The sequence below is a fragment of the Pseudomonas lijiangensis genome (assembly GCF_018968705.1).
Taxonomy (GTDB): domain Bacteria; phylum Pseudomonadota; class Gammaproteobacteria; order Pseudomonadales; family Pseudomonadaceae; genus Aquipseudomonas; species Aquipseudomonas lijiangensis.
Genome location: NZ_CP076668.1, coordinates 1,717,824 through 1,775,494 on the forward strand (window position 1 = coordinate 1,717,824; position 57,671 = coordinate 1,775,494).

Below are 57,671 nucleotides of genomic sequence, written 5' to 3' on the forward strand. Positions count from 1 at the left end.
CATCAACGTCGCTCTGCAGCGCTGCTGCGAAGAAGTGGGCGAGTTGCAGGCCATGTTCGATGATGCGCTGGATATTCGCGCCTTTTTCGATGCCCGTCTGCCTTACATTGGAGCCAAGGGGCGCTGGCTGGCGCAACCGACGAATTTCATGGCCAGCTGGCCTCCATCCTACCGGATTGGCATGCGGACACCGCCGACAACTTATGCCGGTGTATGGATGGAGCAGTTGAGGCTGGCCGACGCGGTGCTGAGCGAGCTCAAGGATCAGCGCCCCTCACTTGAAAGACTGGCCTGTCAGGCCATCAGTCCTTATCTGGCGGCGCTTGGTTATCCAAGGCCTCATGAGGGGTCGAAAATCCTGCTCAGTTGGTCCCGTCAGGGTGTTTCTGCCGGTGTCGGCACCGATGTGCAACCACAGGTACCAGGCATTCAGATCCAGAGTCTGGTCGATCTGTTGCTGGAGCGGGTGAGCGGCCAATCGACCACTGCGATTCCGCCTGATAGTCAGTTGAATCTGCCACGGGAAGTACATGGCGTCGAAGGCGCATCGCTGACCATTCCGTTGCTCGACTATGTCGTGAAGCGTTGCGGTGCCGATCTGGAGGCCATCTGCGCAGGCAGTGTCGACGCATTTTACAACCGTCCCAACCGCACCCCTAAGCGCCAATGGCCGTTAGATCGGGTCATGCATGGCATGCGTGACAACCTGCTGCGTCTGGAGCTGTCTTTCGCACGTCGCCTGAACGTCATCGCGGCACCGTTGCTCGATCAATTGCAGCGGGTGCTGGACTTTCCCCTGAGCAGGGGGCGCTGCAATGGGGCCCAGGCGTATGCCCTGTGGATCGAGATCGGAGGCAGGCGTTTGCCGCTTGGACTCAATACGGCCTGGGTTATTCAGCAGCCGGAGCACCCGGAAAGTGCCCTGTTGTTCTGGTCGGTGTTCAGCGGACTGCAGGAACTCCGCTCCAGAGCGAGTCTTCAGGATATGTTGTCGCAACGGTTGCAGGATCCGGCCTGGCGCGGCAGATGGCTGCTGCTGTTCGCCAGCGAAGACCAGCAATGGCTGGATCAGGCGCTGGCGGCCTCTCAGACGCTGACTCTGTCGCTGGTGTGTGTAGACGGAAACTTTATTCGTCGAATGCAACAGGATGAACAGCATTATCAGGAGCAGGAGCTCTCCAGCGCCTTGCGTCATGGCAAAGAAAGTCGTCTGGCGGCGATACCGTTCAGTCGTTATGTGGATCTGGCCATAAGAGACGAGAGGCTTTATTTCTGGATCGATGTGCTGGCGATTCGCATCCAGAACCAGTTGTTTTCGAGCTCGCTGCCGGACTGGCTTGGCAACGCCTCGCTGGCGGACCTGGAGCGTTATGCCGATGTGCTGGCCGAGTACTTTCATTACAGCGATCCCGCCCAGGACTTCCTGAGCGATATTCCAACGCTACAGTCATATGCCAATCAGCAACTGCTGGAGGCGCTGCAGCGGGATTTTCCCGGTCATGAGCTGGACCCAAAGCAGATTATCGTGACCATGCGCCAGAACATCATTGCCCCGGTACATCCTGGTGAGGTGCCATTGTCCATACCGGCAGCCGTGTTGGAGCGCAGCGAAAACCTGGTGGCCTATTCGCTCAATCATTTTTCCACGACTCAGGGCGGCAGCCTGCTACTGAACGCATCACCCGATACCCCGATGCCAGCAGGTCTGACAGCCGGGTACCTGGCTGAACTGGTGCGTACCCTGGATGTGGGGCTGCGCTACCAGAACCTGTTGATCGAACGCTTCGACTCTCGACGCACCGATTACATAAAGCGGCGTGAGCGTTTCATGCTTCAGGCCCCGGCACGTTTGTTGGCACCGGCACTGGAAATGAAGTTACAAGGTGAAATCAGCCAGGAGGCCTACGATTTCATCGAATGTGTGGTGACCATGCCCGATGGCAAGGCCCGGGCTTCCACGCACGGCCAGAACATCGTGCTGCGCCCTCTGGCCCTGGTGCCGCGCAGGGATATGGCCGCTGACCCTGTTGAAGGCCTGTTCCTGATCGGCCCGCAGGATCCGGCTCAAGGGCCGGTGGTGCTGCATAGCCTGTTCAGCGAGTCGTTCAGCTTCAAGGAATTTCGCAACCTGCGCGATGTGCTGGAGAACATGCGTCTTGAAGGTCCCTTGCAGCAACTGGTGCTTGACCGGGTCGATCCGCTGTTGCGTCAGCGTTATGCCAACGATGGGCTGATCGAGGCGCACATCCCCTGGAGCACCGAAGACATCGTGGACGTGCCGTTCGGCCAGCCAGGCGAGGTCAGTCTGGGTACCCGGATCATCGAGGGCAACGCCTTGCGTCATCTGTTCGAGAGCAGTCTGCAACTGATGCAGATGCTCAGCCGCCAGCAGTCAGTGACGACTGCCCAGGCCGACTGGGCGTCGTTCCTGCATCTGATGACATTGAGTGCCGAGCAGATTCTGGTATTTGCGCCCGGCAAGCTGGGTTTTCTGATTGCGCTGTGGCAGAGCCAGTCGCTGTTGCGCGCCTCGGTCGGCTCGGTGTCCGAGCAGCGTTGGGGACGGGCCTTGTCGGAGTTTTCGGCGGCTCTGGCCATGCTGGTTATCTCTCGGACCCAGGAGGAGCATGAGGTGTCGCGTGACCGGCCGATCAGCCGCGTGTTGGTGTTTTCCTGGGCCGGTTCGTCCCTGACCCCAGAGCTGGCGGAGCGACTGAGAGAGTTCGAAAGGTATGACGTCGAACTGGCGAGTCTGCAATACGATAGCCTGTACAACCTTTATCGGGACCCGGTCACTCAGGCCAGATACGCTCCCGTGGACGGTAAGGTCTATCAGGTCAGCGAGCAGGGAGGAGACTGGCGTATCCAGGGCAATGGCAAGAACGGACCGAAGTTGAAACTGAGCCAGAGCCAGCGTTGGGAACTGAAACTGGATCTTGGGCTGTTTGGCGGCGCTCCCCCGGTGTTCGCCCGTCGGGAGCGTAACCTGCAACTGGAGATCCAGAGTTATATGGATGTCTTTGCGCAGGGTATGACGGAAATCCGTGCTTATTCCCGCGAGCAGGCCCGGGGGATCAGTATCGCGGTCCATCAGGGGCAGAGGTATCTGCAGACGGTATTGTTCAACCTCCGGGTGCCGTTCGCCCAAGGGTTGGCCGAACCGGTGAAAGTCATACTGAGGGATTTTTTCGGTGTTCAGACAATCGAGCCGGAATTGATCGACGCTGTCAGGCAGCGTGTCATCGAGCTGTTCAATGGCCTGTCGGACCCTTCATTATCAGTCCTGGACTCCAATCGTTTCGTGGTCGGTGCAGCCAAGCCTGGCCATGCTGAACTGGCAGCCTTCGTGTTTCAGAATGATCCGCAGCAACGTGTATTCCTTTGTGACATGTTTTTCTCGCCACCGATCTACAATCTCAAAAGTCCGTTGCCCGACAGTCGGGCTTTCAATGCCAACGATCATTTCCGGGTCATGGCGCTGCTGCATGAGCTGTCGCACTTGTACAACGGTACCGATGACATCGCCTATCTCGATGCCTGTGCCCCCCCTGCGCATCTGCTCGATGACAGCAAGCCGGAGAGTGCCTGGTACAAGCAGGCCCTGCAGAGCAGGCGCACACTCACGTTGTCGCACAGAACCCCGTCTACCGACTTGTTCGCTACCGGAGGCAATGGTAACTGGCGGGATTTCACTCCCAGTGACGGCGACGTTTTCACGAAGATTCTCACCTTGACCGGCCAGTCGAGTCTGGCCAGCGCCCGCTGGTCCTTTCTGATCGACCCTGTTGCCCGACGCCGGGTGATCCTGAGCAATGCCGATTCCATAGCGATGCTGATTTCCTTGCTGGGGCGCGAGCGGTTCCTCTGACAGGGTGAGGTGACGTCAATGTGGCCGCGCCGGAAAGTTACCGGTTGATATATGTACGGTAATTATCGGGCGGCCACTGGTTACGCTTCTTTGCACTTTATCCACCACAGAAGCCTTTGTGGCCTGTGGCATTTTGTGCAAAAGGAAAGTTTGCCATGTCTGTCACCCCTTATTTTCATAGCGAGGCGCTGCGCCAGCGTTTCCAGAGCAACCTGAGAGTCGCTCAGACCGAAAGACGGATCACTGACGAAGAATTCACATACCTGAAGCACCTCTGCGACACGGAACAGGCGACCGTCGAACAGCAAGGATCCGTCGGGCTGTATCGCCCACTCCTGGGTGATGGCTCGCCCGAGCCTCTCGCAATGGTTTCCACGCTGGTGATCGAGCGCTGGGTTGCGAATGTCCGGTTCCTGTACGTCGATACCCTGGCCGAAGGGCTGAGACGCTTTGCCGATCGCGAGCAACTCAGCGATTACGCCAAAGAGGCATTTTCCATTACTGTCGATCAAACCCCCGCCTTCGAACTCCAACGGTTGGAAGGGGAGGTGTTCGAGCAACGCATGTGGCAGGTCATCGGCCATCAGGCGCAGAGCCTGAGATGGTTGGCGGCTAATCTGCAGGAACTGCCGTTACTGAGCCAGGTTCTGGGCAGGCTGTTGCCTTCTAAGCTCGGCAATGTCTGGTCCGATGCAGATCTTGATCTTCATGCTCCGCTGGTTCAGGTCGTGGAGCAAACCGGTGGCAGGCATGCCGCAAACCGCGAAACCTGCATCGGTGTCCAGAGCTACGAGCAACTGGTGCTGAGCATACTGGTCGGCAAGGCTTTACCCTACGGGAAAATTTACCGCTTCATGGGCTCCAAAGGGCAACTGCTGGAGAGTATCGGCATGTCCGACCTCGACCTGCACATGGCAGATCTGGAAGACGACTATGAAGACCTGATCGGGCATTACTGGAACCATGCAGACGCACACGGTCTGACGCGCCGCCACCGGTTCGCGCAGGCACTGGCCGACGCTTTCAGTCACCGGGTCTGGATACTGCAACAGAACGCGACATCCACCAACGCTCTGACACGTATTGTCGCGTCACCGCTGTATAAGGTGTCCCCCGTGCCTGTCAGCCGACTGTCGCTGACCGTCGATGGTCGCGGGCCTTATAAGCTGGCAAGTCTTTATCTGATTCATCTGGAGCAGGGAGCCTATGCGCTTTATTCCCCTCTCAAGGGAGTGCGACTCCTGAAGAGTCGCAAGGCGCTGACCGATCTGGCCAACAGCCCGGCAGGTCGCAAGGAACTGCTCTGTTACCTGTCGCTGAACGACCGGGACGAACTGCCGGTCCCGGGAGCTGGCGCGAGCCTGACAGTGGATGCCTATCCGCTGGACAAGCCTCTGTTCTATGACTGCATCGATGCCATCATCGGCTTGCAGGAGCGCAGTCTGGTCGCAGCACTCAAGCGCCATTGCCGGGATGAAAGCGAACTGAGCGCGATGCTTGACGATGCCCTCGATATACGGGCGCTGGTCGACGGGCGTCTGCCGTATATTGGTGCCGGTGGCCGCTGGCTGAACGAGCCGACGGACTTCATGACTACCTGGCAGTCTGCGTCAGCTCCCCAATCTTCGCCCGGTACGGTCGTCACCCCGGCACAGTCATGGGGGGCGCAATTGATCCGGGCCGAGAATACCCTGCGCGATATCAGTGGTCAGCGCATGCCTGTTGAGGTTTTTGCCAGGCAGGCCTTGAGTCCCTATCTGGCAGCGCTCGGCTATCCCGGTCCTCATGAAGGGCAGAATATCCGGTTGACATGGGGCGATCAGAGTATCTGCCTGACGGACCGGGTGCTCGAAAGCATCAGTGGCTCGCGTCGCACGCCCATCCCTCCAGACTGCAAGGTGCAATTGCCGACCGAGTATCAGGGGGCCGATGGTTTGGGGGCCATGACTACCGAGTTGCTCGAACCTGTCGTGAGCAGGATTGCCACGGCATTGCAGGCTTCTTGCCCGGCCCGTTTCGAGGCGTTCTACAGCTTGCCGTTGCGCATCGACAGGACACAGAAGCAGGTCAGCCAGACATTACGCAGCATCCGCGAGCATCTGCTGCGTCTGGAGCTGAGTGTGGCGCGTCGCAAGAGAGATATCCCATCATCACTGCTTGACCTGCTACAGAATGCCGTGGATCGTCCCCTGAGCTACATGCGTTCAGGATCGGTCGATGTCTATGCCATCAGCATCACATTGAACGGCAAACAGTTTCTTCTGGGAGTGGACGTTGCCTGGGCCCTTCAGCCACCTGACTGGCCGCTGAAGAGCCTGTTGTTCTGGTCGCCGTTCATCGGGCTCAAGTCGATGGATTCCAGAGAACAATTGCAGACCTGGCTGCAGGGACGCCTGTCTGACGCGGAATGGCGCTCCAAGTGGTTGACGATATTTCCCGGCGAAGATCGTCAGTGGGTGGACAAGAGCCTGGCGGCGAGCGCGATTGTGACGGTGCAACTGGAAAGGGTCGACGGGGATTTCCTGCACCGTATGCAGCAGGATGACCAACATGCGCAGGGCAGAGAGTTCGCCGCTGCGTTGCGAGATGCCGGGCAGTATCGTCTGGCTCCCGAGCCTTTCAAGAATAGCGTGAACCTGGCAGATAACAACGGCTGGCTCCTGACCTGGCTGGACTTCATGTCCATCCGTGTCCATAACATGCTGTTTACCAGCTCGATGCCGGGCTGGCTGACCATGGCCCCGCTGTACGATCTGGAGCGCTATACCGAGCTGTTGAAGGAATACTTTCGCAATAACGATCCGGCCACTGATTTCCTGGCCGGTGTGCCGACCTTGCAGCACTTTGCCCGGGAACGTGTTCTGGAAGTGCTGACACGCGATTTTCCTGGCCTGAGCCTGGACCCGGACACCATCACGGTGACCATGACCCACTATGCCGTAGCCCCGGTGGCTCCCGGCGAAATCCCGATCTCCGTTCCGGGTGCCACGATAGTCCAGAGCGAAAATCTGGTGGACTTTTCCCTCAATCACTTTTCTCAGGTTCAGGATGGTGTGCTCAGTATCAGCATGCCGTCTGGAACACCAGTACCGGTTGGGTTGAGCGCCCGATATGTTTCACAGTTGATCCATGACCTGGATGTCGGTCGGCATTACCAGACATTGCTGGCTGAACGTTTTGATCCCGAAAAGCCTGAGTACGTCAGCCGCCGAGAGCGCTTCATGCGCCAGATTCCTCCGCGGTTGCTGGTCACTGCCATGGAGCTGAAATTGCAGGGGAGCATCAGCCAGACAGCTTTCGATTACCTCGAAAGTGTGCTCGACATGCCGGACAACACAGTCCGCGAGCCCGTTCATGGGCGATACATCGTGCTGCGGCCACTGGCCCTGGTGCCGCGTCGTGGCATGACTGCCGACAAGGTAGAGGGTTTTTTCCTGATCGGTCCGAAGGATCAGAGGCAGGGGCCGGTGCTGCTGCATATCCATTTCAGCGAGCAATTCAGTTTCAGAGAGTTTCGCGACCATGACCATCTGCTGGCTGAGTTGCGTGTCAATGGGCCTTTGCAGGAACTGCTGCTGAGCCGGCTTGAACCACGGCTGCGTGACCGCTATGGCAATGGTGGTCTGAACGAGGCGCACATTCCCTTCATGGCCCAAGGTAGCCAATGGATTTTCGAAACGACGCTGGACAGGCCCGAAAAGGTCAGTCTTGGCACTGCGATCGTCGAAGGTAATGCGTTGCGTCACCTGTTCGAGGCCATTGTGCAACTGTTTGGCAGCCTCAGTCGCAAGCAGTCCGTGACCAGTGCCGAGGCCAGCTGGGCGCAGTTCGTGCGCGGGATGGCTCTGCTTTCCGATGTGGCGCTGCTTTTCGTGCCGGGCAGGCTGGGGGCGCTGATCGCGATGTGGCAAAGCGGCAACCTGATGCGTGAGTCGATTGACGCCGCGAGCGAAATGCAATGGGCGCAGGCGCTGTCCGATTTCACCATGGCGCTGGGTATGATGGTCTCGACCCGGCGAGCCGAGGTCGAGTCGATGCACACCCGGTTCCAGCTTCGGCCGGAAACATTTTCCTGGCGCAATTCAGCCTTGTCTGCTGCGTTGAGGTTGCGCCTGAGCGAGTTCGAAGTACTGGATATCGAACTGTCGTCCCTGCAATACGATGGCTTGTACAACCTCTACAAGGACTCGAAGACTCAGAACTTCTACGCCGCAATTGAAGGCAAGGTTTACAGGGTTCATCAGGTCGAGGGTTCCTGGCGTATCACTACCGATACCGCTCAAGGCCCCAGGATCCGGCTTGACCGTGAACTGAAATGGCAGCTGGATCTGGAGCTGGGGTTGCGCGGTGGCACCCCCATGCCAATCCCGAGCGAGCAGGCGATGCAACAGCGGATCGACATGCTCATCACCGTGCGTGCCGAGGGCATGAAGAACATTCGCCTCTATTCCCGTGAAGAGGCCCACAAGATCAACATGGCCCGCTTCCAGGCACTGAGCTACCTGAAAAACGCCTTGTTCAATGTCAATACACCGACAGTGCACGGCATGGCGAGGCCGGTACAGGACTTGCTGAAAGAGTTCTTCGGCGTGGAGGAGACTACACCGCAGATGGTCGACTACCTCAGGACACGACTCACCAAATTGTACGTCGGCTTGTCGGAGCCCTCATTGGCACCGCTGAGTTCCAGCCGTTTCGTCATTGGTGAGACCAAGAGCGGGCACGAGTCAGTAGCCGCTTTTGTGCTTGTCGGCGATCCGCGCAAGCGTCTCTTTCTCAACGACATGTTTTTCTTTCCACCTGCCTATCCACTCAGGGACGTGCTACCCGATAACCGTGCTTTCAGCCCCAATGATCATTTCCGGGCTTCGACCATGATCCATGAGATATCCCATCAGGTCTGCGATACCGTGGACTTCGCTTATCTGGATTCCGGCGCTCCGCCGGTGAATATGCTCGATGAGCGCTTGCCGGAATGGCATTCGTACAAGACGCAATTGCAGCTCTTGCGCGATAATGCGCTATCGCATCGAACGCCCAAGCCCATGTTGTTCCGCGTCGCCACTCGCCAGGGCTGGCGAGGCTTGCAGCCCGGCGATGGCCGAATGTTTGACAAGATGGTCCGGCTGACCGGCAAACAGACTCTGGAAGAGGCGCGTGAGGCCTTTATCGTCGATCCGGAGGTACGCAGCCGGGTGATCCTCGACAATGCCGACTCGGTCGCCATGCTGGCAAGTCAGTTGGGGCGTGAGCGTTTTTCCTGAGCGGTATCCGGACTCATGCACTGCATCTGGAGCGTTGCCATATGTAGTGCAGTGTCAAGGCATGTGCTGGTTAGGATCCCTTGTACGTTATTTGCCATGGGCGTTTCGATGCCTGTGGCACTTTGTGCAAAAGGAAGCTTGCCATGCCTGCTACACCCTATTTTCAGACCGAGGCGCTGCGTCAGCGTTTTCAACGTAATCTCAGACTCGCCAGGGCCCGGAAGCGGATCACGGACGAAGAGTTTGGCTATCTGCAGTATCTGGCCGACACCGAGCAACCGGGGCATCTGGAGGTTTATCGTCCTATCCTGGAAGACGGCTCGCCCGAACCTCTTGCCATGGTCACTACGTGGGTGATTCAGCGCTGGAACTCAGGCACCTCCGTGGTTTATGTCGATACGCTGGCCGATGGCCTGATGCGTTTTTCCGACCGTCAGCAGCTCACTGCTTACGCGACGCAGGCGTTTTCCGTGACAGCCGACAAGCACCCCGGTTTTCAGCTCCAGTTGGTAGAGGGGGCATTGTTCGAGCAGCGCATGTGGCAGGTCATCGACCATCAGGCGCAGACCTTGCGTTGGCTGGCGGATGACTTGCAGACGCTGCCGTCCCTCGATCATGTTCTGGGTCGGCTGCTGGCATCGAGGCATGCTGACCTCTGGTCCACCGGCGATCTTGATCTTCATGCGCCACGGGTGCAGATCGTGCAGCAGATGGCCGCTGAGCATGGCACCTCTCGGGAAATCCTCGTTCGGACTCAGAGCCTTGAACAGCTGGCCCTGGACGCATTGACTGGCAAGGTTTTACCCGCAGGTCAGCGCTGCCGTTTCATTGGTCGCAGAGGTCAACCGCTGGAGTCGGCAGGGGTGTCGGATTTCAACCTGCGTCTGGCGGATATCAAGGACGAATATGAACGGCAGGTCGCAGATTACTGGAGCAGTCCCGACAGGTACGGCCTGACGCGCCGCCATCGATTCGCGCAGGCGCTGGCCGATGCGTTCAGCCACAGGGTCTGGATGCTGCAACAGTCTGAGCCTTCTTCCACAACCATCCTGGCACGGATTGCTGCGCTACCTCTTTACAAGCATTCGGCCCTACCCATAAGCCGGCTGTCGCTGACCGTCGCAGGGCAGGGGCCGTACAAGCTGGTCAGCCTCTACCTGATTCCACTGGAACAGGGTGCGTATGCGCTCTATTCCCCTCTCAAGGGTGTGCGCCAGCTCAAGAGCCGCCAGGCGTTGGTCGATCTGTTCAACAGCCCGGTAGGCCGTAGCGAATTGCGCCATTACCTGTCGCTGAATGATCAGGCCGAACTGTCGACCCTGGAAACCGCAGTGGGTCTGCAAGTGAATGATTACCGGGTGGACAAACCCCTGTTCTACGACTGCATCGAAGGCATCATCGGTCTGCAGGAACGCAGTCTGGCCGAAGCGCTCAAGCGCCATTGCCGGGATGAGGGCGAGCTGCGTGCAATGCTCGACGATGCTCTGGATGTACGGGCGCTGCTCGATGAGCGTCTGCCGTACATCGGCATCGGTGGCCGCTGGCTGAACGAGCCGACGCACTTTCTGGTGTCCTGGCCGCCCATGTCAGGTGCCAGGTCGGCACCTTCCAGCCCGACTGTCGTCCCGGCTCTGTCGTGGGGAGAGCAACTGAGCCGGATCGAAGATACGCTGCGTGAGATCGGTGACCTGCGGCCGTCCATGGAGATGTTTGTCCGGCAGGCCTTGAGTCCTTACCTGGCAGCGCTCGACTATCCCGTACCTCACGAGGGACAGAACATCCGCCTGATCTGGAGCGAGCAGGGCGTTTGTGAGGGAAGCGATGTGCGAGTGCATTGTGAAAGCCCTCAGACTCATGGCCTGGCGGACCTTGTGATCGAACGCTTCAGTGGTGCGCGCAGCAGGCCTATACCGCCGAACAGCAGGATTCAGCTACCGGCAGAGCATAGGGGAGACGATGGATCGGCAGCGCTTCCTGTCCCCTTGCTCGAAACGATCGTGGATCGGGTGGCCAATGCCCAGCAGGCGTCATGTCTTGCCGGTTTCAAAGCCTTCTACGACCGGCCATTGCGAATTGCCAATACACAGAGGCAGGTCAGCCAGACGTTACGTAACTCTCGCGAGCAGATGTTACGCCTGGAACTGGCGTTGGCACGACGCCATAAGGTTATTGCTGCGTCGCTGCTTGACCTGCTGCAGGCTGTTCTGGACCGCCCTTTGAGCGAGACTCGTCGTGGATCGGCTGATGTCCAGAGGATTACCCTCAGGCTGAGCGGTCGGCGATTTCCCTTGGGGCTCAACGTCGTCGGGGCCTTGCAGATGCCCGGTCAGGCTCGGCAGCGGCTGTTGTTCTGGTCGCCTTTCATGGGGCTTCTGGAGATGGATTCCAGGGCGGAGCTGGAGGCGTGGCTACAGATGCGTCTGGCTGATCCCGAGTGGCGTTCCAAATGGCTGGCGGTATTCCCCGATCAGGATCGCCAATGGGTGGATGAAACCCTCGCAGCCAGGGCGATCATGACGCTGAGCCTGGAGCGGGTCGATGGAGATTTTCTGCATCTGATGCAACAGGATGCCCAGCAAGGGCAGAGCAGCGAATTTGCCACTGCGTTGCACGATGCCCGGCAACACCGGTTGGCCGCCATGTCGTTCAAGGGGGGCGTGGATCTGTCAGGCAACAACGACTGGCTCCTGACCTGGCTCGATTGTCTGTCCATCCGTGTCCAGGGGCTGCTGTTCATGAACTCGATGCCGAACTGGCTCAGGAATGCCTCGCTGGAGGATCTGGAGCGCTACCTTGAATTGGCAAAGAACTATTTTCGTACTCTCGACCCGGCCACGGACTTTCTGGCCGGTGTGCCGCCCATGCAGCTTTTTGCCCGGCCACGGTTGCTGGAGGCACTGCAACGCGATTTTCCCGGATATGCCCTGGACCCGGACAAGATAACGGTGACCATGACCATCTATGACCCCTGGAGCGTCATGGTCGGTACCGGTAATCTGCCGCCGTCCTTTCCAGCGGGGACCCGGGTCTACAGTGAGAGTCTGGTGGACTATTCCCTGAATCACTTTTCCGGGATCCAGGAGGGTGTAAGCAGCGTCGGTCTACCGGCCGGAATGCCGCTCCCGGCAGGGCTGGACGCCCATTACGTAGCCCGACTGGTTCACGAGCTGGATGTCGGTCGGCACTACCGGACATTGCTGTCCGAACGCTTTGATCCCTCAACGCCTGAGTACGCCAGTCGCCGCGAAAGCTTCATGCAGCAGATTCCCTCGCTGCTGATGGTGGCGGCAATCGAACTGAAAATGCAGGGAATCATCAGCCAGAAAGCCTTCGATTACCTAGAGAGCGTGCTCGACATGCCGGATGGCATGGCGCGCGAGCCGCTTGATGGCCAGCAGATCGTGATGCGTCCTCTGACCCTCGTGCCGCGCCAGGGCATGGCCGCCGATGCAGTCGATGGCTTTTACCTGTTCGGCCCGAAGGACCCGGAGCAGGGGCCGTTGCTGCTGCATGTTCAATTCAGCGAGCAGTTCACCTTGAAGGAGTTTCGCGATCGTGACCATCTGCTGGCCGAGTTGCGCACCAAGGGGGCCTTGCAGGACCTGCTGTTGAGCCGTCTCAAGCCCCGGCTGCGCAATCGCTACGACAATGGCGGCCTGAATCAGGCGCATATTGCCCTGCCTCTCCAGGGACCTGACTCGATCTTCGATACGACGCTGGAGAGGCCCGAAAAGGTCAGTCTCGGCACGATGGTCGTCGAGGGGAACGCGATGCGTCATCAGTTCGAAGCCGTTGTGAAAGTGATGCATGGCCTCAGTCGTACCCAGGCTGTGACCAGCGTCGAAGCCGATTGGGCGCATTTCGTACACCTGACCGAACTGTTTTCCAATGCCGTCATGTTCTTCGTGCCTGCGAGGCTGGGAGCGTTGATTGCGATATGGCAGGGCGAGGAACTGCTGACCCGTTCGGTCAGCGCTGTGATGGAGCAGAAATGGTGGGTGGCACTGAGCGATTTCACCATGATGCTGGGGACGCTCGTATCGAACCGACGTGTAGAAGTCCAGCCGATGCGCATGTGGTTTCTGGCCCGTAAATCCAGGTTTCTCTGGCGTAGTTCGGCCTCTCCTGCCGTGCTGCAGCGGCATCTGGGCACGTTCGAAGAGCTTGATGTCGATCTGGCGACCCTCCGGCACGATGCCTTGCGCAACGTTTATGAGGACACCAGAACCCAGCGTCTCTACGCCGCGCTGGAGGGCAAGGTTTATCAGGTGGAGCATGTCGATGGCGTCTGGCGTATCAAGGGCAAGGCCGGTCCAGGACCTGATCTGCGGCTTGACGCCCAACAGAAATGGCAACTGGATCTGGACCCTGGCCTGGGCGGTAGCTTGCGCTCTTCAAATCCGATAGACCGGGAAATCGACGGGGTGATCGAAGAGTTCGTGAGCGTGCGTGCCGACGGCATGAAGAACATCCGGCTGTATTCCCGTGAAGAGGCACGCAAGATCACGATGGCGCGTGTTCATGCGTTGGGCTACCTGAAAAATGCCTTGTTCAACCTCAATGCCCCGACAGTCGAAGGCCTGTCCGAACCGGTGCAGCTCGCGCTGAAATCGTTCTTCGGTGTAGACAAGGCCACGCCGTCGATGATCGACAACGTCAGGCAACGGTTCACCGAGTTATACGATGGCTTGCTGCAGCCTTCACTGGCACCGCTGAGTTCCGGACGTTTCGTCCTGGGCAGGACCCGGAGCGGGCATGAATCCGTGAGCGCTTTTGTGGTGGTTGGCGATCCGCGCAAGCGCATCATTCTCACCGAAGATTTCTTTTCGCCGCCGAGCTATTCCCTCAAGGCGGTTTTGCCCGGTAACCGGGCGTTCAATGCCGACGATCATTACCGGGCATCGATTCTGATTCATGAGATGTCCCACCAGGCTTGCGATGCCGTGGATTTCGCTTATCTCAAGGCCGCTGCACCACCCACCGAGATGATCGATGTCGGCCAGCCGGCATGGAGTTTCTACCACAGGCAATTGCAGGTCGTGCGTGACCGCTCGTTATCACACCTGACGCCCAAGGGGCGGTTGTTTCGTATCCCGAGCGGTAACGTCATGCGCGACTTGCGGCCTCAAGATGGCCGGCTGTTCAGGAAGATGAACAGTCTGACCGGCCAGGCGACCGCGAAAGAAGCGCGAGAGATATTTCTCAGCGACCCGGAGGTGCGCAGCCGGGTGATTCTCAGTAACGCCGACTCGATCACCATGCTGGTGAGTCTGCTGGGACGTGAGCGGTTTTCCTGAGGCCGGTCTGAGGTAATCCAAAGGCTTCGGGCTGATTGCTATATATATACGTCAGGGCCTGAGGGCAGTCTGGTTACGTTCCTTTTTCACTTTACCTGCCGGGCTGTGTGCCAGTCCGGCAGGCCTTGAAGGAAGGATCCTTTTGATGAGCCAGATCACAATACCCTGGTATTACCAGGACACCCTCAAACAGCATTTTTCCGATGACCTTGACGCGGCTGTCGAGAGCTCCAGGATCAGCGTCGCTCAGAAGCAATGGTTGCAGCGTCTGATCGATGAGCCGGAGTCTCAATCGCACTCGCCACCGCTGCCGCGGGTCGATCGTCTGCTCAGCAATACCGGCACCCCCCTGAGCGGTGCCTTGTCCAGTGCCTGGATGATCAGCGACCCGGAAGACAGCTCGGCCCCGGTATTTCTCTGTACCGTGCTGGATGGCATCCAGCGTTTCGTTGACCGTCAAAGCCTGCTTCAGGCCCTCAATCAGCGCTTTCAGGTTCATGCTACCCAGGCTCCATTGCTGGAGGCCGAGTTGATCACGGGCAACCTGTTCACCCAGCGTATGTGGGGCATTGTCGAACAGCAGGCAGGACATCTGGAGCGTCTGCATGCCGAGCTCGACCGTTTGCCGTCATTGACACAGGCCATTGGCTACAACCTGCAGCGTGAACTCGATCAGCGCTTGTTGCGGGGGCGTGTCGATGTGTTCGAGCATCGTCTGCAACTGTTAGCCGACAACGATAAAGTGGCAGGTACCCTGACACTGGCCGATGCCGCATTTCTGGATCATGCCACCGGTACGGCGAATCTCGATCCGGGGCAACGCCGTCGCTTCCTGGATTCCAGAGGCGCGGTGCTGGATGAACAACAGGCCGAGCCTTGGGTGAGTGCCCTGGCTCATGCGAATAAGGGATTGCTTTCAGCTTACGAAAGGTTGCTGGACGACTACTGGAACGTGCATCTGCCCGACGGGATCTCGTTACGCGAATACATGTCCCAGGCGTTGGTCGAGTCCTTTGCTCATGAATTGATGCACAACAAGGTTTCAGAGACGCTGAGCACCGATGCATGGCGTCTGCTGTCGGGCTTGCTGCACAAGCCGCACATTGCTCCCGACCCTCTCGTCTGCAGCATCTGGCAGCCATCGCTCGTGTTCAATGACTTGAGTGTCTGCAAGCTGGCGGGCTCGTTTGTGGTGCACTTCAAGGACGCGCCAGACTGGTTTTACCTGTATTCGACGGCTCACGGTTTCAGTCGCTTCTCAGGTATACAGGCGCTCAACGAGCATTTCAAAAGCGTGGCGGTGCTTGCCGAACAGCTGCCCTTGACTTCGATCGATGTGCATCGTGCCTTGCACGATCATTCGGTCCAGAGCGTCGAGCTCGGCCGGCTCAGATCTCCGTTATTCGCTGCCATGCTGCAGACCATCATTGATCTTCAGTGGCGAAACCTGGCTCATGTATTGAGCATGCAGCCCATTCATTATCAGCGCGCCGCCGTGCGTGTGGATGATGCGCTGGACATACGTCAGTGTATCGATCGGCGTCTGCCGATGTTGCAACATACCTGGCGCTGGTCTGCCAGCAAGAGCAAGTTTGCACAGCGTTGGGCTGACATAGAAACCACTGCCGAGTTTACTGCCGAAGATCTGGACCGCGTGCTTTACGAGCCCCGCCACACCTGGGGATCACAGCTGGAATCGCTGTATCAGTCCATTGACGCCGAGTGTCAGCTGCACGGAAAGGTGGTGGACTGCGTGACCCAAACGCTCAATCTCTATCTGGCCGTACAGGGCAGCCTGTATATGGATGTCGCCGATCTGGCGGTGCAGATCGACAGCCAGACCAACGTGCGGCTGATTTCTCTGGCCCTGGAGCGGGTTTGCGGACGTGCCACTGGCCCGTTGCCTGATAGTGCTCGAGTTGTGGCAAGCGACCCGGCTGTGCGGGTGGATGCGCCAAACCTGCCCATCGATCTGCTGGAGTGGATGCTGGAGCGTGTGGGCAAGGAGTTCGTTCGGCGTTACGAACACAGGCTGCGCAGCTTTTTCTCAAGACCCTTGCGCTGGTTCGACAATCAGGTAAATCCGTTGAAGCTGGATTCGCATATACGTGAATGCGCCTTGCGTCAGGTGTTGGCTATTGCACGGACCAAAAAGCATCTGGATGTGCAGAGTCTGGACATGTTCCAGCAGGTGCTCGACCACCCATCCTTCAAACTGCGCGAAGCGATGGGCATTCAGTTGGTAGACGTCTATACCATGGACCTGATCGTTTCTCCGAATCTTGCGCCCAGGACTCTGGCAAACACCCTGGTACTGATCCAGCCGGAGATGCCCGACACCTGTGTGATGTGGTCCATGGTCGATGGCATGAGTCGTTACGAGTCCATCCAGGCTCTGGAAGAAAGCCTGACCACCAGCATGCATTCGCCCTCTCTGCGTCTGGCCTGGCTTGCTCAACTGCCAACTGCGGACCGTGCCTACGTGAAGGAATACCTCAACGGCCTTGAAGGTCCTCCGAGGGTTAAGGTGAACCTCTCCCGTGTGGTCGAGCCTGTCATCCAGACATTGCAGCGCATCGATATCGAGCGCCATTACCAGGACAGCATACGGGTCTGCGAGCAGTCGTTGCGCCGCAAACTGCCCTGGAATACCTTGCGCGATGCCCTCAGGGAAAGTGAGTGCGACAGCCACAACAGGTTTCTGCTGGACCGTATTGGTGGCGTCATGAACATGATGGCTTCCGAGGTCCTGCTGCCCGGCTGGCTCAAGAGTGTGCCCCTGGAGCAATTGCGCGTCCTGTCATGGCTGGTCGAGCGCTGGTTCGTGGCCAGCATGTCGGGGGAGAATTACCTGTTCGATCTCCCGGATCCTGCGGAGTATTCCCGCTCAAGGCTTCTACCCCGTCTGCAGGCCGATTTCCCGGACCGTGATCTTGACCCGGACATGATCACGGTCACTGTAACGCATTACATTACCGAGTCTGTGCCTGTCGGCCAGACGCCTTACGGGGCTGGAGCGGTGAGAAGTCGTCAGAGCTCCAGCCTCACGGATTACGCTGTCGGTCGCTTTCCCTTCTATCTCGATGGTGTGTTGACGGTCAGCCTTCCCGGCGTGGAAAAAGCCGACAACCCGCTCACGATGAATTATGTACGCGATCTGGTCGAAGACCTGGATCTGGGAGCCGGATACCGCGCCTTGCTCGCCATGAAGTTCAAACCCGGCACTGAGGAATATATAAAGCGCCGTACCTGCTACGTTGAGCAGGTAACGCCGCTGGAGATATTCAGAAACTACACCATGTTGCTCAAGGATGAGGTAAGCCCTGAGGCCTTCCTTTTACTTCAGTCTGTGCTGAGCATGCCCGATGGTATTGCACGTCAGCCGGTGAAGGGGCGGGATATCATCATCAGCCCGCTGCAACTTCGGGTGTCACCCAACTGGACGCCGCACACGGTGCTCGGGGTCTTCATCATTGCGCCACGTGCGCCAGCATCCGGTCGCTGGGTGATCTACACATTGTTCAACTCCGGTTACCAGGTGCGGGAGTTCGAGGACGAAGCCGCATTATTGGCCGCGATCCACACTGACTCCGATTTTCAGAAAATGCTTCTTGAGCGTCTTCCTGCGCCAGCGCGTTATCTCTATGAACACGGCGGTTTCAGAGAGCCGCATCTACCGGTCATATACGGGTCTGATTTCGAGATGCCTGCACGGCCTGAACCGGTCAGGATCGTCGTCGAGCCGATCATGGGCAACGCCCTGCACGCGATGTTCGACAGCACCGCACTGTTGTTGCAATGGTGGTTTTCCCGGTTGAGCGTAACCAACGTTGAAGCGCGTAGCGCCGATACCCGTTTTCTCTGGGGTATGGGGACGCAGTTGTTGATGACATTGCTTCCGGGGCGGCTGGGCATGCTGCTTGGAGCGTGGCAGAGCGTCAGTCTGCTGGAAAGCTCGATCAGGGATGTCAGGAAAATGGAGTGGAGCCAGGCCGCTGCGGAGTTGCTGTCGGCGATAGGTTCACTGATTCTTGTCCGGCAGACCCGAGAGGAAGAAGTGGTTCTGACCGAGTCAGAATCCCCTACGGGAGCCGTCGCTGACGTCAAGCTTGAATCCAGGGCTGTACCTGCACCGGAATGGGCGATCGAAACGCAGATCTTCACGTGGGGCAACAAAAGCCTGACACCGGAGTTGTGGGCGCGATTACGTACGTTGCAGGCCACTGATGTGGCGCTGAGCAGTATGGTCAAGGACCCGATTTTGAACAATTACCGGGACACGGCCAGCGGCAATACCTATATCGTGCTGTCGGGAGCGGTCTTTCATATCGAAAAGGATGCCAACGGCTGGCGTATTGTCGGTGGGCCCAGGGTCAGCCTGCATGCCGACGGCTGGCGGCTGGACCTGAAGCTGGGACTCAGTGGCGGCGGTGGTACCGTGTCGTACTTGAGAAGCAGTGTCGTCGAAATGAGCGCCGATGACCTCATTGTGTATCAGTCCAGCAGCATGGCCGAGATACGCCGTTTATGGCCCGAGCGTGCTGAAAAGATTCGTGAGGCCCATACCCTTGCCCGTGAATACCTGGAAAACTGCATTGATAACCTGCAGAACCGCAATCCCGATGGAACCGCTGCGCTCACTGGTGTCCGGACCATCCTGGCAGATTTCTTCGATGCGCCCGTCGTTTCCGTTCAGCTTCACGAGATGGTCCTGAGTGCGGTCAGAAAACTCTACAGTGCGCTCACGGACGCCACGTTCTCGCCGTTCAACTCTGAGCGTTACGTGATAGGGCAGCGCAAGTCGATCATGGAGGATATTTCAGCCTTCGTTTATCCCAGAGATCCGAAAAAACGCCTCTATATGACCGAACGATTCTTCAGGGATCCTCCCGTGTCTCTCAGGGCCAGTGTGGTTCAGGCGAATACGTTTCATCCGGGCATTCATTCCCGGGCGGCGGTCATGCTCCACGAACTGACGCACCTGTTCTGCGGAGCCGAAGACATCACTTATCTCGATGCCACGATGCCCTTTACCGACCTGCTGGCAAGCACGTCGTCTTATTACAGTGGGGTCAAGAACGACATTATTCGTCATCAGCATGGCCTGTCCTACCGCACGCCACGCAATGAGTTGTTCCGCATCCAGCGCGATGACGGTAACTGGTATGACGTTTCCGACAAGGCAGCCAGGAAACTGATTTTCAAGGTCACGGGTGTAAGCAAGCTGGAGAAAGCGCGTGAGCTCTTCTACGTCGATGTACACAAGCGAGCGAAGATCATTCTTGGGAATGCCGACTCATTGGCCCTGCTGGTAACGTTGCTGGGGCGCGAAGCGATGGTTGGATAGTCCCGAGATACGTTATCGACGTTTTGACCCGTCGCGAGCGAACTTCTTCCCACGAGTGTTTGGGGAGGAGTGCTCGCGAGGGCCCCAGGTCTTGATACCGTGCCGGTATCCACAAGGCTTGCATTCAGGGAATACGAGTCATCTTCACGCCTGACTGGATCACCTCAAAATCTTCCCCGCCCAAATGGCTGACCCTGTCGCCGATAGCCAGGCGATACGTTTTGACAGGCTCCTTGCCGTCAGCCTCATCAGGCTGTGATTCCTGGAATTCATGCACCGGATAGATACGACCATCCGCATCTCTTGCATGAAACTGTCCGACGAGAACTGAAGCCATTTACTTTGTAACCTCTGAAAAACCACTGATTTTGCATGTCATTCACATGACCGGTGCATTCTGCATCCGTCATGTAGCGTTGTAGACCTTCGTTTGGAGAGTGAGTTTGCCGTTCGCGAAAAAATAGTCATGAGCCTGATGCCGGTCAGTCAAGAGGCTGATTTCAAAAGTCAGATCGATTGACTCACAATCCGTGGGAGGGGCCTTGGCCGCGACAGCAATGTTTCAGGTGCTGAATCGCTGAATATGTGTTGCTGCCTGTAAGCTGGTCGTCGCGGCCAAGGCCCCTCCCACAGGTGTTTTTTGAATTGCCATATGTACAGCAGTCGCTGATCAGCCTCTCTATAAGCTCGTTTTCCTTTATCCCCCTTGCAACCCTTTGAAGCGGGGAAACGTGACATAAGGAGAATGGCTTATGCCTGCATCAACAGCTCCGTATTTCTATAGCGATTCGCTTAAACGCCGATTCACCCAGAGCCTGACTGAGGCCATCAGTGACAGCCGGATCACTATTCGCGAATGCGAGTGGCTCAAGCGTCTGGCCGAGATATCCAACAACATTCTGGAGGCTTCGCCCCACCCACGGGTCGACAGGTTGATCATGGAAGACGGTGCGCCGATTCATGCGGAACTGGCCTCTGCGTTATTGATCAGTGACCCGACCCGCACCGATGCACCTGTATTTCTGAGCACCCTGCTTTTTGGGATCGAGCGGTTCGAGACTCGACAGGCATTGCTCGACCTGCTGAACGAACGTTATGCCCACAGTGCGAGTCAACCGCTTCGACTGGATGCTGAACTGATCGAGGGCCCTTTGTTCGAGCGCCAGATGGAGCTGATTCTTCAGCAGCAGATGGAGCACCTGAATGCCTTGTCCGATTGCCTGCATCAGTTGCCTTCCCTGCAGACGGTATTGGCGCAGGCACTGCAGGAGAACCTGCGCGAGCAACTGCCTCAATCGCCCATCAACGTGTTTCGCGACATGTCGCAGACTCTCAGTGACCCGGCTCAAACTCCCCATGGGGCTGTGGCGCCCGGTGTCCTTTATGCGCAGTATCTGTCCAGCACCGTACTGGATGAGTATGACGCCCAGTCCACGTCCTCCAAGTCGGCGCAGCGTTTTCTCGGAGCCTATGGTCAGGTGCTTTCCGAGGATCAGGCACTGCCCTACGTTCAGTCCATTACCCGAACCGTGCAAGAGCTATCCGCCAGCTATGAAAGATCCCTTGTCGATTACTGGGAGCAGGAGCTCGAGTGCGGGCTGACGATGACGGTATTTGCCGGGTATGCGCTGGCCGAGTCATTTCGTCAGAAGCTGTTGTCGTCCAGGGAAGAAGGGGGGCTGACCTCGTTCGAGTTCCGTCGTTTGCGATCTCTTCTGCCATCGCCCAGCGCCACTCCCGGCAAGGATTGGGTTCATGTACACAGGATTTCGGTCAGTATTGAAGGGCAAGGACCGGTCAAGATTCTGGGCGTACTGCTGATCCAGTTCGCGACAGGCTCGTTACCGGGTTTCTACATGTTTTCTATGGTGGAGGGCTTTCGCCGTTTTGCTGATGAGCAGGCGGTGGCCACGCATTTCGGAACCGAGGCAGGGCGTCTCGAACTGTTGCGTTATTCCTCCTTGAACGACCATGGGGTGCTGGGTGCTTCTGGTCGTGTACAGATACAAATGAGCCTGATCGAGCACTCATTGTTCAGTGAGCATGCCGGATCTGTCATCGCCCTGCAGAAGAGAAATCTGGAGTACGTGCTGGGGTTGCCTTCTGTTTCCCATCGTCTGGCGACTGTTCGGATCGACGATGCGCTGGATATTCGGGGGCTGCTGGATAGTCGGCTGTATGGGCTTCATGACTCCGGACGATGGCGCTCGGGTGTTTTTCTCCCTGAGTATTCGTTGAGTCTGGAGCAGGTTCCGAAGAGCCTGTTCGCTGAAAAGAAATTCGAAAGTGACTTTCTGGCCTCCTGGGGCGAGCAACTGCATGAGATGGATGATGTGGTCCGGCTTTTGGGGCAGTTGTACGCGGGGGTTGCCAGTTGCATGCGCCATGCTCTGAACCGGTATCTGGCAGTCATCGGCAATCACCTTCTCGATGCGCGCAGGCTTTGGGGGCATATTCCGGGCAAAGAAGCCAAAAGCCTTGTTTCTATGGCGTTTGAAGAGGTCGTCAAGGAAGGCTCGGGTATCTGGTCTGAAAGCTGGAAACTGAGCGATTCATCGGACCCGGCCCTGGCCAGTTCCATGAATCTGTTACCGCCCCGGTTGGCGGGGAAAATCGTTTCTCTGGTGCAGCGCGATTTTGCCCGCAGGTATGAGTTACAGCTCAAGAGTCTTTACCGCAAACCGGTGCGGCTGCTCGATACCCGGATTTATCCAGACAGGCTGTCGGAGCTTGTTCGTGAGCAAACGCTACGCCTTGAACTGGAGATCGAGCGACGTCGCGGCACGATCGACGCGGATGCGCTGGACATGCTCCAACAGGTTCTGGACAGGCCTTTGCGTAGTTTGAGAGCCGTTTTTGGCAGCCAGCGTGTCGAGGCTTTTGCGCTGGCCCTCAAGCTTGATGGCATAGCGCGCCACATTCCCCTGACCAATACCTTCGTGTTGTTTGATTCGACGCGCGATGCTCAATACCTCATGTGGTCCTTGCACATGGGGTTCAAGGTGCTTGAGCCCGGTCAGGATATCGATAGCCTCGTCAGCTCCTGGCTCGTTCGTCTTGACCATCGCAGTTATGTGCTGGACCTCTTGAATGAGTCGGACAAGCCTGTGGTGCGTCAGTATTGCGAGGCCAATGAACTGCCGACTGTTCATCTTGAACTGACACGTATCGAGGAGCATTTCATTCGGTTTCTGGAAGATGCCGAAAACGGGCGTCAGCGGCAAGGGGACCTGCTTCAGTACGAGCGGGTGCGCACATGGAAACTCAAACCCGAACTGTTTCGCAATGCACTTGATCTGGCTGAGCATGATGACAGCAAGCGGCGGATAGTCGGACGCCTGGGCACCCGGTTGCAAATGATGCAAGGCGATGTGCTGCTTTCCAAGTGGATCAAAGCCGCCTCCATTGATGACCAGATAATGTTATTGGGGATATGGCAGCGCTTCTATGCAACCCACGACCGTAAAAAGGATTTTCTGTTCGAAATTCCTGATATTCACGAGTATGCACAACGCAAGTTGTCCGAAAGGCTGGAGGCAGATTTTCCGGGGCAGGACCTCACGCCTGAACAAGTGAGCGTTACCCTGACGCGTTACACCCCTGCACCAGTCGCACCGGGAGAGGTTCCACAGTCATTACCTGTCGCCACTACACGGGTCAGTGAAAGCCTCACCGACTTTGCCATTGACCGATTCTTTTCAGCCCAGGATGGTGTCGTGTCCATCTCGTTGAAAGAGGGCTTTCAGCCGGTTTCCTCACTGACGGCAGGGTACATTCGCCAGATGGTTCGCTCACTGGATATCGCAGCAAACTACCGATTGATGGTGGCGCAGAAGCTCGATGAAAAGTCCGCGGATTACGCCGTCCGGGAAAACAACTACATCGATCAGGTACCGTCTTATGAATTGTTGAAGGCTTTCCAGCTCAAGCTCATGGGGCTTATGACCATGGAAGGCTATGACGCCCTCGAAAGTGTCATGACCATGCCTGACGGTGTTGCGCGAGTACCTTTCAAGGGACGCGATATCACCATCAGCCCCTTGCAACTGTTACGTGCCGATACCGGTTGGGCGCCCGACAACGTCATGGGTGTCTATGTGATTGCACCCGGTACGCCTCAGGAAGGTCCATGGGTGCTGTATTCGGTACTCGGCGGTGCATTGTCGATCAAGGAATATGCCAACAGGAATGCGCTGCTGGCCGATATCCGGACTTCCAGCAGTTTGCAGGATTTCATCCTGGGACGCCTTGATCCGGCAACTCGGCATGTTTATGCCAATGGCGGTTTTCTGGAGCCGCATCTTTCGTTCAGTGTCGAGTCTTCCCTTGATGTTCCCTGGACACGTCCGGCGCCTGTGGATATCAGAACGACGCCTTACAAGGGGAATGCCCTGCAATTACTGTTCAAGGGGACCCTGGAGACCTTCAAGCAGCTCATTGAGGATGACAGCGTTACCAATACAGAGAATGATCGGGCCGCTTCCAAATATCTATGGGGCCTGCTGGGCGAGCAGATCTTGTCGTTCCTGCCGGGCAGGCTGGGTGCGCTTGTGGGTGTCTGGCAAAGCCGGACCCTGTTTCAGGCTTCTATTCACGCTGTTGCAGACAAGCACTGGGGCAAGGCCGCCTCGGAGTTCACGGCGGCGCTGAGCATGGTGATATCTTCCCGGAAAAAATCCAAGGAGGAGTTTGCCGAACAGCTTGAAGAGCCTGAAGAGGTGCTGGCACCTGAAGACACGTCTTTCAGGTTTCGCTGGGGCAACAATGTTCTCTCGTCGCAGTTGCAAGGGCGGTTGCGCCAGCTTGAAGTCCGGGATGTGGCCTTGAACGAGTTGTACAAGGACAACCTGCTCAATACCTACCGCGACAAGCGTACCCAAAAAGAGTATGTCGCGATTCAAGGAAAGGTTTATCAGGTCCAGTTGAGTGAAAACAATTGGCGCATTGTCGGTAAGGATCAGCCGGGGCCAGGGATCAGGCTCAACATAAAACAGCAATGGGAACTGGACCTTGCAGGGCTCAAGGGCGGCGGCCCGGTCGTGAGCCGCTTTCAAAATAGAATGGTCAACCTGGATGTCGACAGGTATATGGTGATCGAGGCCAGGGGGATGTCTGAAATTCGCCAGGTATTCCGCGACCGGACGGAGTTGATCGCCGATGCCCACAACCAGGCCCGGAAATACCTGGAGAACGCCCTGGATAATCTCAAGGGGCACTCGGAAAACCTTCATCCTCGATGTATGCAAATCCTCTCGGAGTTTTTCAGTTATTCACACCCCGATGCGCGTCTGATCGATTCTGTCAGAGACTCTCTCACCACCTTGTATGGTGCCCTGATGGACCCTTCGCTTTCGCCCCATGACTCGGATCGTTATGTCGTCGGGATCAACAGGCCTGCCCATCATGACTCCACGGCATTTGTATTCGTTTACGATCCGATGAAGCGGATCTTCCTGACCGACAAGTTCTTTCGTCTGCCTTACTATCGCCTCAAGGTTTCAGCCATTCGTACGGGCGAGTTCAATATGGGGTCGCATCATCGTGGCACGATCCTGCTTCATGAGGTTTCCCATCTGTGCCTGAATACGGAAGACATTGCTTATGTCGACTCTAATGCACCGTTCTATGATCTCATGGAGGACACGGCTGAGTTCAGGAAGCGTCTCAAGGACGAGGTGGTGGCTGCGCAGAGGGACACGTTGTCCTATTACACCGATCGCAGCAAACTGTTTGCACAACTGAACGACGGGACGTTCAAGGATCTGAAACATCGCGAGGGGGGCGCAAAGGCTGCGGTTTTACGTATCACCGGCAAGAACAACCTGTCGCAAGCGCGGGATGTCTTTTATGCCGATCCTCGCGTGCGCAGTGAAATCATGTTGAATAATGCCGATTCACTGGCCTTGTTGACGTCCTTGCTCGGGCGGGTGAGTTTCCCTCATGTGTCTTGAAGGCCCGGTCACTGTGCTGTCATGCATCTGCTGCTAAAGCACAGGGCTTTTCAGTTGTGGGGTAATGCGACATCACGCTAGTCACCACTTGCCCTGAACGCGACTTGGGCTATACCTCATGATTCCTTGAATCAGATGACGGATAGCCCCATGAGCCAGATTCACTCCATCGCCGTATTGGTTGGCAGCCTGAGAAAAGACTCCATCAACCGCAAGATCGCGCTCGCATTGGCTGATCTGGCCCCTGACACACTGAAGTTGAATATTGTCGAGATCGGTGACCTGCCGCTGTACAACGAAGACATTGATGGCGCTTCGGCTCCGCAGGCTTACACGAGATTTCGCGAGCAGCTTGCAGCCGCAGATGGCCTGTTGTTCGTTACCCCCGAATACAACCGCTCGGTGCCGGGCGCGCTGAAAAACGCCATCGATGTGGGCTCGCGTCCTTATGGCAAAAGTGCTTTCAGTGGCAAGCCGGGCGCGGTGATCAGTGCGTCTCCCGGCGCGATCGGCGGCTTCGGTGCCAATCACCACTTGCGTCAGTCGCTGGTCTTTCTGGATGTGCCTTGCCTGCAGCAGCCCGAAGCCTATCTGGGCAATGCCGGCACCTTTTTCGACGAGGCCGGTACGCTGTCGGAGAAGACTCGCCCGTTCCTGCAAACCTTCATCAATGCCTACGCTGTGTGGGTCGAGAAAAACCGCAAGGCTGGCTGAGGCGAGCGCAACGGTTGTTTATCCATTGCTTTATGTAACGCAGCCCATTCTGCTCCCTCAATAAGCTGTTTCCTTTTATTGGCCCACGCCAGGTTATCCGGCGTGGGCTGAGGCTTCATGAAAAGGAAATCGCAGATGTCATCACCGCCGTATTTTTTCAGTGCATCACTCAAGGCGCGGTTCTCGCAAAGCATCCAAGAGGCAGTCAGCAGCTCTCGTATCAGCGCTGGCGAAGGCAGATGGCTGCAAAGTCTGGTTGACGATACCAACGACCTGAGCAGCCCAAGGCCTTCCCCGCGGGTCGACAGACTGGTGATGGATGACGGCTCCACGCCCAATGCCGAACTGGCGGGTGCGTTACTGCTGAGCAATCCCCGGGACCGAGAGGCCCCGGTGTTCCTGAGTACCCTGATATTCGGTATCGAGCGCTTCAAGAGCCGGGCTGCATTACTCGTCAGACTCAAGAAAAGGTTCGACGAGATCCGGGACATGTCCCTTGAGATCGAGGCGCAGTTGGTCAATGACCCGCTGTTCGAGGTACAGATGGAGTCCGTCGTCCAGCAACAGGTTCAGCATCTTGATCAACTGTCCGAGGGACTGCACCGACTTCCGTCCTTGCACACTGTGTTGGGGAAAGCCCTGGCTGTCAGGCTTTCACAGCTTCTGCCCGGCAACTCTCTTGATGTCTTCAATCACCCGGTACAAATCATCGAAGAGCGGTTGTCCGATGATGGCGCGTTGATAAGCAGGGTGGTGGGCTCCCAGACACTGGTTGAGGTCGCGGCCCATAAATATGGGGGTGAAGAGCCAGAAAGCGGGCTCACCCTGCGGTTTCTGGATGTGCAAGGCCGTATCCTGACGGCTATCCAGGCGCAGCCATACGTCCAGGCCCTCAATGAACTGAGCGCTATCGTTACCGACACTTACGAACAATTGCTGGATGATTACTGGAATCAGATCACCAGGGATGGCCGCACCATGCGCGACGTGGCGGCTCATGCTCTGGCCGAATCCCTGCGTCAGACCTTGTTGACCAGTATCGCGCAGGGTTCGCTGACGGAGCACGAATGCCGTCAGTTGCGAGCCCTGTTGCCGTACCCCGGTGTGCCTGCCGATCTGAAGTCGATGCTGGTCAGCAGGCTGTCTGTCGGCATTGGTGATCAGGAGCCCGTCAAGCTGGTCGGTGTCTTCCTGATCGAGTTTCGGGTCGATCAGTTGCCGGTGTCGTACCTGTTTTCATCGCAGCAAGGGTTCAGGCGTTTCACTGACAGGACGCAGGTCAGCGAGCATTTTTCCAGCGTTCAGGGGCGAGCCGAACTGCTGCGCTTTACCTCCCTGGACGACCATGCATTGCTTGGCATGCAAGGTGCGCTCAAGCTGCGGGTAGATGCATTCACTGTTTCATGGTTCCCGGAGTTCATCAGGTCGATCATCGCCTTGCAGAAGCGAAACGTTCGTTATGCGTTGAGCCTGCCAGCCATCGGTTATCAAAAGGCACCTGTGCGGATCGACGATGCGCTCGATGTGCGTGGTCTGCTGGATGCCCGGCTGTTGCGCCTGCGCGATTCGGGCCGCTGGCAGGCCGGGCAGACCGAGTTTGAAGCGCTCTGGGGGCGCCCGCTTTCAGCATCGGCTGTCGAACAGGGTGACCACGATTATCCTGCACTCAAAGCCTGGGCGGACAGAATGCTCGACCTGGATGCCCGAATGGAGCGTCTGGCGACGCTGCATGCCGGTGTCGAGGAATGCATGCATCGTGCGCTAGACCGCTATCTCGCCCTTATCGGTGGTGATCCTCTGGATGTCCGTGCTCTTTGGGTGATGAGGTCCGGTCCAGACAAACGGGCTATCCAGCTGCTTTCCCTGGCCCTTGAGAGAGTCAGCAAGAGCGGCCAGGCTCCCTTGCTCGATGGCACGGTGCTAAAGGGACAGGTCACTGCTCTTGAGAGTCAGCCTGAACACCGATTACCGCTGGTGTTGCTTGAATCGATACTCAAATGGGTCCTGCACGATTTTGCAGAGCGCTACGATCGTCAGCAGCGAGACTTCTATTTACTGCCGATTCGCCGTGGCAATGCACAAGTAAACCCGGGAGTATGGGCGGCGCATTCCCGAGAGGATGCTTTGCGGCTGGAACTGTCGCTGGAGCGGTATCTGGAAGTGTTTGATGCGAGCATCATCGATATGCTTCAACAAGTACTGGATTGGCCGCTTCCAGCCTTGCGCGAGGCATTGGGCGAAGACCGGGTCGAGGTCGCCATGTTGTCGCTGATTTGTGCTCCTGATCAGCCGCCGCTCCCGTTGGCCAATGCATTCGTTCTCTACAATGCCAGTCAACCTGACCGTCATGTTCTGTGGACAATGCTGAACGGCCTGACGACCTTCAGCTCTCTTCAGGAACTGGAAGGCAATCTGCTGGGCTGCCTGACCCGTATGGACAGGATCGACAATGTTCTCGAACTTTTATCCGGTACGGACAGGCATCTGTTGCTTGAGCACCTTGGGCGCACTGAAACACTTGATATCAGTATCGTGCTGCGGGTGATTGATGGAAATCTGATCCGTGCCTTGCAGGAGGTTGAAAACCAGCGACAGCAACAAACCGTGGCTTTTATCTACAAACGAGCCTTGACCTGGAATCTGGCCCCCGATCTGTTTGACAAAGTGCTCGCGGTCACTGAACGCGACGACGGCAACCGTCAGGCAGTGAATGATCTGGGAGCGGCACTGCAGGTCATGATCTACAAAGCCATCGCGCCCGTCTGGGTGACCGAAGCCTCGCTTGAGGATCTGGTCACGCTGATCAACATGGTGCAGCGCTTTTATATCTCCAGTAATACCTACGATGATTTCCTGTTCGATGTTCCCGACATTCGTGACTATGCAAAGGAAAAACTGAGCGCCAGGCTCAAGGTTGATTTTCCGGGAGATGAGCTGGACCCCGACAAGTTGCTCGTAACCATGACCCACTATGTCGCTATGCCTGTTGCGACAGGCCAGACACCTCAGGGGTTGCCGGCGGCCACCCAGAAAATCAGCGAAACGCTCACCGATTTTTCCATCAATCGTTTTTCCTTCATCCAGGATGGGGTCATTTCCATTTCTCACAAAGATGGCGTGAAGGTCAGCACGTCACTGACACCCGCTTATATTCGTGACCTGCTGGAGTCACTGGATGTCGCCGCCAGCTACCGGCAACTGGTTGACTCGGCGCTCGATCTCAACAGTCCTTCCTATCAGGAGCGCAAGAAAAACTTTGCCGAGCAGATTCCGGTCACGGAAGTGTTGAAGGCGTTTGTGCTCAAGCTCAGGAAAAAACTGTCGGCTGAGGGATATGACTTCATCGAGTCGGTCTTCAACATGCCGGACGGTATTGCCCGCTTGCCGGTCCGTGGCTGGAACGTGGTGCTGAGTCCCTTATTGATTCTGCCGGCTCCCAAAGGCTGGGAGCCTACGCCGGTGCTCGGCGTCTACGTGATTACCTCACAGGATTTGCAGTCAGGCCCCTGGGTGGTTTATGCGCCGCTCTATGAGGAATGGACGTTCAAGGAGTATGCGGATCAGGCCGCTCTGGTGACCGATCTGTGCACCTCGGAGACATTTCAGGCATTTATCCTTGATCGTATTGACCCGTCCATGCGCCATGTCTATGACAATGGCGGCTTTCACGAGCCACATTTGCCTTTCAGTACCGAAGACTCCATGAGCCTGCCTTTTGAGCGACCGCTGCCGGTGACGCTCATGCTGGAACCCTGCCGGGGGAATGCGCTGGAGTATCTGTTACCGGGGGTTCTGGAGGGTTTCAAGTTTGATATACGCCAGCAAAGCGTCACCAATGCCGAGCACCGGCATCGTTCGTCAAAGTACCTGTTCGGCCTTGCAGTTGAACAGATACTGTCACTGGCACCGGGACGTCTCGGCGCTCTGGTCGGGCTATGGCAGAGTCGTGATCTGTTTCATTCCTCTGTCGTTTCCATCGGCGAACAGAGATGGGGCAAGGCGATCTCGGAACTGGCAGCAGGGTTGAGTGTACTGATCGCAGCCCGGCAGGAACCTCATAAAGGCCTCTTGGCTGCAGAGGAGGTGACCACCAGCGTTGATGAAGAGAGCACAGCCTTTCCGGAATTCTCCTGGAGCAACAATGCGCTGAGCGAAGAATTGCGCAGTCGTCTGAGTGAGTTCGAGGTGCATGATATTGCGTTGAACGGGCTGCGCAAGGATGAGGTGCTCAACGTTTCCAGGGATGACAAGACGGGGCACCTGTACGCTGCGGTCGATGGCAAGGTTTATCAGGTCATGTCCAACAAGGACAACTGGTTTATTGTCAAAAAGGACAAGGTCGGACCTTCTATCAAACTTGATACGAACCAGCACTGGAAGCTTCAGTTGCAAGGTGGCCTCAAGGGCGGCGGCGGTATTGTTACCCGCATAAAAAACAATATGGTGGAAACGGAGGTCAATGAAAATCTGGTGGTCGATGCCAAAGGCATGCGCGAGATTCGTCAGGTCTACCGGGACAGGGCGCAGTGCATCGAGCAGGCGCATGCTCAGGCTCGCCGCTATCTGGAAAACTGCCTTGATAATCTGAACCTGCAATCGGCGCATGGCACGCCCGACCCTCGGGTTGAACAGATTGTTGCCCACTTCTTTGATGAGCGGTATCCGAATCCGCACACCTACAAGTCCATCAAGCAGATCGTGACAAGCATCTATGAAGAGCTGATTTCTCCGTCGCTGTCGCCTATCGATTCGGAGCGTTACGTGGTCGGCTTCAATAAAAGAGGGAATGAGACATCCAGTGCATTTGTCTTTGCCAAAGACCCCTTGAAAAGGATTTTCCTGACCGAGCAGTATTTTCGGGTGCCTCGCTATCGCTTCAAGGTCAAGGTCGTCCGGTCTGGCAGTTTCAATTATGGGGACCATTATCGTTCGACGATTCTGATCCATGAACTGTCCCATCTGGTTGCCGGTACCGAAGATATCGCTTACGTCGATTCCTACGCGCCCTTTATCGACCTGCTGGAGGATGCGCCGGGCTATCGGTTACGGATCAAGAACGAGCAGATCATCCAGCAACAGAAATCTCTTTCCTACCAGACTGATCGTGACAAGTTGTTCAAGCAGGCTGAAGATTATGAATGGCATGACTTGAGGCAAAGTGATGCAAAGAAGTTGATCCTGCGTATCACGGGCACGAGTCATCTGGACGCAGCCCGAGATGTGTTTTATGCCGATGCCCACAAGCGCACCGATATCATGCTGAGCAACGCCGACTCGGTTACCTTGCTGATTACTTTGCTGGGACGACAGCGGTTTACCTGATCGCCGAGCCTAAAGCGGGTAGTGGCGCAGTTCCCGGGCAATCAACAGGCGCTGGATTTCGCTGGAGCCTTCATAGATCTGGGTAATGCGGGCGTCCCGGTAATGACGCTCCACGGGGTAGTCCTCCAGATAGCCATAGCCACCATGAATCTGTATCGCCTTGGAGCAGACCCACTCGGCCATTTCCGAGGCGAACAGCTTGGCCTGGGAGGCCTCGGACAGACAAGGCTGGCTGGCGCTGCGCAAACGGGCGGCATGCAGGATCAGCAAGCGTGCGGCGTTGATTCGGGTGTGCATGTCGGCCAGCAGGTTGGAAATACTCTGGTGCTCGATGATCGGCTTGTCGAACTGCACCCGTTCCCGTGCATAGCCCAGCGCAGCCTCGAAAGCTGCACGGGCTATTCCCAGTGCCTGAGCGGCAATCCCGATGCGACCGCCTTCCAGATTCGACAGGGCAATGGCCAGCCCCTTGCCGCGTTCGCCCAGCAGGTTGGCGGCGGGAATGCGGCACGCATTGAGCGTCACGGCGCAGGTGTCGGAGGCGCGAATGCCCATCTTGTGTTCACTGCGATCGACCACGAAACCTGGGTTGTCAGTGGGCACCAGAAAGGCTGACAGGCCTTTCTTGCCGAGTTCGGGATCGGTCACGGCAAACACGATGGCCAGTTGCGCACGCTTGCCGTTGCTGACGAACTGTTTGGCACCGTTGATGACCCAATGATCACCCTGCAACTCGGCCCGTGTGCGCAGGTTATGCGCTTCGGAGCCGGCGTGGGGTTCGGTCAGGCAGAAACAGCCGATGGCCTTGCCGCTGGCCAGTTTTGCCAGCCAGGTCTGTTTCTGTTCTTCATTGCCGTAATTGAGGATCGGGCCGCAGCCTACCGAACTGTGCACGCTCATCAGCGTGCCGGTAGCGGCATCGGCGGCCGAGATTTCCTCGACCGCCAGGGCATAGGCCACGTAATCGATATAAGTCCCGCCCCATTGCTCGGGCACGATCATGCCCAGCAAACCCAGATCCCCGAGTTTTTCGACCAGGGCGTCGTCGATCCAGCCGGCCTTTTCCCACGCTTGTGCATGGGGCGCGATTTCGTTGCGGGCGAAATCCCGCGCCATGTCGCGGATCATCACCTGCTCTTCGCTCAGTTCGATATCGTGCATGACTCACACCTCCAGACTGCTGAAGAAACGCTGCACATGCCCGGCGTTCAACGCTTTTACGCTGGGTGGGTTCCATTGTGGCTTGCGGTCCTTGTCGATGATGAGTGCACGTACGCCTTCGATCAGATCGCCATGCTCGAACCACAGGCGATCCAGATGCAGCTCCATGGCAAAGCAGTCCTGCAAGGACAGATGCCGACCGCGCCGGATCATCTCCAGCGTCACAGCCATGGCCAATGGCGAGTGGCTGTGCATCAGGTCGGCGGTGTTCAAGGCCCATTGATGGGTGTCAGCGATGGTTACCTGTTGCAACTGTTCGATGATGCCCGGCAAGTCCGGCAAACCGAAGAAGTGGTCGATGGCCGGCCGCAGGGCTTCCAGAGGTGGAGAGGGCAGGCGCTGGGTACCCAGCCGGGCCATGGCGCCCTGCAGATCCTTGAGGGGCGTGGATTTCCATTTCAGGTGATCGAGCATGTGGTCCAGTCGGGGCAGCATGTTGCTGTTCATGGACCAGTCGGCAAGGCCGCAATACAAGGCATCCGCCGCCTCGATCTGCACCCCGGTGATTCCCAGGTAAGTCCCCAGCTCGCCGGGTATGCGGGGCAGGAAATAACTGCCGCCCACATCCGGGAAATAACCGATGGCCACTTCCGGCATGCCCAACCGGCTGCGCTCGGTCACCACCCGCAAGTCGGCCCCTTGCACCAGCCCCATGCCACCGCCCAGCACCAGACCATCCATCAGGGCCAGCACCGGTTTGCGGTAATTGTGGATCGTCAGATCCAGGGCATATTCCTCGACGAAGAATGTCTGGTGCTGGCTCTGGCCGCTCTTGTAGGTTTCATACAGGGAGCGGATGTCACCGCCGGCACAGAACGCCTTGTCGCCTGCACCGCGCAACACCACGGCATACACCTGAGGATCTTCGGCCCAGGCGTCGAGCTGGCGCTGCAGGGTGCGGATCATGTCCAGATCGATGGCGTTCAGGCTGGCGGGGCGATTCAGGGTGAGATGGCCGATATGATTGCGGACCTCAACCAGAATCGGCTTCTGACTGGGTTTGCGAACCGAGAGAGCGGGTGACACCTGTGGACTCATTCTGAACTCCTTGTTCGTTTGCTCTTCTTCTACTTATTATTTTTAGCGTGAACAGATCCTAACAGCGCCAATGAGCAAAACAAAATTGCGCTTAAGCATAGACCGAAGTAGGGATTTTCAAGCGTTTGTCAGGACCTTTCGCGAATAAATTCGCTCCTACAACCCCAGTAGGAGCGAATTCATTCGCGAAAGCCAAGAAAGGAATCCATGAACGACAAATACGCTCCCCGCCAGTGGCAACCCCACGAGCGGCCCACCATGCCGGGCTCGCCGTCCACGCCTCTGCACTCCACTCGCAGGCGCTGGGCCTTTGCGCTGGTGGGCGTCATCGTTGCCCTGACCGGTGGCCTGGGCAATGCGCTGGTGGTGGCCAACCTGCCTTATCTGCAAGGTGCACTGGGTGCGACTTCGGCGGACATTGCCTGGCTGCCGGCGGCCTACGTCATGACCAACGTGTCGATGAACCTGCTGCTGGTGAAGTTTCGCCAGCAGTTTGGCCTGCGTGCCTTTACCGAACTGTTTCTGGTGCTCTATTCGCTGGTGACACTGGCCCATCTGTTCGTCAATGACATCGAATCAGCGGTGGCGGTACGTGCGGCCCACGGCATGGTGGGGGCTGCGCTCAGCACCCTGGGGCTGTATTACATGATTCAGGCCTTCCCCCAGAAGTGGCGGCTCAAGGCGCTGGTGCTCGGGCTGGGGACCGCCCAACTGGCGACGCCGCTGGCGCGACTGGTGTCTGAAGACCTGTTGCAGATTGCCGAGTGGCGCGGCCTGTACCTGTTCGAGCTGGGCATGGCGCTGCTTTCGCTGGGTTGCGTGCTGATGCTCAAACTGCCGCCCGGTGATCGCTTCAAGGCATTTGAAAAGCTCGACTTCCTGACCTTCAGTCTGCTGGCCAGCGGTTTTGCCCTGTTGTGCGCGGTGCTGTCGCTGGGACGTATCGAATGGTGGCTGGAGGCGCCCTGGATAGGCATCGCTTCGGCGGCCTCCATCGCCTTGATCTGTGCGGGACTGGCCATTGAACATAACCGCAGCAACCCTTTGCTGATTACCCGCTGGCTGGGCAGTGGCGCGATCCTGCGCCTGGGGCTGGCGGTGATCCTGTTTCGCATCGTGCTGTCGGAGCAGTCCACGGGGGCTGTGGGCTTCCTGCAGACTCTGAACATGGGCAGCGAGCAGCTTCATACCCTTTATCTGGTCATGTTGCTGGGCAGCATTGCCGGTCTGGCAGTCAGCGCCCTGACCATCAATCCGGCGCACCTGATCAAGCCGCTGCTGATTTCCCTGGCCATGATGGCGGTAGGGGCCTGGATGGACAGTGGCTCCACCAGCCTGACCCGGCAGTCGAACATGTACCTAAGCCAGTTTCTGCTGGCGTTCGGCGGGACGTTTTTCCTGGGGCCGACCCTGGTGCTGGGCATCAGCGGCGTCATCGCCAACCCGCGCAACATGGTGAGTTTTTCCGTCCTGTTCGGGATCACCCAGAACATCGGCGGGCTGATCGGGGCCGCTGTGCTGGGCACTTTCCAGGTCATGCGCGAGAAGTTTCACTCCAGCCATCTGGTCGAACACCTGACCCTGATCGATCCGCTGGTGCAATCGCGCCTGCAAAGCGCCGCTGCCGGTTACGCCTCGACCATTGCCGACCCCGCGTTGCGCACGACTCAGGGCATTCGCTCGCTGTCGACCCTGGCAACACGCGAAGCCAATGTCCTGGCCTATAACGATGTCTTCATGTTGATTGCCGTGATCGCCGTACTGACGATGATCTGGATCTCAGCCCGAATGATCTGGCTGAAGATGACTACCCAACCTCTTGCATCGCCAATCACACCACCTTCCGTCCCCAGCCGTGGCGCCACCCCTTCATGAATGAACCGAACCCGCCTGACAAAGCGTCATCCCGAACTGAAAACGACGATGAGTCCATTCAGGCCCCCGACACGCCACCGCCACCACCGGTGACCACGCCGCCCACCAGCGAGCCACGCTCAAGACGCAAGCGCATCATCTCGTCGGCGATCTTTGCCGGTATTGCCCTGGCGGGTGTTCTGGTCGTGCTGTACGCCTGGGAACTGCCACCGTTCACCAGCCCGATCCAGAGCACCGAAAATGCCCAGGTGCGTGGCCAGACAACCATCATCGGCCCGCAGTTGAGCGGTTATGTGCATGAAGTGCCGGTCCAGGACTTCCAGTTCGTCAAGGCGGGCGACCTGCTGGTGCGTCTGGATGACCGCATCTATCGGCGCAATCTGGAACAGGCCATGGCGCAACTGGCGGTGCAGAAAGCCTCGCTGGCCAACAACCTGCAACAACGGCGCAGTGCCGAAGCGACCATTGGCCAGCGCCAGGCCGCATTGCAGAGCAGCATCGCCCAGAGCAGCAAGAGCGCAGCCGACTTGCGCCGCAATCAGGCATTGGTGACGGACGGCTCGGTATCGCGCAGCGAACTGGACGTGACCCGCGCCGCTGACGCTCAGGCCATTGCGGCAGTGGCTGAAGCCAAGGCCGCGCTGCAGATCGCCCGGGAAGACCTGCAAACCGTGATCATCAATCGCGACTCGCTGCAGGCCTCGGTGGAAAACGCGCAGGCTGCCATCGAACTGGCACGCATCGACCTGGACAATACCCGCATCCTGGCGCCCCGCGACGGGCAACTGGGGCAGATCGGCGTGCGCCTGGGAGCTTATGTGAACTCGGGTGCCCAACTGATGGCGCTGGTCCCCGACCGGTTGTGGATCATCGCCAACATGAAGGAAACCCAGATGGCCAATGTGCGCCTCGGCCAGTCGGTGAGCTTTACCGTCGATGCCCTGAACAACGCCCGGCTTACAGGGCGTGTGCAGCGTATTTCCCCTGCCGCCGGCTCGGAATTCAGCCTGCTGCCCGCCGATAACGCTACAGGCAACTTCGTGAAAATCTCCCAGCGCATACCGGTACGCATCATTGTCGATCCTGATCAGCCAGCGGCCGAACGCCTGAGGCCGGGGATGTCAGTGGTGGTCAGCATCGATACTCAATCGGAAGGCGAGGTGCCAACTGATCCTCAGTAATCCTGATGCCGATCAGTCAAGATCAATGAGTTACGTTGTGGGAGGCAGCTTGCTGGCGACTTTACGCACAGACGCAGAATATCTGCCGGTTTTCAGGCCTTTTTCGCCAGCAAGCTGCCTCCCACAAGTGATCGACATGACTCAGTAATCCCCGCGCTTGCGAAACGCCCAGCGACCGGCAATCAGGGTAAAGGTCGCGACCAGCGCCACCAGTATCCAGAACCCTTCAGGATCGGAGGCCAGCGGGATACCGCCCACGTTCATGCCGAAGAAACCGGCGACGATGTTGATGGGCAAGGCCAGCACCGTGACCACGGTCAGAGTGAAGAGGGTGCGGCTGCTTTGTTCGTTGAGGTTGGCGGCGATTTCTTCCTGCAACAGTTTGATGCGCTCGCCCAGGGCTGTCAGGTCACTGATGACCAGAGCCGACTCCTCCGTGGATTGACGCAAGGCCTGCATGTCTTCTTCACGCAGCCAGTGCGGCGGGCGGTGCAGCAGGCGCATCAGCGAACCGGGTTCCAGCGCCAGCAGCCGTTGCAGGCGCACCAGCACCCGGCGCATGGCTCCGAGTTCCGAGCGGTTGTTGCTCAGGCGCTGGGACAGCAACTGGTCTTCGATTCTGTCGACGCTGAGGCTGGTCTTGCGCAGGAACTGGGTCAGCACTTCGCCCTGATCGCTCAGTAAATGCGCCAGCAATTCAAGCGGCGAGTGGAACTGTTCGCCACGCTTGACCGCCGAGCGCAGTTTGTCGACGGAGCGCAAGGGTTGCAGGCGTGCGGTGATCAACATATGGCTGCGGGTGCAGACCCACAGGGTCGAGATATCGGTCGACAGCATGTTGAAGTCGAACACCACATCGTTGACCACTGCCAGCAGGGCCGAGTCGATATGTTCGATGCGGGTCGAGCGCGAGCCTTCGTTCAGCGCCTCGAAAAACTCGTCCGGCAGTTCCAGATGGGTTTTCATCCAGCGCTCGCAGGCCGCGTGGGACAGGTTCAGGTGCAGCCAGATGAAATCGTCGTTGTCCGGGGTGCTGTGCAGGTAATCCATGACGGCGGCAGAGTCGATTTCCCGACCCCGCTCACCCGGACAGAAGCGAAATCCATACAGCAGGCCGAAAAGGTCTGAATCCTGATGCCGCGCAATGCTGTGGTTCATGGCTTTCCACGTGCAAGCCTGCCCGAAGCGGGGAGGTCAAGCGCGCATCATGACAAGCCGTCATTACATATTTGTGACGGAATGTTGCGGGCTATTTCCAGGCTTGAAGCCTAGACCATTGCCAAGGGCCGCTTGCGTGTCGGAGTTGGCCAGGCACGGTCCAGATCGGCCAGATCTTGCGCTGTCAGGACGATTTTTTCGGCTTCTGCATTGAGGCGGATGTGCTCCGGATTGGTCGCCTTGGGAATGGCGATCATGTTCGGCTGGCGCAGCACCCAGGCCAGGCTGATCTGTGCCGGTGTGGCGCTGTGACGATTGGCGATTTCGTGCAGGGCAGGGTGATAGAGCAGGTCGCCTGCCTGGCCGATCGGGCAGTACGCCATGATCGGCAAGTGCCGGTCATTGGCCCAGGGCAGCAGGTCGAACTCGATGCCTCGCTGTTCGGGGTTGTACAGCACCTGATTGGTGGCGCAGCGCGGGTTGTCCAGCTCCATCATGTCCGACACATCGAAATTGGAGACGCCCCAACTGCCGATCTTGCCAGCCTCGCGCAGGCGCTCGAAAGCCTCGACTGTTTCCCCCAGCGGGTACTCGCCCGGCCAGTGCAGCAGGTAAAGATCGATGTAGTCGGTATTCATCCGCCGCAGGCTGGCTTCGCAGGCCTTGGGAATGCCCTGACGGCTGGCGTTGAAGGGGTAGACCTTACTGACCACGAAGACTTTGTCGCGTTGCCCGGCAATGGCTTGCCTGACCACTTCTTCGGCGCCGCCATCGGCATACATCTCGGCGGTGTCGATCAGGGTCATGCCTTGCTCTATACCCATGCACAGCGCAGCGATTTCCGTCGAGCGCTGATGGCTGACCTCACCCATGTGCCAGGTGCCCTGGCCCAGCACCGGGACGCTTTGACCTGCCAGTTCCAGTGTGCGCATACGACCCCCTGCAATAAATGGACAGGCCTGAGGCAACAAAGGCTGCACGAGGTTCCGTGCAGCCTGTCGAACATCGCGAGTTAAACGCGGAATTGTTTCAGCAAACTGTTCAACTGCTCACTCAAGCCTCGCAGATGCTGGCTGGCAGCGGTGGACTGCTCGGCGGCCAAGGCTGTGCCCTGGGAGAGCTGCGCCGCCTGAGTAACGTTCTGGTTAATGTCATCGACCACATGGGATTGCTGCAGGGTGGCGCTGGCAATCGAGGCATTGAGGCTGTTGAGGTTGCGCAAGGCCTGGCTGATGGACGTCAGGCTCTGGCCTGCCTGATTGGCCTGTTCGATGGTCAGTTGCGAGGAGCGGCTGCTGTCGCCGATCACCTTGACCGCTGCGTCGGAGTGGCGCTGCAGGCGTTCGATCATGCCCTGAATCTCGGCTGTGGACTTCTGGGTCCGCTGGGCCAGCAGGCGTACTTCGTCAGCCACTACGGCAAACCCGCGGCCCTGTTCGCCAGCCCGTGCCGCTTCAATGGCCGCGTTGAGAGCCAGCAGGTTGGTCTGCTCGGCAATCGAACTGATGACCTCCAGAACGCCACCAATCTGCGTGCTTTCGCTGGCCAGGGTCTGCATCACTTCCACGGCCTGGCCGATGGTGCCGGACAGGTGATCGATCTGGCGCAGGCTGTTATCGATGTTGACCTGGCCCTGCTGCGCCTGAGACTCGGCATCGCGCATTTCGCTGGCAGCGTGCTCGGCGTTCTTGGCCACGTCCTGCACGCCATAAGTCACCTCGTTGACGGCAGTGGCCACCAGATCCATTTGCTGGGATTGCTGCTGGCTGCGCACCTGAGCCTGCTCGGCGCTGTTGCCCAGATCGGTGGAGGCCTGACCCAGGTCTACTGCCGAGGACTGCAATTGCATGACTACAGTGCGCAGTTTGGCGGTAAAGGCATTGAAGTGCTTGCCCAACTGGGTGATTTCATCGTCACCCTGGGTTTCCAGCGTGCGGGTCAGGTCGCTTTCCCCGCTGGCGATATTGGCCATGGCACTGACCGTCAGGCGCAAGGGCATGACAATACTGCGCAGAATCACCGTCACCAGCAGGCCCAGGACCAGCACAATGCCGATACTGAACATGATGGCCTGCCACATCTGTTGCTTGAACTCGGCAGCCACATCATCGACATACACGCCAGAGCCGATGATCCAGCCCCAGGGCTGGAACAGCTGTATATAAGACGTCTTCTTCACCGGCTCGCTGGCGCCCGGTTTTGGCCAGCGGTAGTGGATCAGCCCGGCACCCTTGCTCTTGGCCACGGCGACCATTTCATTGAACAGCGCAAAACCGTCCGGGTCCTTCACTCCTGACAGATCCTGGCCATCGAGTTTTGGATTGGCGGGGTGCATGACCATTACCGGGCGCAGATCATTGATCCAGAAGTAGTCGTTCTGGCCGTAACGCAGGGCTTTGATGGTATTGAGAGCCTGCTGTTGAGCGGCTTCGCGGGTGAGGGTGCCAGCGGCTTCCAGCCCCTGGTAGTAATTCAGAATACCGCTGGCTGTCTGGACCACATGGGTGGTTTTCTCGGCCTTGGCCAGGTAAAGGTCATCATGAATCTGCTTGAGCATGACGGCCGCAAGCACAAAGAGCATGAGCACAGAAACAATGAGAATCAGCCAGAGACGGCGGCTGATGGATAAGCTGCGCATATTCATGATGTTCACCCTAATTCGTTGTTTTTTCTTTTTTTATGAGTCATCAGGCAGATCCGTGCGCTGACTCTCAACTTTATCTTCATGATGTCGGCTTAACATGACTAAATCTGAGGCAACAGTCACGCTTTTTTAGACGTCGGCTGCATATAGCCAAAGGCTTACACGAACAGGCGCAATTGGCTCTATGCCAGCCATCATGGCAAAGGTAGGATCCAATTCAACAACTGCAGCGAAGGATCGATGCAGCGATAAGGGAAGATCGGCCATTGCCAGGAGGCTACTGACAGGATGTCGGGATGGTATTGTGTGCAAAACGACCCGCTTCGGCGGGTTTCTTGCTTTCTGGAGAAAGGTGATGGTGGTTTTGGTTGTGGTGGGAGCGAATTTATTCGCGAGAGGCCCATACATCCGAAGAAAATGTATCGTCTTCAATGACGTCTCGCGGATAAATCCGCTCCCACAGAGATGTGTGGCCTGAGCGAAAAACCGCACACATCAATCCGGCTCACACCCTTTGAGCACCAGCCTCAGAATGGTCTGGGTCGCCGCTTCATAGTCCGTATCCTCAAGCTTGTCCTTGCCGGTGACCGTCGAGATCTGCCAGTCGAAGTCGGCATAGGTCTGCGTCGCGGCCCAAATCGTGAACATCAGGTGGTGAGGGTCCAGGGGCGCAATCTGTCCGCTGTCGATCCAGGCCTGGATGCACTCGATATTGTGCCGGGCCTGGCCATTCAGCTGTTCGATCTGTTCGGGTGTCAGGTGAGGTGCGCCGTGCATGATTTCGCTGGCAAACACCTTGGAGGCGAAGGGCAGTTCACGGGAGATTCGCATTTTGGAGCAGATGTAGCTGCTCAGTACTTCAGTCGGAACGCCTTGGGGATTGAAGGGCGTGGAGGCCTGCAGGATCGGTCCGATGATGCTTTCCAGCACCTCGCGATAGAGGTTTTCCTTGGACCTGAAGTAGTAATAGACATTGGGCTTGGGCAACCCGGCCCTGGCTGCGATATCGCCGGTCTTGGTGGCGGCGAAGCCCTTTTCGGCGAACTCCTCGCTGGCCGCGCGCAGGATCAGTTCTTTGTTGCGCTCGCGAATGCTGCTCATGACCGGACTCCTGCACGGCGGGCGCGCATGGTAGCACCGGCCTCGCGCAAGGCTCAATGCTGAGGCCTTGCGCAATAAGAGGCTGGTTTACCCGTGGGAGGGGCCTTGGCCGCGACAGCTGTGTGAAGTGCGCTGAAGATGTATTGCCTTCACATTGGTCGTCGCGGCCAAGGCCCCTCCCACAACTCGCCATTAAGTCCGATCAACCATCCTTGAACAGGAAGCTGTAGGCATTGAGTGCAGGTACGCCGCCCAGGTGGGCGTAAAGCACTTTCGAGCCCTCGGGGAATTCGCCGTTACGGACCATGTCGATCATGCCGTGCATGGATTTGCCTTCGTAGACCGGGTCGGTCAGCACGCCTTCCAGACGGGCGCAGGTACGGATCGCATCAAGGGTGCCTTCGTTGGGCAGGCCGTATTCCGGGTAGGCGTAACGGGTATCGAGCACCACGTCATCGGCGGTGATTTCACGCCCCAGCTCTACCAGCTTGGCGGTGTTCTGCGCGATACGCAGCACTTGCTCGCGAGTCTGCTCCGGTTTTGCCGAGGCATCGATGCCGATCACCCGTTGCGAACGACCATCGGCGGCGAAACCGACCACCATTCCCGCATGGGTACTGCCGGTCACCGAGCAAACGACGATGTAGTCGAACTTGAAGCCCAGTTCCTCTTCCTGCTGACGTACTTCATCGGCAAAGCGCACAAAGCCCAGACCGCCATAAGGGTGTTCCGAGCAGCCTGCCGGAATCGGGAACGGCTTGCCGCCACTCTCGAGCACATCGGCCATGGCTTTTTCCCAGCTCGGACGGATACCGATATCGAAGCCTGCCGAATCCAGGCGCACGTCAGCCCCCATGATTCGCGACATCTCGATATTGCCCACACGGTCGTACACCGCATCGGAGTAGTTCACCCAGTTTTCCTGAACCAGCACGCACTTCATGCCCAGGTGAGCGGCAACGGCTGCCACCTGACGGGTCTGGTTGGACTGGATACCGCCGATGGACACCAGCGTGTCATAACCGCCTTCGATGGCTTCCGGGATGAGGTATTCAAGCTTGCGTGTCTTGTTCCCGCCAAATGCCAGGCCGCTGTTGCAGTCTTCGCGCTTGGCATACAGCTCGACCTTGCCACCCAGGTGCGCGCTGAGGCGTTTGAGCGGGGTAATGGGCGAAGGGCCGAATGTCAGGGGATAGCGCTTGAATTTGGTCAGGTTCATATCGAGTCTCCAATGAGAGGAATCATTAACGTGCTGCGATGGGACCTATCATAGAAAATCGATAAACAATCGTGGTTGCAAAGAATTGTCTATTTAAGAAATGAAAGTTAGTCTCGGATAACTGAAAACTAATTTAATTTCTCAAGAATACATATGAAAGCAATAAATGAACGCAGCAAAAAGCCGGACACCGCTCTCGCGCCGCTGCTGGACAGGATCGACAGGGCCATCCTCAAGATCCTTCAGCGCGATGCGTCCATCTCCAATGTGGCGCTGGCCGAAAAGGTCAGACTGAGCGCGCCGGCCTGCCTGAGGCGTGTTGAGCGGCTCAAGGAAGCGGGCGTCATAAAAGGCGTGGTTGCATTGCTCAACAGCGAAGCGCTGGAAGCGGGAATGGTGGTATTGATCGGCGTGGTGCTGGATCGCTCGACCCCTGAGTCCTTTGCCCAGTTCGAGGCGGCAGCGCAGAAGGTGTCCGGCTGCATGGAGTTTCATGTGGTGACGGGGGAGTTCGACTACTTCATGTTGTTGCGCACCAAGGACAGCCAGAGCTTCAACCGGCTGCACGCCGAGCAGTTGCTGTATCTGCCGGGCGTCAGGCAGATCCGCTCTTTCATGGGCTTGCGTCAGGTGCTGTCCACCACTCAGATCCCTATGTAGACAGGCTCAGTAGGGCGACAGGAAATGGTCCTGCAGGTAGTTCTTCACCAGATGCCGGGTCGCCGCCAGGATCTCTTCTACCTGTGAGTCCATCGAGGCCTTGGACGGGGCCTGTTCCTCCAGCTTCTCCAGTTCAAAGAAGTGCAGCTTGTGCCCGCACACCGAACCCAGCCAGGACAGATGCGCCCGATGGCTGGCTTCCACATCCAGCAGATGGCAGCTCTTGGGAATCGAACTCAACAAGCCATTGGCTTCGCAGCTCGAAGGCTTTTGCGCACTGAAGGCGCGGTTTTCAGCGTCGAGCCATTCCTCTTCCAGTTGGGTCGACTGCCTGATGACCAGATAAGCCACCTGTTCCCAGTCACTGATTTCGGTATTGAGCGTATCGATGATGTACTGAGGCAGGTCTGCATTGGAAACGATGATGACGCCCGTCTCTTGAGACGTCGGTTTCAACCACTGTGCTCGTTGCGAATCGATATGCATGACAGCCCCTTGTTGTAGGTACAGCGATCAAAAGCCCGGTTTGGCGATGCAACACTTGCGCCATACGTTCAGGTCAGGTCATTGATTGCTGGAGCCACTGCATAAAACGTTAGCGAATTGTGTCGGTCAGACACTGATATCGACGTACACACGCCATGTCTTGCGGTTATCGCTGTGATTCAATAGGCACCGTTTTTGTTTTCCCATTCTGTTCAAGGATATTGATTGTGGCTGCTGGAAGCTTGCTGACCCTGCTCGATGACATCGCAACCCTGCTCGACGATGTGGCACTGGCCACCAAAAAGACGGCAGGTGTGCTGGGTGATGACCTGGCCCTCAATGCGCAACAGGTCACGGGTGTCTCTGCCGATCGTGAGTTGCCGGTGGTGTGGGCCGTGGCCAAGGGGTCTTTGCTCAACAAGGCGATTCTGGTGCCTGCGGCCTTGCTGATCAGTGCCTTTGCGCCTTGGGCGATTCTGCCTCTGTTGATGATCGGTGGTGCTTACCTGTGTTTCGAGGGGGCCGAGAAGATTGCCCACAAATGGCTGCACTCTGACGCCGGGCAGGAACACGAAGAGCGCAAACAGGCCGTGGGCAATGCTTCCACGGACATGGTTGCCTTCGAGAAGGAACGGATCAAAGGCGCCATCCGCACGGATTTCATTCTCTCGGCGGAAATCATCGTCCTGGCTCTGGGCGTGGTTTCAAGCCGACCGTTTCTGGATCAGGTGGGCGTACTGGTGATCGTTGCCGTGCTGATTACCGTCGGCGTCTATGGGCTGGTGGCGGGTATCGTCAAGCTCGATGACCTGGGCCTGCATCTGAAAAAGAGCGCCAGTTCCGCCTCGCAAAGCATCGGCAACGGGCTGCTCTGGCTGGCTCCGGTCCTGATGAAGGCGCTGTCGATCCTCGGCACCGCCGCCATGTTCATGGTCGGCGGTGGCATTCTGGTGCATGGCCTGCCGTTCGCTCATCACTGGGTCGAAGGCATCACCGAAAGTGCAGCCGGTGCTGTCGGCGGTTTCTCCATCGTGGTACCGACTCTGCTGGATGCCGTTGCAGGAATCATTGCCGGTGCAGCATTGGTGGTCGTGGTAACTCTGGTGGACAAAGTGTGGAAGTCGGCTCGGGGTTGAGCTGATTCTTTCCCGGCTCAAGTGATGCCTGAAGTGCTGGTCGCCCATAGAAAAACAGGGCGGTCAGCAGCATCGTGAGCCACACCAGAATGCCGGACCACAAGGTGTGGGACATGAAGTGCCAGCCTTGCAGGACTCGCGTCGTGCCGTACACCATGCCCAGCAGCAGAACCCAGCCCAGCAACTTGCGGGCATGTCGCCAGCGGTAGCGGCGGGCGACGAAGTACAGCGCCAACAGGGTAAACCCGCTTGAGGCGTGGCCACCGGGCCAGCAGCGCCCTTTGCCTGCTTCATGCAGCAGGTTGAAGTTCTCGAACCATTCCTTCTTTTCCTGAATGCCGCCATACAGGGTTGTTTCAACCGGGCAGTAAACACTGGTGTGGCTCTTGAAGTAGTGAACCATGGCCGTGGTGATCGCGAAGGCAACCATGACGAAGATGAAGTCACGGCGGTGACGTGCAAGAAACCTGAGCCCTGCGGCGAGGTGAAACCTCTCCAGAGCTGCAATCAGGCGCTGATGTCTATCGGGTTTGAACAGCGGCCAGACAAATGAAAGCACGGCACCGATGATTGCCAGCTCGCCTGTCCAGTCCGGGATGATCCGGGGCCAGCGATGGGTCAGGTTTTCAAAAAAACGGTCATGCTGGAACGGAAATGCCTGGGTAACCGGGTCGTACAACAGGTTGCTGAGGGTGACATCCAGTTCGGTCAGGTCGAAGACGACAAAGACCAGAACCGCCAGCAACAGAGGCAGGCCGACATTCATCAAGTAGAAGCGCTTTCTGGAAGTATTCACGTGCCGGATTTCCTGGTGGCTTATGGATGTTGCGGTATGACGGACTTCCAGTCCTGAGCATCGAGAAAGCCCAGAACCCTGGCGCTTCTGTCCTTGGGATCAATGGTCACGAACAACGCGCTGCCATAATCGGGCACGGTGCGTGCCGAGACTTTCAGCGACTTCTCCAACTGGTTGAAGCACTCGCTGTGAGTGACCAGCACCATGTTTCGCTGATCGACTTTGTGTCGCTGCATGTCCTCCAGCATGGTGTGGCGACAGTTGCCCAGCCAGTCCTGAGGAATGCTTGCACCTTTGAATGCAAAACTTGCGGTCTGGGCCGTGCGCAGCAGTGGGCTGTTGAAAATGTCCGTATGGGCCAGATCGAGTGTTCTGAACGAATTGCCCAGTTCCTGAGCGACCTGCTGGCCTTTGCGCGTAATGCCGTCACGCGCTCCAAGGCAGGGATTGGTCGAGTGATCGCAACGCTCGGCATGGCGCACCAGAATCACTAGATCACCTTTGGCCCAGTGAGCCATGACACCGGCTTTGCGCAGGTTGTGGCCCTGTGCAAGGTCGACCGGGCCTGAGGGTTTCAACAGCCAGGTACTCAGCCAGACAGCCATCAGCATCAAGGGCAATAGCCAGAGCGCTTTGGGGTAGTGGGCAAGGTGTCTGTAGCCAGCGTGACCGGCAATGGCCAGCGGGTTGTATCGGGGTGGGCTATTCAAGGCGGGTCGCCGTCACAAGGGGAGGACAGGACCGCAGATTAGGGGGCGACAGGTCAATGGCCGGTCAACGATATGTGAAAAAACAATTCAGGTTGTTCAGCGCTGGCGAGGCGGCACCGCAGTGCAGCCTCGCCGGTGTCTGAAGGTGATCAGAAGAACGCTTTGACCAGCAGACTTGCAGTGTTCTGGTCGGTATCGAAGGAAGAGGTGTCCTTGATGCCGTACTTGTTGCTCCAGTAGTCGTATTCGATACCGACGTAGAGTTTTTTCTCGGGGAAGTTCAGCGCCTTGCCCAGGTCATACTTGATCTGCGGGTTGATGTGCAGGTTGGCGTGGTAGGTGCCACGGGCGTTCTTGTCGTTGTCCACGACCCAGTCGATGAAGCCGTCGATGACCACATCGGATTTGCCCGCTGGAATGGTGTAGGACCATACCGGCGTGATCTGCCATACGCCATCACCCGGGCGATTGCCTTCGGTCTGGCGCTGGTAGAAGTTCAGCTGGAAGTAATCGAAGCCCGGGATATTCAGGTCAAAGCCCGGACCGATCAGGTAAGACTCGTTATCGCCTTCACCGAACTCATAGGTTGCTGCCAGCAGCACGTCCGAGATAGGGCCCAGCTCAAACTTCTGGCCGAAGATCTTGCCCATCGACAGGCGTGGCGAGAACTCGCCGTAGTAAGTGTTCGGGCCGCTATTCGCGTCTTTCTTGCCGTTGTAGAAAATCTTGTCGACGAAGAAGAAGTTATCGCCGTATTTCCAGCCATCCGCATGTTCGAAGGTGAAGGTCTGTTGAATTTCCGGGTTGACCGTGAAGTCCCGACCGTTGAGGTAGGTCAGGCTGTTGCTCTGCCATTGCAACAGATCGCCGGCCGTGGCCGAGCCTGCGGCCAGCAGACTACCGGCCAGTAACAGGCTGGAAAAAGTACGGTTCATGCGGGTGCTCCCTTGAGATCGATAGTGGTTTCGAGGTCGGCGTTCTGTGTGTGACGCCGTTTCTCTGGTTGTAATAAATTGTCTGCGTGGTCAGCTTCGTGATTTAGCAAAAGCTGAGCCAACCCCGTGAAAAAGCCACGCGGATACCTGAAATGCTTGGTAATGGCCGGTTTCCGATGGTTTTTCCGGGATGCAGGACCTGACTGAACGGACAATTTCAGTTCAGGCCTGGCAATGGGCGGCTTTTAAAGCGGCGGCGGAGAATACTGGGTGGCGAGAGCCAGCTCAAGTGCTCCAGAGCGGAGCACGAGCGGCGAAAGTGGGGCGTTTTTCGTGTCTTGGGTTAAATCACTTTGTGGGAGGCATCAACCCTGTGGGAGCGAATTCATTCGCGAAGAGCGTTCAACGAACACTGGCCCCTTGATCGATCCAGGCGCCCACCATGTCCCGCTCTTGCTGGGTCATCTGGGTGATGTTGCCCAACGGCATGATCGGGGCGGTGATGGCCTGGGCCTTGATGCGCGGGGCCAGTAGCTGGATCTGCTCGGGCGTATCGAACATCACGCCCGCAGGCGCGGCGCTGAACAGGTTGCTGGTGGGGTTGGCCGAGTGGCAGACGGTGCAGCGTTGCTTGATGACTTCATGAACCTTGGCGAACGCTATCCCGGCCACCTTGGGCGTTTCTGCGGGGGCAGGTGCGGCAACCGGTTCGGGGCGTTTTTCGTCAGCCCTGTAGCCGCCCACGGCAGTGCCGGGCAGTGGCTGGTATTCAATGTGGGCGGCGTCGTGGGGCTTTGGCGGTTGCGCGGGGCCGGTGACATAGGCCAGACAGATCATGCCCAGCGCTGCGAAGGGCAAGGTCCAGAAGAACCGGTGGCTGTCATGCCGGGTATTGAAGTAGTGACGCACCAGCACGGCCAGCAAGGCAATCACCGCCAGGATCAGCCAGTTGTACTGGCTGCCATAGGTACTGGGGAAATGGTTGCTGATCATGATGAACAGCACCGGCAACGTGAAATAGTTGTTGTGCCGCGAACGCAGCAGGCCCTTGGCAGGCAGGCTTGGGTCCGGTGTGCGGTTCTCGGCGATGGCCGCCACCAGGGCGCGCTGGGCGGGCATGATGATGCGGAACACGTTGCCGACCATGATGGTGCCCATGATGGCGCCCACATGCAGATAAGCCCCACGGCCGCTGAATACCTGGCTCAAGGCGTAGGCCGCCGCTACCAGCAACACGAACAGGATCACCCCCAGCAGCGCAGGGCGTTTGCCCAGGGCCGAGTCGCACAGAAAGCTGTACACGAACCAGCCGACAAACAGGGAACCCAGGCCGATATGCACGCCCGCGGCAGGCGAAAGGCTGCTGCCCGGCGCAAGCAGATAAAGGGTCGGGTTGGCGTAGAACACCACACACAGCAGCGCGACCCCGGACAGCCAGGTCGAATAGGCTTCCCATTTGAACCAGTGCAGGTTCTCGGGCATGGTCGGTGGCGCGAGCTTGTACTTTTCCAGGTGATAGATACCGCCACCATGAATCGCCCAGAGATCTCCTGAAAGGCCTTCACGGGGATTGGAGCGGTTGAGGTTGTTTTCCAGCCAGACAAAGTAGAAAGACGCGCCGATCCACGCCACGCCCACAATCATGTGAATCCAGCGTACGCCCAGATTCAGCCATTCCATCAAATGTGCCAGCATGGTATTTCCTTAGTGCCTTTACCCCCCGGATGGGGGTATCAGGCCTTCCTATTGGTTGGGGTCGAGCACCATCAACTGGCTCTCTTCAAAAAAATGCTCATCGCAGTTATTGCCGGTTCCACTGCGATCAACCACCAGGAAGTCATCCCGCTTTTCGATCGTCAGCACCGGATGGTGCCAGACGCCGCGATGGTAATTCACACCCTGCCTGCCATTGGAAATGAAGGCGCGGGTCAGCTCTGGATCAGGTGCATCGCCAAGTGGCGCGACCACGATCAGAAAAGGGTTGCCGAGCAGCGGTATGAAAGCCTGGCTGCCCAGCGGATGGCGCTCCAGCATGGCAATGGTCAACGGCATGTCCAGCGCCTCGGCGCGAAAGATGCTGATGATTGCCTTGTCGTCAGGCGTGGCGGTCTGCACCTCGGCCAGACGATGAAAGCGCTGTGTCGAGCCATTGTTGATCATGAAGTGAGCACTGCCATCGGTTTCGATCACGTCACCGAACGGGGCAAAGGCTTCTTTGGTCAATGGCTCGATAATCAGTTTGCGCATGACAGTCTCTCTGTACCCATGGGGGTAACACCGATCCGTTAAGGCACAACAAAACCTGTGGGAGGCAGCTTGCTGGCGACAAAGGCCTGAAAGCCGGCAGATATTTTGCGTCTGTAACAGTCGCCAGCAAGCTGCCTCCCACAAAGTGATTTTTGACCTTGAGTGATCAGCATTCCCACAGGGTTATGTGTTTATTTGGTGATTTTGCCCAGGACCCGCAACCGGCTCACGCCGCCATCCGGGAAGACGTTCAGGCGGATATGGGTGATCGGGCCGATGGCCTTGATCTGCTCGGCGAAGTCATGTTCGGCGTGCATGCTCAGTTTCTGGCTGGGCAGCAGTTCGCGCCAGAACAGGCTCTGGGTTTCGATCTGGCTGTCGGTGCCGCCTTTGACGAAAGCGCCCTGGATCGAGCAGCTGTCCGGGTAGTTGCCCTTGAAGTGCAGCGTATCGACGATGACTCGCTCCACTTCGCCCGGATGCCCCAGCGCGACGATCACCCAGTCATTGCCCGGAGTACGGCGGCGGGCGGTTTCCCAGCCGTCGCCCATGTTCACGCCACGGCCCGGATTGAGAAGGTTGCTCATGCTGCCGTAGTGCTCGTCGGAGCAGGCAATCGCACGACCGCCATTGAGGGCGGCAATCAGGTCGATCTGCTCGCTGTCGCTGACTTCGGACCAGTCCCGGAAAGGGATGCCGTGTACGCGCAGACGCGCCACGCCGCCATCGGGGTAGATATTGAAACGCAGGTGGCTGAAAGCCTGATCGTTGCTGATGGCGTGGTAGTGATGGCTGTTGCCTTGCAGCTCGACCGAAGGCAGTACCTCGACCCATTGAGTGTTTTCGTCCGGGTCGCCCGAAGCCAGGAAGCAGGCTTCCAGGGAGGCCGAAGGCGGGAAGTTGCCGGTAAAGAACGAGGTATCGATATCCACGCCCTTGATGGTGCCCGCCACGCCCAGGCGGATCACCGCGCTGTCATAGCCCTCGAAACGCTTGCGCCGCGACTCCCAGCCGTCCATCCATTTGCCGTTGTCATCGAACACGCCTTCTTTCCAGACTGCCGGAGTGGGCTGGAACAGGCGGTTGGCATCGGCGAACCAGTCATCGGTGACGGACAGGACTTTGGTCCCCAGGCGTGCGTCGGCCAGATTGACGAACTTCTCGAACGGTGCGGCGTAAACTTTCATTCTTTTTGTCTGCCTTTCTCAATGGGCTGGGAAGGAATGGGCTGGGTATCGTCTACAGGGCCTGCAGGCGAAACAGTGCAATCTTGTTGATCTCGGCCAGCGCGCAGGCGAACTCGGCTTCGGCCGAGTTATTAATGCGCTGCTCGAAGGCCGCCAGGATCTTGTGTCGGTCGCTTCCCTTGACCGCCATGATGAACGGGAAACCGAACCTGGCCTTGTAGGCCTGATTCAGCTCGGTGAAACGCTGGAACTCTTCGGGTGTGCATTGATGAATGCCCGCACCGGCCTGCTCGCTGGTGCTGGCTTCGGTCAGTTCACCCTGGATGGCGGCTTTGCCGGCCAGATCCGGGTGAGCGTTGATCAGCGCCCATTGCCGGTCATAATCGGCGTCGAGCAGGATTTCGCTCATGCGCGCATGCAGGTTTTCGATCTGATCCAGCTCGGGGCTCAGGCCCAGGTCGAAAGCCTCTTCGGCGATCCAGGGCGAGTGTTCGTAGATGTCGCCAAAGGCCGCAATGAATGCTTCACGGCTCAGGGACGAGGGTTTCAGTGTCTGGAACTGGCTCATTGCGCGGCCTTGAACGGGTGTTGGGTGTGCCAGTGGCGGGCGATATCCACACGGCGAGTGAACCAGACCTGCTCATGGCTCTTGGCGTATTCGATGAAACGCTTGAGCGCAGCGAGACGGGCAGGGCGGCCGATCAGGCGGCAGTGCAGGCCGATGGAGAGCATTTTCGGTGCTTCGGCACCTTCCTCGTAAAGAACGTCGAAAGCATCCTTGAGGTACTGGAAAAACTGCTCGCCGTTGTTGAAGCCCTGCACCTGGGTGAAGCGCATGTCGTTGGTGTCCAGGGTGTAGGGAATCACCAGATGCGGCTTGCCGGTGGGGGTGTTCGGCTCCCAGTAGGGCAGGTCATCGTCGTAGGTGTCGCTGTCGTAGAGAAAGCCGCCTTCTTCCATCACCAGACGCCGGGTGTTCGGGCCGGTGCGGCCGGTGTACCAGCCCAGCGGGCGTTCGCCGGTGATTTCGGTGAGGATACGGATAGCCTGGAGCATGTGTTCGCGCTCCTGGGCTTCATCCATGTTCTGGTAGTCGATCCAGCGGTAGCCGTGGCTGCAGATTTCGTGGCCGTCGGCGACCATGGCGCGAATCACGTCGGGGTGGCGCTGGGCGGCCATGGCCACGGCAAAGATGGTCAGCGGAATATCGAACTGCTTGAACAGCTTGAGAATGCGCCACACACCGGCACGGCTGCCGTATTCGTACAGCGACTCCATGCTCATGTTGCGCTGGCCTTGCAGCGGTTGCGCCGCGACCATCTCGGACAGGAAGGCTTCGGACTCCTTGTCGCCATGCAGAATGTTACGCTCGCCGCCTTCCTCGTAATTGAGCACGAAAGACAGCGCGATGCGGGCATTGCCCGGCCAATGAGGATGGGGTGGATTGCTGCCGTAACCGATCAGGTCCCGTGGATAGTCAGCGCTCACTGCAAGCTTCCTTTAGGTGCGTGTAGTCAGGTGCGGTACAAGCCGGACGGCAGAGAACCGCGCTGCGCCGATTGTATACAAAATAATATTCAAATTGTAACCCGTAAAATGTCGCACGTTAGCGCTTTGGACCATGCAATAAACTTGCCTGAGTGGTCAGCTTAAAAGTGAAAACCTCAATGCTTTCCTTTGCTTCAGTGTTTTCGGCAGCAAACCTGCACTTGAGGATTTCAGGAGAAACGGGCACCGGTTTTATTGTGTACAAGTTTTTTGAAAAATGTCTTAATCGGTCACTGCTCAAGGCTGGCAGGCACCTCGATGGTGCATCATGCCCGCCATCCAACCATTCAACGAGGCGCAGAATCAATGGGACGGTTAACCACGCATGTGCTGGACGCCGCGCACGGTTGCCCCGGCAGCGGCATCCATGTCGAACTGTATCGGGTTGAAGGCGAGCGCCTGGAGCTTGTCGCCACGGCGGTGACCAACAGTGATGGTCGTTGCGATGCGCCCTTGCTGCAAGGCGAAGATTACCGCTCAGGTGTCTACCAGTTGCAGTTCCAGGCGGGCGATTACTACCGCGGGCGTGGCGTGACGCTGTCTGAGCCGGCCTTTCTGGATGTGGTGGTATTGCGCTTCGGCATTGATGCCGCTCAGGAGCACTATCACGTACCGCTGCTGGTTTCGCCTTACAGCTACTCGACCTATCGTGGCAGTTGAGCCTCCCGCAAAGCGTGGTGCGCCTTTGTAGGGGCGCACTGTGTACAATGCGCCCGTCTTACGCCGTAAATCACTTGCGCACGAGTGCCCATGAACGAACAGTCACTGCCCCTGAAGAAACAGCCCCGCGTGGCCAAGTCAGCCCGTAACGCAACCCAGGACGATATTGTCTATGCGCACATCTTCGAGGCGATCCTTGAGCAGCGTCTGGCGCCGGGCACCAAACTGAGTGAAGAGGCACTGGGCGAAATCTTTGGCGTGAGTCGCACCATCATCCGTCGCGCCCTGTCGCGGCTGGCCCATGAAGGTGTCGTGCTGTTGCGGCCCAATCGCGGTGCCGTGGTGGCCAGCCCGAGTGTTGAAGAGGCGCGTCAGGTGTTCTTTGCTCGCCGCATGGTGGAAAAGGCCATTACCGAGCTTGCCGTCGAACACGCCACGGCCGAGCAACTGGCCGAGTTGCGGCAGATGGTCAGCGACGAGCGCGACAGCTTTGCCAGAGGGGATCGTGGTGCGGGGATCCGCCTGTCCGGCGAGTTTCACCTGCAACTGGCAGTGGCTGCCAGGAATGCCCCGCTGATCAGCTTTCAGCGCAGCCTGGTGTCGCAGACCTCATTGATCATCGCCCAATACGAAAACGGCAACCGCACCCATTGCTCCTACGATGAACACACTCAGTTGATCGACGCCATCGAAGCACGCGATGCCGCGTTGGCTGTCGAGCTGATGATGCATCACATGGACCACATCGACAGCAAGCTCAACCTCGACGACGACGGCGCATCCGATGATTTGCATGCCGTGTTTTCGCACCTGATGCAGGGCAAGAAGAAAACGGGAAAACAGTCGGGCTCATAAGCAATGCGTGGGTTTGCCGGCCTGTAACAGTTTGATTTCCAAGGTTGTATGACTGTTATTTCTGTCAGTATCCCAGGGGTTCTCCTCGGTATATAAGGTCGCTGAAAGACCTTATCGTTGCGTCCGTCACTGCGAGCGACGGAGCGTCGGTATCGAGGTGATGTGATGAAACACTATGTGGTTTCCCTGGCCCTTGTATTGCTAATGGGCTGTGCCCATGAGTTTCCTGCTCCCTCTGTCGCTTCCAGTCAACCAGCCAGCGGAGCTCAGGTAGCGGCTGATCTGCAGGCTGCATACATGGATGTCCGCCCTGATTGCGGCTCGGGCTCTCTGCCGGCGTTTCTGTGCTCGGGGGTGATGTTCAGAGGGACAAGCGAATCTCAGAATTACCGCTCATGGAACCCCAGGCCAGGTGTTACAAGCGTTTCTTTTTCCTACCTGCGCAAGGATGCCAATTTCGATCATCTGGCAGTCAACCTCGACAATGGCCTGATTTTCTATCCGTCTTTCAAGCAGCCGGCTGGCAAGGACTACATTCAGGTTCAGGTGCTGTGCGCGTATCCCGTCGATGGCAATACCTGGATTCGCGAGCCGCTGGGGTGTGGGCAGAGTTCTCTGTATCCCGATATCAGCAGGAGATGCCAGTCACAGGGCATCGATACGGCAGAACAATGGAAAGCCCATTTCGACAAAGGTCCGAGCGGGGCTGACAGGGAGCGACTGATTTATTCCTACGTGTGCAGTTTTGATCTGCGGGATCGAATGGGGGAGCAGGGGGCCGCCTCTTTCTATCAAACGTTACGGGCCATGGAGACGGTACCGCGAGAGCTGCTGCACCACTATAACGAACTGGTCGTGCAGGCCTGGCCTCAGGACATCCCATTGGCGCTACCCATACAGGCGTTTTTCTACACCGTACCCAGCGGTCTGGCGGGTGCCCGGCATGATCAGTGGGACTACCACCGCTTTACCGGGGTCGTGCTGCCTATCATTCAGATGCATCTGCCGTGCGATGTGTCGGGGACGGCTGTATTCAATTTCGACCCCGAGGACCAGTACCTGCCATTCCCTTGAGCGTTTCAGCGCTCATGCACCAATTGCCCGGCTGCCCAGGTCTGCTGCACCGTGCGGTCATCGCCTAATGTCATCAGCACAAACAGAATCTCTGCAATGTCCCTGGCCTGCTTGAGCCGATAGGCCAGCAGCGGCGTGGCGTTGTAATCCAGCACCAGAAAATCCGCTTCATTGCCGGGCTTCAGGCTGCCGATCCGGTCATCCAGGCGCAGCGCCCGTGCGCCGCCCAATGTCGCCAGGTACAGCGATTTGAAAGGGCTGAGCCTCGCGCCCTGCATCTGCATGACCTTGTAGGCTTCGTTCAGGGTTTGCAGGATCGAGAAGCTGGTGCCGCCGCCCACATCCGTGCCCAGCCCGACATTGATGCCGTGTTTTTCAGCCTTCGGCAGATTGAACAGGCCGCTGCCCAGAAACAGGTTGGAAGTCGGGCAGAAGGCGATGGCCGAGCCGGTTTCTGCCAGTCGTGCGCATTGTTCGTCACAGAGGTGCACGCCATGGGCGAATACCGAGCGCTCGCCCAGCAACTGGAAGTGGTCGTACACATCCAGGTAGTTTTTGCGCTCCGGGAACAGGGCCTTGACCCATTCGATTTCCTGGAGGTTTTCGCTGATATGCGTCTGCATGTACAGGTCGGGGTATTCGCTCAGCAGCTTGCCAGCCAGGGTCAGTTGCTCCGGTGTGCTGGTGGGCGCGAAGCGTGGGGTCACGGCGTAGCTCAAGCGGCCTTCACCATGCCAGCGCTCGATCAGCGCTTTGCTGTCCGCATAGCCGGATTCGGCAGTGTCCACCAGATAGTCCGGGGCATTGCGGTCCATCATCACCTTGCCGGCGATCATGCGAAGGTTCAGTTGCCGGGCGGCGCTGAACAGCGCTTCCACCGACTCCTTGTGCACGCTGCCGAATACCAGCGCTGTGGTGGTGCCGTTGCGCAGCAGTTCCTTGAGGAAGATATCGGCCACTTCAGCCGCATGGGCCGGGTCGGCGAACTGGCGCTCGCAAGGGAAGGTGTACGTATCGAGCCAGTCCAGCAACTGCTCGCCATAGGAGCCGATCATGCCGGTCTGTGGCAGGTGAATATGGGTGTCGATAAAGCCCGGGGTAATCAGCGCGTCCTGATACTCGATCAGTTCCACATCGCTGCCCAGGCTATCCAGCAGATCGGCGGCATGGCCCACGGCTTTGATTTTGCCGTCTTCGACCAGTATCAGGCCGTCGGCGAAATACTCATAGGACGCCTCGACCGCCACCTGGGCGGGGTCGGCAATGCTGTGCACGATACTGGCGCGATAGGCTTTCTTGTTGCTTGAAACGAGGGTCATGGGCATCTCATTGCGACTGGCTGCGGCGTGAGGCCGGCAGCAGTTTGGCGACAGGTTCGGCGCTGGCGCCATGTTGGCCAAAGCTGGCGTTGTAGGTGGCGATCACTTCGGCGGCGATGGAGATGGCAATCTCCACCGGCAGTTTGCCTTTGACTTGCGCCAGGCCCATGGGGCAGCGCATGCGTTGCAGCAAGGCGGGTTCAAAGCCGCGCTCTTTCAGGCGATGCTCGAACTTGACGCGTTTGGTCCGGGAGCCGATCAGCCCGAAGTAACCGAAGTCGCCACGCTTGAGAATGGCGGCTGTCAGTTCCAGATCCAGTTGATGGTTGTGGGTCATGACGATGCAGTAGCTGCCTTTGGGCAGTTGCGCGACCTCATCCACGGGCTCGTCGCTGACGATTTTCAGCACGCCTTCAGGCAGGTTTGTGGGGAATTCCTGTTCCCGAGAGTCGATCCAGCGCACCCGGCAGGGCAGGCTGGCCAGCAGCGGCACCAGCGCCCGGCCCACATGCCCGGCACCGAACACGGCAATCTGCGCCTGTGGCTGGCCCATGGGCTCGAACAGCAGCACATTGACCCCGCCGCAGCACTGGCCAAGGCTGGCGCCGAGGTTGAAGCGCTCCAGGCGCGTCTGCTGAGAGCCGCTGGCGAGCATCTCCCGGGCGATTTCCATGGCCTTGTATTCCAGATGCCCGCCGCCGATGGTGTCGTGGATAGCCTGTGCCGTGACCACCATCTTGGAGCCGGCATTGCGAGGCGTCGAGCCCAGCTCTTCGATGATGGTGACCAGAATGCCCGGCTCACCTTGGGCCTGTAGCCTGGCCAGGGCGCTGATCCAGTCGTTCATGTGTGCCTCTG

At 57.9% G+C, this 57,671-nt stretch carries 33 protein-coding genes (1 of these 33 only partly in view); 14 read left to right on the forward strand and 19 right to left on the reverse strand.

All coding sequences use genetic code 11. The features are described 5' to 3' along the window. The 4 genes from KQP88_RS07565 to KQP88_RS07580 form a co-directional block, all read left to right on the forward strand. A protein-coding gene (locus KQP88_RS07565) for a dermonecrotic toxin domain-containing protein (protein WP_216705269.1) crosses the window boundary here: on the forward strand, positions 1–3,868 show its 3' portion. Its footprint begins 1,280 nt before the window's first position; only the last 3,868 of its 5,148 coding nucleotides appear in the window; its start codon lies off the left edge, out of view; its stop codon occupies positions 3,866–3,868. A gap of 155 nt (positions 3,869–4,023) precedes the next feature. Further along, positions 4,024–9,132, forward strand: coding sequence for a dermonecrotic toxin domain-containing protein (locus tag KQP88_RS07570; RefSeq protein WP_216705270.1), 5,109 nt, complete (start codon positions 4,024–4,026; stop codon positions 9,130–9,132). Positions 9,133–9,275: 143 nt separating this feature from the next. After that, positions 9,276–14,429, forward strand: a complete 5,154-nt coding sequence (locus KQP88_RS07575; RefSeq protein WP_216705271.1) for a dermonecrotic toxin domain-containing protein — start codon at positions 9,276–9,278, stop codon at positions 14,427–14,429. 145 nt (positions 14,430–14,574) lie between these two features. Further along, entirely contained in the window at positions 14,575–19,776 is a 5,202-nt protein-coding gene (locus KQP88_RS07580; RefSeq protein ID WP_216705272.1) for a dermonecrotic toxin domain-containing protein, read from the forward strand. Positions 19,777–19,900: 124 nt separating this feature from the next. On the opposite strand, the gene KQP88_RS07585 is transcribed toward KQP88_RS07580, so the two are convergent. Beyond that, positions 19,901–20,113 carry a hypothetical protein gene (locus tag KQP88_RS07585; protein ID WP_216705273.1) on the reverse strand — a complete coding sequence of 71 codons (213 nt, stop codon included), beginning with the start codon at positions 20,111–20,113 and terminating at the stop codon, positions 19,901–19,903. Positions 20,114–20,528: 415 nt separating this feature from the next. On the opposite strand from KQP88_RS07585, the gene KQP88_RS07590 reads away from it, so the two are divergent. The 3 genes from KQP88_RS07590 (at position 20,529) to KQP88_RS07600 (ending at position 31,763) form a co-directional block, all read left to right on the forward strand. Continuing rightward, positions 20,529–25,727: a dermonecrotic toxin domain-containing protein gene (locus tag KQP88_RS07590; RefSeq protein WP_216705274.1), complete on the forward strand. Its 5,199-nt coding sequence runs from the start codon at positions 20,529–20,531 to the stop codon at positions 25,725–25,727. Positions 25,728–25,877: 150 nt separating this feature from the next. Continuing rightward, entirely contained in the window at positions 25,878–26,441 is a 564-nt protein-coding gene (locus tag KQP88_RS07595; protein ID WP_216705275.1) for an NADPH-dependent FMN reductase, read from the forward strand. Positions 26,442–26,576: 135 nt separating this feature from the next. Continuing rightward, on the forward strand, positions 26,577–31,763 hold the full coding sequence (locus tag KQP88_RS07600; protein WP_216705276.1) for a dermonecrotic toxin domain-containing protein: 5,187 nt from the start codon (positions 26,577–26,579) through the stop codon (positions 31,761–31,763). Positions 31,764–31,772: 9 nt separating this feature from the next. Here the strand turns inward: KQP88_RS07600 and KQP88_RS07605 are convergent, their stop codons facing one another. Together KQP88_RS07605 and KQP88_RS07610 are read right to left on the reverse strand one after the other, a co-directional pair. Next, positions 31,773–32,924 (reverse strand): acyl-CoA dehydrogenase family protein, encoded by a 1,152-nt coding sequence (locus KQP88_RS07605; protein WP_216705277.1) that lies wholly within the window; start codon positions 32,922–32,924, stop codon positions 31,773–31,775. Between the two features lie 3 nt (positions 32,925–32,927). Further along, positions 32,928–34,022, reverse strand: a complete 1,095-nt coding sequence (locus KQP88_RS07610; RefSeq protein WP_216705278.1) for an enoyl-CoA hydratase/isomerase family protein — start codon at positions 34,020–34,022, stop codon at positions 32,928–32,930. A 207-nt stretch (positions 34,023–34,229) separates the two neighbouring features. On the opposite strand from KQP88_RS07610, the gene KQP88_RS07615 reads away from it, so the two are divergent. Next, positions 34,230–35,897 (forward strand): MFS transporter, encoded by a 1,668-nt coding sequence (locus KQP88_RS07615; RefSeq protein ID WP_216705279.1) that lies wholly within the window; start codon positions 34,230–34,232, stop codon positions 35,895–35,897. Beyond that, positions 35,894–37,078, forward strand: a complete 1,185-nt coding sequence (locus KQP88_RS07620) for an HlyD family secretion protein (protein WP_216705280.1) — start codon at positions 35,894–35,896, stop codon at positions 37,076–37,078. The genes KQP88_RS07615 and KQP88_RS07620 overlap by 4 nt, the downstream gene beginning before the upstream one ends. Before the next feature lie 141 nt (positions 37,079–37,219). Here the strand turns inward: KQP88_RS07620 and KQP88_RS07625 are convergent, their stop codons facing one another. The 5 genes from KQP88_RS07625 to KQP88_RS07645 form a co-directional block, all read right to left on the reverse strand. After that, complete coding sequence (locus KQP88_RS07625; protein WP_216705281.1) at positions 37,220–38,236, reverse strand: transporter; 1,017 nt, start codon at positions 38,234–38,236, stop codon at positions 37,220–37,222. A 110-nt stretch (positions 38,237–38,346) separates the two neighbouring features. After that, a complete protein-coding gene (locus KQP88_RS07630) occupies positions 38,347–39,168 on the reverse strand; it encodes an aldo/keto reductase (protein ID WP_216705282.1) in 822 nt (273 codons plus the stop codon). An 80-nt stretch (positions 39,169–39,248) separates the two neighbouring features. Continuing rightward, positions 39,249–40,880: a methyl-accepting chemotaxis protein gene (locus KQP88_RS07635; protein ID WP_216705283.1), complete on the reverse strand. Its 1,632-nt coding sequence runs from the start codon at positions 40,878–40,880 to the stop codon at positions 39,249–39,251. Between the two features lie 495 nt (positions 40,881–41,375). Beyond that, on the reverse strand, positions 41,376–41,981 hold the full coding sequence (locus KQP88_RS07640) for a TetR/AcrR family transcriptional regulator (protein WP_216705284.1): 606 nt from the start codon (positions 41,979–41,981) through the stop codon (positions 41,376–41,378). A gap of 202 nt (positions 41,982–42,183) precedes the next feature. After that, positions 42,184–43,200, reverse strand: coding sequence for a 1-aminocyclopropane-1-carboxylate deaminase (locus KQP88_RS07645; RefSeq protein WP_216705285.1), 1,017 nt, complete (start codon positions 43,198–43,200; stop codon positions 42,184–42,186). 153 nt (positions 43,201–43,353) lie between these two features. Between KQP88_RS07645 and KQP88_RS07650 the strand changes: the two genes are divergently transcribed. Beyond that, complete coding sequence (locus KQP88_RS07650) at positions 43,354–43,860, forward strand: Lrp/AsnC family transcriptional regulator (protein ID WP_216705286.1); 507 nt, start codon at positions 43,354–43,356, stop codon at positions 43,858–43,860. A gap of 6 nt (positions 43,861–43,866) precedes the next feature. Here the strand turns inward: KQP88_RS07650 and KQP88_RS07655 are convergent, their stop codons facing one another. Continuing rightward, on the reverse strand, positions 43,867–44,346 hold the full coding sequence (locus tag KQP88_RS07655) for a transketolase (RefSeq protein WP_200994161.1): 480 nt from the start codon (positions 44,344–44,346) through the stop codon (positions 43,867–43,869). A 227-nt stretch (positions 44,347–44,573) separates the two neighbouring features. Here KQP88_RS07655 and KQP88_RS07660 point away from each other — a divergent pair, with 227 nt between their 5' ends. After that, positions 44,574–45,482, forward strand: coding sequence for a DUF808 domain-containing protein (locus tag KQP88_RS07660; RefSeq protein WP_216705287.1), 909 nt, complete (start codon positions 44,574–44,576; stop codon positions 45,480–45,482). Here KQP88_RS07660 and KQP88_RS07665 read toward each other — a convergent pair. From KQP88_RS07665 to puuE, 8 genes are all read right to left on the reverse strand, one after another. Further along, positions 45,412–46,278 (reverse strand): phosphatase PAP2 family protein, encoded by an 867-nt coding sequence (locus tag KQP88_RS07665; protein WP_407681817.1) that lies wholly within the window; start codon positions 46,276–46,278, stop codon positions 45,412–45,414. The two genes, KQP88_RS07660 and KQP88_RS07665, sit on opposite strands and share 71 nt — an antisense overlap. A 20-nt stretch (positions 46,279–46,298) precedes the next feature. After that, positions 46,299–46,988 (reverse strand): lipopolysaccharide core heptose(II)-phosphate phosphatase PmrG, encoded by a 690-nt coding sequence (gene pmrG, locus KQP88_RS07670; RefSeq protein ID WP_253950564.1) that lies wholly within the window; start codon positions 46,986–46,988, stop codon positions 46,299–46,301. A 149-nt stretch (positions 46,989–47,137) separates the two neighbouring features. After that, positions 47,138–47,923: an outer membrane protein OmpK gene (locus tag KQP88_RS07675; protein WP_200994159.1), complete on the reverse strand. Its 786-nt coding sequence runs from the start codon at positions 47,921–47,923 to the stop codon at positions 47,138–47,140. A 402-nt stretch (positions 47,924–48,325) separates the two neighbouring features. Then, positions 48,326–49,618 carry a urate hydroxylase PuuD gene (locus KQP88_RS07680; protein WP_216705288.1) on the reverse strand — a complete coding sequence of 431 codons (1,293 nt, stop codon included), beginning with the start codon at positions 49,616–49,618 and terminating at the stop codon, positions 48,326–48,328. A 48-nt stretch (positions 49,619–49,666) separates the two neighbouring features. Continuing rightward, positions 49,667–50,170: an ureidoglycolate lyase gene (locus tag KQP88_RS07685; RefSeq protein WP_200994157.1), complete on the reverse strand. Its 504-nt coding sequence runs from the start codon at positions 50,168–50,170 to the stop codon at positions 49,667–49,669. A gap of 191 nt (positions 50,171–50,361) precedes the next feature. After that, entirely contained in the window at positions 50,362–51,357 is a 996-nt protein-coding gene (gene alc / locus KQP88_RS07690) for an allantoicase (protein WP_198728334.1), read from the reverse strand. A gap of 52 nt (positions 51,358–51,409) precedes the next feature. Beyond that, positions 51,410–51,925: a 2-oxo-4-hydroxy-4-carboxy-5-ureidoimidazoline decarboxylase gene (uraD, locus tag KQP88_RS07695; protein ID WP_200994155.1), complete on the reverse strand. Its 516-nt coding sequence runs from the start codon at positions 51,923–51,925 to the stop codon at positions 51,410–51,412. Then, positions 51,922–52,845 (reverse strand): allantoinase PuuE, encoded by a 924-nt coding sequence (gene puuE, locus KQP88_RS07700; protein WP_216705289.1) that lies wholly within the window; start codon positions 52,843–52,845, stop codon positions 51,922–51,924. Before puuE ends, uraD begins: the two co-directional genes overlap by 4 nt. 366 nt (positions 52,846–53,211) lie before the next feature. Here puuE and uraH point away from each other — a divergent pair, with 366 nt between their 5' ends. The 3 genes from uraH (at position 53,212) to KQP88_RS07715 (ending at position 55,494) form a co-directional block, all read left to right on the forward strand. Then, on the forward strand, positions 53,212–53,565 hold the full coding sequence (uraH, locus tag KQP88_RS07705) for a hydroxyisourate hydrolase (RefSeq protein WP_216705290.1): 354 nt from the start codon (positions 53,212–53,214) through the stop codon (positions 53,563–53,565). 90 nt (positions 53,566–53,655) lie between these two features. Further along, on the forward strand, positions 53,656–54,420 hold the full coding sequence (locus tag KQP88_RS07710) for a GntR family transcriptional regulator (protein WP_216705291.1): 765 nt from the start codon (positions 53,656–53,658) through the stop codon (positions 54,418–54,420). A gap of 297 nt (positions 54,421–54,717) precedes the next feature. Further along, entirely contained in the window at positions 54,718–55,494 is a 777-nt protein-coding gene (locus tag KQP88_RS07715) for a halovibrin HvnA (protein ID WP_216705292.1), read from the forward strand. Between the two features lie 5 nt (positions 55,495–55,499). Here KQP88_RS07715 and guaD read toward each other — a convergent pair whose 3' ends face one another. Next, positions 55,500–56,813 (reverse strand): guanine deaminase, encoded by a 1,314-nt coding sequence (gene guaD / locus KQP88_RS07720; RefSeq protein WP_216705293.1) that lies wholly within the window; start codon positions 56,811–56,813, stop codon positions 55,500–55,502. A gap of 7 nt (positions 56,814–56,820) precedes the next feature. Next, a complete protein-coding gene (gene xdhC, locus KQP88_RS07725) occupies positions 56,821–57,660 on the reverse strand; it encodes a xanthine dehydrogenase accessory protein XdhC (RefSeq protein WP_216705294.1) in 840 nt (279 codons plus the stop codon). Positions 57,661–57,671 lie beyond the last annotated feature (11 nt).

What these genes read in the sequence shown, in the direction of transcription:
- KQP88_RS07570 (WP_216705270.1), top strand. Translation starts at nt 4,024, where the DNA reads ATGTCTGTCACCCCTTATTTTCATAGCGAGGCGCTGCGCCAGCGTTTC.
- KQP88_RS07575 (WP_216705271.1), top strand. Translation starts at nt 9,276, where the DNA reads ATGCCTGCTACACCCTATTTTCAGACCGAGGCGCTGCGTCAGCGTTTT.
- KQP88_RS07580 (WP_216705272.1), top strand. Translation starts at nt 14,575, where the DNA reads ATGAGCCAGATCACAATACCCTGGTATTACCAGGACACCCTCAAACAG.
- KQP88_RS07585 (WP_216705273.1), bottom strand. Translation starts at nt 20,113, where the DNA reads ATGGCTTCAGTTCTCGTCGGACAGTTTCATGCAAGAGATGCGGATGGT.
- KQP88_RS07590 (WP_216705274.1), top strand. Translation starts at nt 20,529, where the DNA reads ATGCCTGCATCAACAGCTCCGTATTTCTATAGCGATTCGCTTAAACGC.
- KQP88_RS07595 (WP_216705275.1), top strand. Translation starts at nt 25,878, where the DNA reads ATGAGCCAGATTCACTCCATCGCCGTATTGGTTGGCAGCCTGAGAAAA.
- KQP88_RS07600 (WP_216705276.1), top strand. Translation starts at nt 26,577, where the DNA reads ATGTCATCACCGCCGTATTTTTTCAGTGCATCACTCAAGGCGCGGTTC.
- KQP88_RS07605 (WP_216705277.1), bottom strand. Translation starts at nt 32,924, where the DNA reads ATGCACGATATCGAACTGAGCGAAGAGCAGGTGATGATCCGCGACATG.
- KQP88_RS07610 (WP_216705278.1), bottom strand. Translation starts at nt 34,022, where the DNA reads ATGAGTCCACAGGTGTCACCCGCTCTCTCGGTTCGCAAACCCAGTCAG.
- KQP88_RS07615 (WP_216705279.1), top strand. Translation starts at nt 34,230, where the DNA reads ATGAACGACAAATACGCTCCCCGCCAGTGGCAACCCCACGAGCGGCCC.
- KQP88_RS07620 (WP_216705280.1), top strand. Translation starts at nt 35,894, where the DNA reads ATGAATGAACCGAACCCGCCTGACAAAGCGTCATCCCGAACTGAAAAC.
- KQP88_RS07625 (WP_216705281.1), bottom strand. Translation starts at nt 38,236, where the DNA reads ATGAACCACAGCATTGCGCGGCATCAGGATTCAGACCTTTTCGGCCTG.
- KQP88_RS07630 (WP_216705282.1), bottom strand. Translation starts at nt 39,168, where the DNA reads ATGCGCACACTGGAACTGGCAGGTCAAAGCGTCCCGGTGCTGGGCCAG.
- KQP88_RS07635 (WP_216705283.1), bottom strand. Translation starts at nt 40,880, where the DNA reads ATGAATATGCGCAGCTTATCCATCAGCCGCCGTCTCTGGCTGATTCTC.
- KQP88_RS07640 (WP_216705284.1), bottom strand. Translation starts at nt 41,981, where the DNA reads ATGAGCAGCATTCGCGAGCGCAACAAAGAACTGATCCTGCGCGCGGCC.
- KQP88_RS07645 (WP_216705285.1), bottom strand. Translation starts at nt 43,200, where the DNA reads ATGAACCTGACCAAATTCAAGCGCTATCCCCTGACATTCGGCCCTTCG.
- KQP88_RS07650 (WP_216705286.1), top strand. Translation starts at nt 43,354, where the DNA reads ATGAAAGCAATAAATGAACGCAGCAAAAAGCCGGACACCGCTCTCGCG.
- KQP88_RS07655 (WP_200994161.1), bottom strand. Translation starts at nt 44,346, where the DNA reads ATGCATATCGATTCGCAACGAGCACAGTGGTTGAAACCGACGTCTCAA.
- KQP88_RS07675 (WP_200994159.1), bottom strand. Translation starts at nt 47,923, where the DNA reads ATGAACCGTACTTTTTCCAGCCTGTTACTGGCCGGTAGTCTGCTGGCC.
- KQP88_RS07680 (WP_216705288.1), bottom strand. Translation starts at nt 49,618, where the DNA reads ATGCTGGCACATTTGATGGAATGGCTGAATCTGGGCGTACGCTGGATT.
- KQP88_RS07685 (WP_200994157.1), bottom strand. Translation starts at nt 50,170, where the DNA reads ATGCGCAAACTGATTATCGAGCCATTGACCAAAGAAGCCTTTGCCCCG.
- alc (WP_198728334.1), bottom strand. Translation starts at nt 51,357, where the DNA reads ATGAAAGTTTACGCCGCACCGTTCGAGAAGTTCGTCAATCTGGCCGAC.
- uraD (WP_200994155.1), bottom strand. Translation starts at nt 51,925, where the DNA reads ATGAGCCAGTTCCAGACACTGAAACCCTCGTCCCTGAGCCGTGAAGCA.
- uraH (WP_216705290.1), top strand. Translation starts at nt 53,212, where the DNA reads ATGGGACGGTTAACCACGCATGTGCTGGACGCCGCGCACGGTTGCCCC.
- KQP88_RS07710 (WP_216705291.1), top strand. Translation starts at nt 53,656, where the DNA reads ATGAACGAACAGTCACTGCCCCTGAAGAAACAGCCCCGCGTGGCCAAG.
- KQP88_RS07715 (WP_216705292.1), top strand. Translation starts at nt 54,718, where the DNA reads ATGGATGTCCGCCCTGATTGCGGCTCGGGCTCTCTGCCGGCGTTTCTG.
- guaD (WP_216705293.1), bottom strand. Translation starts at nt 56,813, where the DNA reads ATGACCCTCGTTTCAAGCAACAAGAAAGCCTATCGCGCCAGTATCGTG.
- xdhC (WP_216705294.1), bottom strand. Translation starts at nt 57,660, where the DNA reads ATGAACGACTGGATCAGCGCCCTGGCCAGGCTACAGGCCCAAGGTGAG.